A 57,671-nucleotide genomic window follows, 5' to 3' on the forward strand; every position below is an offset into this window, starting at 1 on the left:
GGGCGGGAATGGCGAAGCCCAGGTCGTGGTCGAGCACGCGCTCGCTTCCCGGGGCCGCCAGGCCGCTGCGGACCAGGCCGAGCCATTCTCCGTGGAGGTTGGCCACGACGGCGCCGCTGTCGCCGGGGTGGAGGGCTGCGTCGATCTGGATCAGGCCGCCGAGGGGCCTGGGGCCGATGTCGACGCGACGGTCGAGCCCCGCCACCTGGCCCCGGATCACCGAATGCCCGAGGCCGAACGGGTTGCCGATCACCAGGACTTGGCTGCCGAGTCGGGGGTTCTGTTTGGCCGGCCGGATGGGCCGGGCGTGGATCGGCTTGATCCGGAGCAGCGTCAGGCCCGTCTCGGGGTCGACGGCCAGCCACTCGGCCCGATGCCGCTTGCCCGACGCGTCTCGCGCCACGATCGGCGCCTGCGGGGGGGGCGGGTCGATCCGGATCGAGAGCACGTGCCCTTCGTCGTTGAGGATCAAGCCGGTGGCCACCCGCCTGATGCCCGTGGGGGCGTCCGCCACCGAGTATTCCAGGGCGACCGCCGATCCCCTGACCTTCGCGATCGTGTCGGCGATCTTGCGCTCGAAGGCCCCGACGATCGCGTCATCGTCCGTCTCGACGGTGGCCTGGGCCGAGGCGGGCGCGTGGGCCGGATAGCCGCACGAGGGCTGCGCGACCAGGAGGCCCGCCAGCGCCAGGCCCTTGAGCAGGGCCGGTAAGGCGCGAGCCGAGACCGAGGCCCAGCCCGGGCGCGAGTGCCGGGTCGAGGTGTCGCCAGAGATGATCGGATGATGACACGTCACGGGTGAGGTCGCGGTAAGAGTCAATGGAACTGGCGAGGGGCCCGAGGGCCGATCGTCGTGGATGCCGACGCCGAAGACGCCCTCCGGCCCCTCGCCCCCTCGCCCTTGTGCGGAGCGAGGAGACGAGACATTGGATATGAACATCTCGGAGAATCCGGGAGCGAAACGAATCGACGGGCGGACGCTCTAGGCAGGCTGGGGCCCGCCCTTCTTGGCGCGAAAGGCCGCGGTTTGTTAAGGCTCTTGGACTCAAAAGGGGCAGGCGGGCGCACGGCAGATCGTTCGGACGTGCCCGATGCAGGGGCAAGGGGCGATCACCGCATTAATACGTCGGCTGCTTCTTCTCGCGAGCGACCGGCGCAGGCTCCGTCCCCATCGGCGTCCCGTGGTCGAGGTCGTAACCCATGCGGGTTGCGGTGACCGTCTCGGGGAGGGCCGACGCGTCTTCCTGGGGCTTGGCGGCCTCGGCGGCCGGCTGTTCGGGCTGGCTCGTCGCGGGCGAAGCCTGGGCGACGACCGGGGCCTCGGCGACGATCGGCCGGGTCTTGAGCGGCAGTCGGGCCGTGGCCTCGGCGACCTGGCTCCGGTTATTCCCGATGATGCCGACCGCCGCCACGAGGGCGAGGCTGGCACAGAGGCCGACCGCCGGCCAGATCTCGAACCGGGACCATGACCATGACCAGAACGAAGGGGCAGGCCGGCGAGACTGCCGGATCTGCCGGGCCAGGTCGGGCCAGAGCGAGGGGGCATCCGGCTGGATGGGGCTGAACGCCGCACTCGCGTGCAGGGCCTTGACGGCCTGCTCGATCGAAGTCCGGTGTTGCTGGCAAGCGAGGCAACCGATCAGATGCCGCTCCACCCGACGCCGATCGGCCATCGGAAGTTCGTCATCCACCAGGAGCGGCAAACGCTCGCCCACCCATTTGCATTGAGGATTCGCCATTATGTCGTCTCCCGTCGCGTCAACTCCTGCCGGCGCTCCCAGTGCTCGCGGAACAGGTCGCGGCCTTTTGCGAGTCGCCACCGCACTGTGGCTTCGCGGCGGCCGACGATGGCCGCCACCTCTGCAGACGAAAATCCTTCCAGATCACGCAAGACGAGGATGGTCCGGTAAGGCAGGGGGATCTTATCAAGGATGAACCGGACTTCCTGCGCCAACTCAGCTTGAATGCGTGGATCGGCATCGGGCAAATCGAACGCCCGCATCCCTTCATCATGGGAGCGGTCGATCGACGCGGCTGGCGGGGCATCTCGTCGCCGGAGCCAGTCCAGGCCCAGATTCACCCCGACCCGGAAGAGCCAGGGGCCAAAACGCCGCGACGTGTCGAACCGGTCGAGCCGGCTGTACACCTTGAAGAACGTCTCTTGCGCCAGGTCGCGGGCGAGTTCCTCATCGTGAACCAGCCGCACCAGGACGCGGATCAGCTTCTTTTCATAGCGGGTCACCAGGGCGGCAAACGCTTGATCGTCGCCGCTGCGAACGCACTCGACCAGCCAGGCGTCCCCCCGCTCGTCGGGGCGTACGCCCGCGTCGAGGCTCGTCTCGTCCTGAGGGGAGAGCGTATACCCGGCGAGGGAGCTCGGGACTTCATCCATGGTTTGGGAACCGGATCGGGTTTCCGCCGACTTCCACATCGCGTGACCTCCCACGATGCTTTATAGTACGGAGATCGAGGCGTCGGGCGTTGGAGTTTTTTGCCGAAAGGCCCGTCTTGCCTCAGATTTCGGATCGCCATGTCGGGCGCAATTCCCCAAGTCCAGCCCTGTACGCCCCGCGACCGCGAGGCCGCGCTCGAGATCCTCTACCGCCGGGTGCCGCCCAATTTACGTCCTCGATTGATCGCCAATGCGCTCTTCGAGGCGGAACGGGGTTACATCGACCTCTCCGGACTTTGGGTCGCCTGGAAGCGAGGCCGGATCGTCGGGGCGATGCTCACCCAGGCCCTGGCCGGCCGCGCGGCCGCCGTCTGGGCCCCCGAAGTCGACCCGTCCTGGCAGCGCTCGGCCATCGCCATGGCCCTCGTCCGCACGGCTCTGTCCAGCCTTCAGAGCCAAGGGTTCCTGATCGTCCAGGCCTTGCTCGATGACTCGACGCCCCGCCAGGGGGCCAACGACCTCAGCGGCGGGGGCATCCCCAAGGTCACGGAACTCATTTACCTCGAACGAGATACGCGGTCGAGGCTCTCCCCGCCTCCCGGCACGCCCGAGTTCGATTGGCGAGGGTTTGGGCCCGAGACCGAGCCCGAGTTCCGGGAGATCCTTTCCAAGACATACGTGAACAGCCTCGACATGCCCGAGCTCGAAGGGATCCGATCCCTTGACGACATCATGTCCGGCCATCGCGCCTCGGGTCGCTTCGTCCCCGAGCGCTGGCGAATCGGCCGGCTCCGCGACGATCCCGAGACCGCGGCTGTCCTGCTGCTGTCGCAGATGCCGGATCGCGACGCCTGGGAGGTCGCCTACCTCGGCCTGAGCCTGAAGGCGAGGGGCAGGGGGCTTGGCCGCGTCGTGCTCGCCCATGCGCTCGAGCTGGCCTCGGCCCACGTCCCCAAGCTCGAGCTCGCCGTGGATTCCCGCAACATCCCGGCCACCCGACTTTACGAGGCCGCGTGCTTCGTCCCGTTCGACCGCCGCTCGGTCCACCTGGCGAGGCTGGTTCAGGAACCAGGAAACAGCCTGCCCGTGAAATGAACTCGGGATCGGCCCCACGCTCGCGGCGAGGCCAACCCCGAGTTGGTTCGTTCGCTTCAGGTCGTTACTTGACTCGAGTTTCCAACGTTTCCTCTTCCACCGACTCATGCCGGATGATGTCACCTTCCTTGAGGTAGACAACCGACTCGGCGATGTTGGTGGCGTGGTCGGCGATCCGTTCGAGGTTCCGCGCGGTGTTGATCAGGCGGAGCCAGGTGTTGAGCCTGTCCGGGTCGCGACGGATCTCATCCTTGAGCTGGTTGAGGATGGCCCGGTAGTGCTTGTCGATCCGGCTGTCGCCTGCGATGACGGCCCGGGCGAGCTCGGCGTCCGACTTCGACAGGGCGTCCAGGCTATCGCGGACCTGCGACAGCGACTCCATGGCGAGCGCCTCGAGCTCCTGGGGGATCGGCAGGGCGTCCGGGTCGGAGGCCAGCTTCTTGACCCGCTTGGCGATGTTGCGGGCGAGGTTGCTGATCCGCTCGAGGTCGCCGTTGACCTTGAGCACGCTGGCGACCCGACGGAGGTCGGACGCCACCGGCTGATGGAGGGCCAGCACCTTCAGGCAGTCGCGCTCGATCTGGACTTCGCGACGGTCGACGATGCGCTCCTCGTCGCGGACTTCGGCCGCGAGATCGGTCCGGCCGTCGCAGAGGGCACGGATGCTCTGATTGAGGGCATCTTCCACGACGGCCGCGAGTTTAAGCACCCCACCCCAGAGACGCTCGAGATCTCGGACGAAGTGTCGTCCCAGGGTCACCCGTTCGCAATCCCAGTCCGACCCAAGATTCACTCCGTTATCAAACGGCATCGAGACGCTCCTTTTTTAGGTAAGGTACCAGGTGCCCTGCGTTCACCTCTTCAGTCGGTCTCAGGAATATGCGGGCTCCCGATGGGAGCAGCCTCCATCCATCAACTTCGTATACGAAAGTGTATGTCCTATTCTCGCCTGGCACAAGATCATACGGCTTGATATGCGGTCGATTTGTTGAAGTTTTTTGGGGAGGCGAAATCTTGAGTCGCAGGGAACCACAATCCAGTCTCTGCAAGCAAATGAGACGCCGTTGAGAAAATTGGGGTTCGCCATCACGGGCCATTTCCTGGTGTATGCTTCAAGATGGCCCGGCACGCAGGATTGTGAGATGGATCGTCGGGCGGCTCGATAGATGGATCGCCCCTACCATGGAGTACGTCAAGACTCGCCCGTTGGTTTCCCGCAACCGGGGAATCGGGCGCCCCTGGATGCGAGCGACCTGGCTCCTGCTCATGGTCGCGACCATGACGCCCGTTCAAGCCCCGGGCGATGAGCCCGGAACTTGGGTGGGGGGCGAGGTGATCCTCAGGCCCGAGGCGAAGGTCCCCTGGCTGCCGGCGACGCGGTCGCCCCGCCCGTTCGTCCGCTATCGGGTCGAGAATGCCGAGGGGGACAGGCTCTGGCTCAGGTCCACCTCGGGCGAGGGGTGGGCCCGCGCCGAGGACCTGATCCGCATCGGCGACGCGATCCGGTTCTACACCGAGATCCTCCGCAACGAGCCGAAGGCAGCCTGGGCCTATGCCCAGCGCGGGCTGGTCTGGTCCGACAGGGACGAGCCCGAGATCGCCATCGCCGACTACTCCGAGGCCCTCGCCCTCGACCCCAAGGATGCGGTCACGTTCGACAACCGCGGCCTCGCCCGGCTCGAGACGAAGCAGGACGACAAGGCCCTTGCCGATTTCGATCAGGCGCTCCGCCTCGAGCCCCGCGAACCCCTCTTCCTCGATCACCGAGGGCTGGCCTACCTGGCGAAGAAGGACGACAAGCGGGCGATCTCCGACTTCGACGAGGCGCTCCGGCTCGACCCGAAGCAAGCCTCGACCTACGGCCATCGCGGGACCGCCCTGGCCAGGAGCCGGCAGTACGGCCGGGCGGTCGCCGACTTCGAGGCCGCCCTCCGGCTCGACCCCGGCGACATCTGGTCGGGCAACGCCCTGGCCTGGCTCCTCGCGACATGCCCGGACGCATCCTTGCGCGACGGGGCGAAGGCGGTCGAGCTGGCCCGAGCCGCTTCGAAGACGGCGGGGGAAGTCGATCCCTATCTCCTGGGGACGCTGGCGGCGGCCCAGGCGGAGGCCGGCGACTTCGACGCGGCAGTTGCCTCCCAGCTAAAAGCCCTGGAACTCTTCCCGACCGACGATCGGGACGGCGCCGGGCATCGGGACCGGCTCGACCTCTATCGGGCGAAGCGGCCCTATCACGAAGGAGCGACCCGGCCATGAGCCGTCAAGGGATGACGAGGCCATCGATGCGCCGATCTGCGTGGGGGATTGCCGGGAGCCCGCTGCTGGCCCTGGCCCTGGCGGCTCCCCATCTGGGAGCGTCGCCGCCGATCGGCTCGCCCCTCCTGGAGGTGCTCCTCGATTCCGAGATCCCGATCGCCGTCCCCAACACCGGCGCGGAGCCTCGCGGTCGCGAGGAAGCTCGCCAACTCGCCCGGCACGCCGCCGCGGCCTATGCGAAGAAGGACTACGACCGGGCTATCGCCGCCTACACCGAGGCCATCCGCCTCGATCCGGGCCGGGCCGCCCTGCACAACAACCGCGCGGCCGCTCGCCTGGGCAAGAAGGACGAGGCGGGGGCGCTCGTCGACTACAACGAGGCGATCCGGCTCGACCCCGAGAATGCCTCGGCTTACTATGGGCGAGGCCTTGTCTGGCATTCGAGGAAGGATTACGACCGGGCGATCGCCGACTTCGATGAGGCGCTGCGGCGGCCCCCGAAGTTCTCGGGTGCCTACAACAACCGGGGACTCGCCTGGTTCGACAAGCACGAATACGACAAGGCCATCGCCGACTTCAACGAGGCGCTCCGGCTCGATCCCGATTCCCCCCTGATCTACAACAACCGAGGGAATTGCCGGGAGGCCCAGGGGGACCTCGATCGGGCCCTCCGCGATTATTCCGAGGCCATCCGGCTCGATCCCCAATACGTCAAGGCCCGGGGCAACCGAGCCCGGCTCTTCGCCTCGGAGGGGAAGGCCACGGAGGCACTCGAGGATCTCGGCGAGGTGATCCGCCTCGACCCCAAAGGGAGCCGGGCGTATCGGGCCAGGGCCTGGATCCTGGCGACGAGCCCCGACGCCTCCGTGCGTAATGGCAAGGAGGCCATCTCCGACGCGTCCAAGGCCTTCGAGTTAACCGGCCGAGATGATCCCATCATCCTGGAGACGCTGGCCGCCGCCCATGCGGAGGTGGGGCAGTTTCAGGAGGCCGTCTCGATGCAAGGTAAGGCGCTCGGCCTGCTCTCACCCGCGGACGCCCGGCGGCCCGCCTTCGAATCGAGGCTCGCCCTCTACCGGGAAGGTCATGCCTACCACGAGCCTGAGCCGACCGCCTTGGTGTCGAAGTCTCGGCGGCTGCGGAAGTCATCCTGGCATCGTTGAACCGGAGAGGGGTATCTCCTCCCTCGGGAAATGAAAACACCCTCGGCGAAGGTCGCCGAGGGTGTTCGGTTTTCGGGATCGCGGCGGTCGCCCTGCGATCAATAGTTCTTGCCGTGGAGCGGCGGGCCGACGCCGTGGAGCGGCAGGTAGTAGACGTCGGTCGGCACCCGGTCGCCGGGGCGGTAGTAGCCGAGGTCATACTCGGCCTCCCACGGCGGATCGACGACGAGGTTGTAGGGCAAGAGGGCGACCTGGGCGGCGAACAGGCCCATCGAGAAGAAGGGCTGCGTGAGCTGGTTCCGCTGGGTCGACTTCTTGGGGTCGTCGACGGGGTAAGAGAGGTACCGGCCGATCGGCCCGAAGAACTGCTCGGTGCTGTGCCCGTAGCGCTCGAGCGACGCGTCCTGGAAGTAGAGGGGCAGGTGGCACGTCGCGGCCGCCGACCAGTACTTCCGGTTCGGTGCCCACTGCCGGGCGGGCAGGGGGGTGAACTCATCAGGCACCGGGATCGCCCGGATGGGGCGGGCCTCGGTCGGGCTGGGGGCTCGGGTGATCTCGAGCCGGGTCGCTGGGTTGCTCGTCACGCCCGGGACTCCGACCGCGGCCCCTTCTTCGGGGGTCGTGGCGCCACGGTCACGCAACTGGGCCTCGTCCTGCGTCCGGGCCATCTTCTCCACCTCGCGCTGGAGATCCGGCGTGAGGGAGGACTGGAAGGGGTCGCCGGTCCGGCTGGGGAGGAGCGAGTCGGCCCGACGCTGCGCGGGGCGGAGGTCCGAGACCGTGCCCGAATCCGGCAGGACCGGGACGGAGACGGGCTCCGACTCGTTCGCGGCGGGTTCGGCCGGCATCCCCTCCGCGGGGGCCGCGGCAGGTTCCGCCGAGGCGGTCGGGAGCGTCGGATGCTCGTCGGCCGCGGGGGCCGGGGCCGGCTCGACCAAGGCCGAAGACTCGGTCGCGGGGGCGGCGGCTACCTCGGTTTCGGTCGGGGTCGGGCTCGAGTGCGGAGGCTCGGGCACCTCGGGCAGGGGCGGCAGGGTCTCGACGGCCGGGGCCGCCGGGGCGTTGCCCGGGTGGGGAGCCGCTTCGGGCGCGGGGGCCTCGGCACCGACCGGGGCCGGGGCCGGCAGCTCGGCAGGAGCCGGCATTTCGGCCGGGGGCAGTGCACCCGACGGGTCGGCGATGGGAGCGGGGGCTTCGGCGGGGGTTGCCCCGGCGCCGTCCTCGATCGACGGGGGAACGGCCGGCGGCTCCGGGATTGCGGGGGGCTGCTCGTTCGAGAGCGCCGCGGCCGGGGGCAGCGTGGCCGGGTTGATCGGGGGCAGCGAGCCGTCGGAGGGGGCGGCGGGGCTCGCCTGGGCCGGTTCGAGCAGCGGAGCGGGCTCGGCGGCGGCGACTTCTTCGCTCGTCGCGCTCGCAAGCCGGATCGAGCGGTGGACCTTCGGGGTCACGCTCGGGGCGGCGGGAGCCGCCTTCTTGGGGGTGACGGCGGCGACGGCCGTCCGGCTCGCTTGCAGGCCGCGCTTGGCCTGGTCGATCCCCTGCGCCAGCGACTTGCGCTCGGCGACGGTGAGCTCGGCCTTCTTCACTTCCGCCTGGCGGAAAGCGGCGAGGGCACGGTCATATTCTTTGTACTTCAGGTAGTCCCAGCCGCTGCGGACGAGGTGACGCGCCCCACGCGTCGCCAACATCCGATTGATGGTGGCAGGCGAGGTGGACGTCCCCGGGCCGCTGACCGGCGGGGGCTGCTGGGCCACGAGTGTGGCGGCCGACAAGGCGGTCCCGAGGACCGCCGCCGACAAGGCCGAGGATGAGCGACGCAAGCCACGCCTCCTTGCTGGCTGTAAAGGACCCGACGATACCTGGGCCGACGGGTCCAATCGTTGCGATTCCGTTCGCGAACGAATGAATTCTGAGAGATTTCGGAACATTGGGCATCCACCTAATAGTGACAGCCGGACGCCCAACCTTCCTTCCTGCTTCGTAACGAATCCTAGCGCGATGGGGAAGGGCAAGCTCGAGGTGCGGGACGAAAGGAGGGGCTGAGGGGCCTCGTGGAGACTCCCTCAACCATACACCCTGCCTCGACGTCGGAACGGGCTACTTCCCCAAAGCTCCTCCCGAATTCCCTTCGAAACCGATTCCTTCGACGGACTTCCACCAGTCCGATTAGACCGGGCCTCGGCCCGCGTCTCCGTCATTGGTGAAGCTCGAGTAGTTGGGGGCTTCCTGCGTGATCACGATGTCGTGAGGGTGTCCTTCGAGGACCGAGGCGCCGGTGACCTGGATGAACCGGCTCTTGGTCCTGAGGTCCTCGATCGTCCTGGTCCCGCAGTATCCCATCCCCGCGCGGATGCCTCCGACGAGCTGGAAGACGAACTCGGCGAGCGGTCCCTTGTAGGGGACCCGGCCTTCGACGCCTTCGGGGACGAGCTTCTGCGAAGGACCTCCCTTGCTCCCGTCCGTCGAACGCCCCGGCTCCTGCCGGTAACGTTCGTGCGATCCCTTGGCCATGGCCCCGATCGATCCCATCCCTCGGTACGACTTGAAGCTCCGGCCCCGGTAGATGATTGTGTCGCCGGGGCTCTCGGCCAGTCCGGCGAAGAGCCCGCCGATCATCACGCAGTGGGCGCCCGCGGCGAGTGCCTTGGTGATGTCGCCCGAGTACCGGATGCCGCCGTCGGCGATGATCGGGACCCTCCCTGCCGCGGCCTTGGCCGCCTGGTAGACGGCCGTGATCTGCGGCACGCCGACGCCGGATACCACCCGCGTCGTGCAGATCGAGCCGGGCCCGATGCCCACCTTGATGGCGTCGGCCCCCGCCTCGATCAGGTCCCGAGTCCCTTCCGCCGTCGCCACGTTGCCGGCGATGACCTCGATCGAGTAATCACGCTTGATCCGGCGCACGGTCTCGATCACGTTCTTGCTGTGACCATGCGCCGAGTCCACGATCACGACGTCGACATCGGCCTCGAGCAACGAGCTGATCCGCTCGTAGTCGTTCACCCCGACGGCCGCACCGACGCAGAGCCGGCCGCGGCCGTCTTTGCATGCATGCGGATATCGGTGCAACTTGTCGATGTCCTTGATCGTGATTAATCCCTTCAGGTGGTATTCATCGTCAACAAGGAGAAGTTTCTCCACCTTGTTTCGGGTGAGGATCCGATCGGCGTCCTCCAGGCTCGTGTTGGCGGAGGCGGTGACCAGGTTCTCCTTGGTCATGACCTCCTCGATCCGGAGCTCGTTCGACTCGAGGAAGCGGAGGTCGCGGCGGGTGAGGATCCCGCGGAGCTTGCCCCCCACGGTGATCGGCACGCCGGAGATGTTGTGCCCCTGCATGATCTCGCGCGCCTCGCCGACCGTCGCGGTCGGGGGCAGCGTGATCGGGTCGACGATGATGCCGTTCTCGGACCGCTTGACCTTGTCGACCTCGCGGGTCTGCTCCTCGATCGACATGTTCTTATGAATGACGCCCAGCCCCCCTTCCTGGGCCAGCGCGATGGCGAGCTCGGCCTCCGTGACCGTGTCCATCGGGGCCGACAGGATCGGGATGTTGAGCGTGATCTTGGAGGTAAGCTGAGTCTTCGTCTCGACTTGCCGCGGCAGCAGTTCCGAATAGCCGGGTTCGAGCAGGACGTCGTCGAAAGTGATACCTTGGTAGGCGATGCGATCTTGCATCGGGAAAAGCCTCCGAGCCCGACAATTTGAGGAGAAGTGAACCGTCCGCGCGCCGGGCGGGTTCAGGGTGCCTTTCCTTACCCATTACATCCGGATGACCCTTTCCTGGCAAGGCCAACCGATGCTGACGCCTGTACGGATAACCGTCGACTTGTCCGTTTCGCCCCCGCAATGACGACGAGGGGGCGAGCCTTCGGGGCGAGGAGAACCCGGCCCGATATCGGGCCGGATGTCAACGGTCGGGCTTGGTCGTCGCGGTATGCTCGGGCGTGGCCACGGCCGCGGCCGCGGCCGAGACCGACGGCTTGGGCTTGGGGGCTGGCCTGGCGGCCGGGATCAGGATCCCGCCGAGCGTGAAGAGGGCGGCGGCCAGGAGGATGGCGGCGGGGAGCGTCGCCACCCAGGCCAGGCCGATCTTGCGCACCGTGTCCCCCTGGATGCCCGAGTTGTTCGCCCACATCGTGCCGGCGACCCCCGAGGAGAGGACATGCGTCGTGCTGACCGGCATGTGGGCGATGTCGGCCATGCCGATCGTCACCGCGGCGACCACCTCGGCGGCGGCCCCCTGGGCATACGTCAGGTGCGTCTTGCCGATCTTCTCGGCCACCGTCACGACCACTCGCTTGTATCCGATCGTCGTCCCGACCCCGAGCGCCAACGCCACGCCGAAGATGACCCAGGTGGGGACGTATTCGATCGACTCGGCGAGGCGCTCGTCATGCTTCCGGATCGCCTTGAATGCGGGCATCGGCAGCCCGAGATGCCCGAGCCGGGCGCGGAAGCGATAGATCGACTGGCGGGTCTCCCAGCGGTCCTCGGGCGCGACCTCGGCGAAGCTCGTCTTGCCTTCGAGGTCGTCGATGACCGCATTCAACGGCTCGAGGGCTCCGGCCGTGTTCGGCCCCGGCTTCTCCTTGGTGATGATCTCCCGGATGGCGACGGCGGCCTCGTGTACCTCCTGCGCCTTCCTGGGGTGGCTGAGGTCGAGGGCGTAGTACGCCGGCAGGAACCCGATGAGGACGAGCAGGATGAGGCCCATCCCCTTCTGGCCGTCGTTGGAGCCGTGCGCCACGCTCACGCCGCCGCAGGTCGCCAGCAGCGTCCAGCGCACCCAGCGCGGGGGCTCGTCCCCGTCGGCGGGGGGCTGGTACAGCTTCGGCTCGAGGATGAACCGCTTCATCGTCAACAGCAAGGCCGCGGCGGCCATGAACCCGATCATCGGCGATATCAAAAGCGAGAGCCCGACCTCGACGGCCTTCGCCCAGTTGACCCCGCTGACGTTCCCCCGGGTGATCAGGCTGTTGGCGAGCCCGACCCCCAGGATCGAGCCGATCAGGGTGTGCGAGCTCGAGACCGGCAGCCCGTACCACCAGGTGGCGAGGTTCCAGGTCAGGCCGGCCAGCAAGAGAGAGACGACCATCACGATCGCCCGGATCGACGCGCTATCGACCAATAGCTCGACCGGGAGCAGGTTGACGATCCCGAAGGCCACGGCCGTCCCGCCGAAGAGGACCCCCAGGAAGTTGCAGCAGCCCGAGTAGAGCACGGCCGGGGTCGGCTTGAGCGTCTTCGTGTAGATGACCGTCGTCACGGCGTTCGCCGTGTCGTGGAAGCCATTGACGAACTCGAACCCGAAGGCGATCAGCAGCGCGATCAGGAAGAAGGCGAGGTTCGTTGCGGGGAGTTGGCCCAGCGCCTCCCAGAGGGACGTGCTCACTGCGAGATCTCCTTGCGGGAATCGGGTGGAGCGAGGACGTCGGGTGGAAAGCACGCTGCCGGCGGCATGGTGATGGAGGGCCGGGGCCAAATGCCCCTCGATTTCCCGATCCCGTCGTCCGTCCGGCCTGCCGATCCTCGAGAGGCTGACCCCTTCTCGTCGGCGAGATTGCCGGAACACGGCCCTTGATAACGACTTTCCCGCGATTCGCCCATCCGAGATTGTGACGGAAGTGCGCGGCCAGACCAAGGCCCAAGCCCCGATCGGCTCGCCGGAGATCGCCGAGAGTGAGGATATCAGCTATGTGTGAAGGAGGGATGAAGGGGAGGGGCCGGCCGCCCGGGGGCTACGGGCGACCGGTATCCGCGAGGAGGAGAGAGGCGCGAAGCGATCAGGAGGCGACGGGCGTGAGTTGCACGCTGATCTGCTGGTAATAGAGTGCCGTGAGCCCTTCGTACCCCGAGTCAGTGCCGACGACCAGCCAGAGGTTGCCGTTGGCGTCGGCCTTCGCGCTGAAGGTGTGGGTGTGTTCCTCCGTCAGCGAGCGATAGGGCTGCGGGCCGGAGGCCACGGGATCGTCGCCGTTGGCGATGTTGCCCACCACCGAGAGGTCTTTGCCGCCGACGGACTGGTCCCCCTTGTCCAGGTTCAGGCGCACGTTGCCGTTCCCCTGGGGCACCGCGCGAGGCTCGACCGGCCCGGCCCCGGCCTTGAGCACGACCGCCTCGCCGGGGGCCCCGCCGATCCCGAAGGCACCGCTCGGCGCATTCGAGGCGAACTTGATCGTGAACTTCACCGTGTACGACTGGTTCGCCACGACCCCGTCCGACGCCCCGAGCTTGCGCTTCATGAACATGAAGAGGTCGTCGGAGCGATTATGGCCCTGGAGCAGGTAGCCCGTGCCGGTGCCGACGCCCGAGGGCAGGGGGCGGATCCCCGAATCCAGCTCATAGCTCGAGTTCGGGTTGGCCGGCAGGTCGGCGAAGCCCGACTCCCACCCCTGGCTTCCCTGCGCGAAGTTGTAGGAGGCCGTGATGGACTGCGCGGGGGCTCCTCGGGTGATGGTGATCCTCGACTCGGCCTTCTGCCCGAATCGATCGGTCGCCTCGACCTCGAAGACGTTGGCCCCGGCCGCGAGCGGTACGGTGAAGCGGTAGCGGCCGCTGGCGTCGGCGGTCGCCGTGCGGTCGAAAGTGCCGTCGCCGCCGAAGTCGAGCCGGACCCGGGCTCCCGGCGTCGCCTTGCCGACGACGTCGACCTGCGCCGAGTCGACCCTGCCGTCGCCGTCGGGATCCGCCGCCGGGTCGATCCCGAAGGTCACGTCGAGCGGCCGGATCTGGGTGGAGGCCCCGAGGTTGCGGAGGGCGATCAGGAGGTCGGGGACCCCGACCCGGCCGTCGCCGTTGACGTCCGTGCCGGGGGCGACGCCCGAGGCGTCGGCCGTCTTCCCGATCGCGGCCCGGATCGCGAAGAGGTCCGACCGGTTCACGCGGGAGTCGCCGTTGACGTCGCCCGCGAGGGAGACGCCGACCGAGTAACCCCCCTTGGTGCCGTCCTCGGCCGTCGGGCGGATCGCCAGTGAGCCGGGCCGGACCGCCGCCAGCGTGACGCTATTCTTGCCGTTCCCGACGTCGTTGCGCCTGGCGAGGTACTGCACGCCGCGGGGGCTCGACGACTCGACGTTCGTCGCGCCCGGGTCGAGGTTCCCCCCGCCCGAGGCCTCCGCGTCGAACCGGAGGATGACCCGCCCGCCGAGGGGCCGGCCGAAGTCGCCCTGCGCCACCCAGATCGGGATGGGCTTGCCCGTCGGGGCGTCGATCTGACCATGGAACGAGGCGAACGGGGCAGGCGCCGTCAGCAGGACTCGAGACTCGATCGCGTCGACGCCGGGGCGGACCCGCCGTCGTTGCCGACGCGGGCGGCCGTTGGGGGGGAAACTCATTGTGCCTTCTCCCGAAGTTGTCGTGCCGATGGAAACGGGACACGAGCCGAGGAATCGTCGGAGCTCAAGCCCGGCGTGCACGACGCGCCAGGCCAACGTCACTCCACTTCATCCAATGTAAAAGTCGAAATTTGACGATGATTACCGGCAGGTGTTGTGCTGATTCCGTGAAGCGGAAAGTTTGAAGATGAAGTTAAATGGTCGAGATTGAATGAAAGTCGCCGGCCCCTGGCCAAATCCTAGAACGGTCATCGGCTTGGGACAAGGCAAACCCCTGATGTCTCTCGATTTGGCCGCGATCCGTGGCGATTTGCGATCGTGCTCTTGGCGGGAAAATCTCGCGTCGTCCTCGAGCGAACGACGCGAAGGTCATTACCTCATGAATGACGCCGCTTGCGAGGAAGGTTTGTTGTCATCTTGTATTAAATGCTGGCGCATTCAGGTAAAAATAACAATAACATGGGTGTATTTCGCTCAGTTTGTGGCTTCGGTCGTCGGATCCGCGGGGGCGGGGTCAGCGGAAGAGGATGAAACGGCCATCCTTGCCCAGGGCGCCGGCGACGCCGTTGCCCCGGCTCTCCACGGATCCGGATGATCCGACGGGTACGCCCTTGGCGTCGTAGAGTTGCCAGCCGACCTGGCTATCCTTCGACCAGGCGACGAGCGTGCTCCCGTCCGCCGCGGCGAGGGCGAGAATCCCGGTGCGCATCCCCGACTTCCCGGGCGTCATGATCTCAGCCGGTTTCGAGGAAGCCCCCCGGGCGTCGAGGCGTGCGAAGTAGATCCGCCCCTTCGTCGGCCAGGCGGTGACGAATCCGTCGCGGTCGGGCGTGACCGCGAAATAGGTCATGGGGCAGCCGTCGATCATCCAGGGCGTGGAGCCGACCCGCTTCCTCGTCATCCGGCCCTGCTCCTGGTCCCATAAGACGAGGTGCATGTCGCGCTCGTTGCGGGTCTCCTCGCGATAGAGCAGGGCGAGGCGGCCGTCGGCGCCGTAGGTGCAACTCGTGGTGCAGCAGTCGCAAGGGTTGTACGTTGGATCGATCTCGACGGCGGGCGCAAAGGTCTCGCCGTTGTCATGGGAGACGTTGGCGTAGAGCTTGCCCGAGAGCCAGCAGGCCGTGACGTTGCCCTGATCGTCCGCCGCCAGGGAGTAGCCCTCGCTCGGCTTGCCGTTGATATTCCGCACGGGTGAGAACGCCGAGGCCCCCGGATCAAGGAATGCGTAAAAGTAGCCCCAGCGCTCCACGGGGAGCTTGAGCTTCCAGGCGTTCGTGGCCATCGCCACGTGGATCCGGCCCCCCTGGCCCACGGCCAGATCCCAGCCGGAATACTCCAGGCCGGGCTCCTTCGGCACGCCCGAGACCATTGCGATCGCCGGGCCGAACGTCGCGCCATCGTCGACCGACCTCGCGTACTTCGGGCCCTCCGGCGAATCGTAGAGCAGGTGGATCGTCCCGTCCTTGCCGGCCCTGGCCACGACGGGCTTGCCTCCCTCGGGGGCGGCGACCGTCGTCACCCGCCCGACTCCTTCGTCGGCAACCGAGGCCGACGAGGTCAGGACCAGGATCGCGAGCAAGGAACCGGCCGGCGAGATCGTCATGGGAGGTGTCCTCGATGGTGTCGGGAGCGTGTCTCGCGGGGGGGGCTTCGCACGCGATTCTAACGGCGGAGCGAACCCGTCGTCAGCTTTCGCAAGAAAAACCCGATGCAATGGCGTCGTCGCAACTCGCTCACTCAAGGCATGGCCGGCCGATGACCGCTCGGCTATCCTCGGGGCGAGATCCTTTCGCGAGCATCGACCCGACCCGACCCGAGACGAGAGCGAGGTGACGGATGCTGACCCGGAGAGACCTGCTTCGCCTGGCCCCGGCCCCTTTCCTCTTGCAGGGTGCCCTGGCCGCGCGGGCGGCCGAGGGGGCGGACTTCGAGCGGATCGATACGCATATCCACATCCACCGCGAGGCCCCCGCCCTCTATGCGAGCTTCGCGGAGGCGAAGTGGAGTGGCCTCGACATCTGCGTCTGCCCGACCCAGAAAGATGAGGCCTTCGACCTCGCTTCGAAGATCGCGGCCACGCAGCAGGGGGCGAAAAGCAGCGGGGGTCGGCTGGCATGGGCCTCGACCTTCGATGCCCGCGGGTTCGACGCATCGGACTTCACCGAGAAGACAATTGCCGGCCTGCGCAGGACCTTCGACGACGGCGCGATCGGCGTGAAGATCTGGAAGAACATCGGTATGGCGATCCGAGGGAAGTCGGGCGCGTACCTGCTCCCCGATGACCCCGCCTTGCTGCCGGTTTATGAGTCGATCGAGCGTGCCGGCAAGACCCTGATCGCCCACCTCGCCGAGCCCGACGGCGCCTGGTTGCCGCTCGACGACCACAACCCGGAGCTGCCGTACTACTCGAAGAACCCGCAGTGGCATATGCTCGGCAAGGGGACGCCCTCGAAGGAGGCCATCCTCGGTGCCCGCGACCGTCTGCTAGCTCGCTACCCCAAGCTCCGGGTCGTGGGATGCCACCTCGGCAGCGACGAGGACGACCTGGGCCGGCTGGCCAAACGGCTCGACACCTACCCCAACTTCGCCGTCGACACCGCCGCCCGCATCCGCTACTTCGCCCGCGGCGACCGGGAGAAGGCCCGGGATTTCCTGATCCGCTACCAGGATCGCCTCCTCTATGCGACCGACTTCGGCCTGCGAGACACCTCGCCCGCCGCAGGGGCGAAGTCGCTGCTGGACAGGCACAACCTGGACTGGGCCTTCTTCTCCGGCGATGCCAGGATGGACTACGAAGGCCGACCGACGCGCGGCCTCGCGCTGCCCGAAGCCGTCCTCCGCAAGCTCTTCCTGGAGAATGCCAAACGCTGGATCCCCGGCATCGGCGTCTGACGTGTTGCGGAAATGATTGGTGGTTCAGCGATCCGAGATTGATAGGCAAATCTGGAGGTGGTGTATGGGTGGCGCAGCCGAGTCGGGCTCCGGGAATGATCCGCATGACCTGGGGCGGTTCGTGAACGCGCAGGAGGGGGACTACGAGCAGGCGCTCAAGGAGGTCCGCGACGGCCGGAAAGAATCGCACTGGATGTGGTACATCTTCCCGCAGATCGACGGCCTCGGGTTCAGTTCGATGTCCCGGCGCTACTCGATCAAGTCGCTCGCCGAGGCCCGCGAGTACCTGGAGCACCCGGTCCTCGGGCCTCGCCTGTTGGAATGCATCGAGGCTGCCATGGCCGTGCAGGGCCGGTCAGCTCACCAGATCTTCGGCTCCCCGGATGACATGAAGCTCAAGTCCTGCGCGACCCTCTTCGCCAGCGTGACGCCCGAGGATTCCCCCTTCGCCCAGCTGCTCGACAAGTATTTCCAGGGCGGGCGCTGCGGCAAGACCGCCGAGTTGATCGCGGCCTCGCCAGGTTGAGGGATCGAATGCTCATGCCCTGGGGCGTTATAGGTGCGGGGCTCGCTTGCAGGAAGCCTTGTCGGTCCGATCCTTGACGCATTATCATGTCGTAAGGGGTTCGATCCGGCATGGCAACGCAGGGAGGACGCGAGTGGGCTGGGCGACGGCTTATATCCAGAAGCTTCGAAGCGGCGAGGTCGTCTCGTTTCGCCCTCGCGGCAACTCCATGGTGGGGAAGGTCGAGTCGGGGCAGCTCTGCACGGTCGAGCCGACCGAGGCGGAGTCGCTCGAGGTGGGGGATATCGTCCTCTGCAAGGTGAATGGGCGCGAATATCTCCACCTGATCAAGGCGATCCAGGGACGTCGGTTCCAGATCGGCAATAACCGGGGCAGGATCAACGGCTGGGTCTCGGCCGAGGCGATCTTCGGTCGCTGCGTTCGCGTCGAGAATTGAAGACTCTTCGACGTCGCCGACGCGAGGTGAGGCGAGCCAGATTCATGGCTTCGAATCGGGCGAATTGGGATTAGGGCGGAAGTTCGGCGGTGGGACTGCCGATGGAGTCCCAAAATGGACCAGCACGGAGGCGGAACCGATGCCCTTGAGCACCGACATCAAACTTCCCAAGGACTTCAAGCCGATCTTCCCCGATCGCTGCGTGGCCTGCGGCCAGGACGCCCCCGGCTCGGTCGTCCGGGTGAGCACGTATTCCATCGGCTGGTGGTCGTGGCTCCTCTGGCTCCCCGGGCGTCGCTTCACCGCCGACGTCCCCGCGTGTCAGGCCTGCCGCCGTAAGATCCTCAAACAGCGCTGGCAGAGGTTGGCTTTGACCTGGGCCTTCGCCGCCCTGGGCGTCGCGGTCGCGGTCTATGCGCTCGGCACGTTCCGGAAGCCCTTATATCGCACGTTGGCGATGGGGATCGGCCTGGCGTGCATGGCGCCGTACTTCTTCTGGGAGACCTTCTTCCCACCCCCGATCGCCCTGACCGCCTACTCGGACTCGGTCGATTACGAATTCCTCGATGAGGCCTACGCGGACGACTTCCTGGAGTTGAACCAGCAAGCCCTGGCAGGCGGTTAAGTTCGCAGACGGTTCGTCCCAGTCACCGTTTTCATTTCGAGAAACGAGGATGGGGCGGGAGCCTGTCCAATGTCGTAGACGCGTCGTCCTGATCCTCCGGAGAAGGCTGCCATGACGGGCATGAGGACCTGGCAAACGATCGCCAAAAACTCAGTCCTCCTCTTTTTTGGCTGGGAAGTCGCCACCACACTGGTGGGCCTTGTTGTGCTGATTCTCGTTGCGACCCTGGATGGCACGCCGTCGACCCAAAGCCTGATCTCCGTCGTCGGCACCTTGGTCCTCTACGGCGTCGTGATCTGGGCCGTCAGGGACGCTCGGAGGAGGAGCCGCCTCAATCCTCCTGGGAGCGAGCAGACCCCTCCCTGAGCCGCTCGCCGGGATTTGCGTTCCCGCTCAGTGATCTTCGACGGCGGCCTCGATTTCGGGGACTATATTCGCCGCCTCGATGCGGGCGGCGGCATTGGCCGCCGCGCCTCGGAGATCCTTGTCCGGGCTGTTGGCGGCGAGGGCCTTCAGGTCGGGGATCGCGGCCTTCGCCCTGGAGCCCATCGACCCGATCACCCAGGCGATGCGCCGCTGGACTTCCGGTTTTCCTCGGCCCAGCGCGTTTCGCAGCGCATCGAGCGAGGGGGCCGCGGACGCGCCGTACTTCCCGAGCACGATGCTCGCCTGCTGCTCGCTGAAATTGTTCTGCGATGTCTCGAGCAAGCTCACGAGGGGCGCGAGCAGCGATTGGGCCTCGGCCGAGTCGCGGTCGATCGACGCGACGGCCATCGCGGCGTTGAGCCCGCTCGGTTCCTTGGATGCCAACTCCGACCGTGCGAACTCCGCCAGCTTCGGCAAGGCCGGCTTCGCGATCGGACCGGCCTTGGCCAGGGCATTCGGGATCGTCATCGCGAGGATTGGGCTCTCGAGCGAGAGGGCCTGGACCAGGGGGGCGATCTGGTCGGCCGGCGGGGCCGGGAGGCTCCCCAGGGACCAGCCGATGCTCGACGTCTCCTCGAGGGTTGGCGCCTCGCGCAAGCGTTTCAAAAGGCGAGGATAGATCGCGTCGGTGTCGGGCCAGCCCGACACGAGGGCCCTGACGCTCGACGCGCGCACGTTGAAGTCGGGGTCGGAGGTCATCAGGTCGAGCGCGACCTCGGGGCCTTTCCCCTGCGATGGCCCGAATCCGGAGAAGGCCCAGACCGCGACGGCGCGGACCCGGGCGTCCGGATCCTTGACGAGGCGGAGCAGGGGGTCGATGGTCGTCTTGAGCGGGAGCGACGCCAGCGTCAATCGCGAGGGGTTAGGCGGGCCGGTCGGTTTGAGCAGCACCTCGCGGAGTTGCACCAGTCCCTGCACGGCCTTGAGGCGGACCTCGGCTCCAGGGTCGGAGGACGCGCGGAGCAGGAGGGCCAGGCCCCGCTCGTACTCGGGCAACGAGCCGATGTCGACCCGCGCGACGCAGCCTTGCAAGGTCGAGCCTATCGAGTGGGCCGCCGCGGCCCTGACACCTTCGTCCCGGTCGCCCAGGGCGCGTTCCAGGGCCGAGAGCACGCGGGGCAGGTCGCCGGGCTCGACCTTCGAGAGGTTCTCGAGGGCTGCCTTGCGTGTCGAGGCGTCCCCGGAGCTTGACTCGTACTGGCGGATCAGGATCCCCGTGTACGAGCGGTCGGTCGTCTGGTTGAGTTCATAGAACTGCCAGGCCGAGATCAGCAAGGCGGAGGCCGCCACGAGGATCATCACCTTCCCGAGCGTGAGCTTGACCCGAGGCTTGCCCATCTCTCCACTCCTTTGAGCCGGCCGCGAGCCGGGGATGATCTCTCGAGGTACAGGTGCTTGCGGTAAGGCGATTGTAATGCGTCTGACTGTTGTCCGCGAGTCCTTTCGAGGATGAACCGCGCATTCGGGTCTCGTGTCAGGATCCTGTCGCCATTTCTCCCGGTTTGATGGATCAACATCGCCTGAACCTCGAGGCACGATTCGGAGAAGTCCCATGGATTCGCGTCCCAGAGCCGTCGCCAGTTTCGACGACCAGGGTGTCTCGTCGCGCAAGCCCAATGGCCTTGTTGAGTCGGTCCGTTGGGATGAACTTCGGCTGGTCGAGGTCCGCACGACGGATGAAGGTCCGTTCGTGGCGGACGTTTATCTGGTCCTGCATGCTGGGAAAGGGGGTTGCGTGGTCTCGCAGGAGGATGAGGGGTTCGGCCCGCTCTTCGAGCGGCTCCAGCAACTCCCCGGTTTCGACAATGAGGCCTTCATCTCCGCCATGAGTTGCACGGATAACGCTATCTTCGAGTGTTGGCGGCGCACTGAAGCTGCCTCGACCCCCGGGCCCGGGTGAGCCCTCCTTGCGTCGTGACGCGACAAGACGAGGGGCCTCGGGCCGTTGAATCGCCCGCCCGTGGATGGAATGCCCCCCGTTGATAAACCCCCGCTCGCGAACCGCATGCGTCCTCGTCTCGATCCTCCTCGCGGCTCCCGTCGCGGCCGCGGAGCCGAAGCCCGTCCCGTTCACCCTGGCGCGGGCCGAGGGGTACGTCGGCTGCTGGTACTCGGTCGGCAGCACGAAGGATGAGTATCGGTTCAAGTACAGCGGCGGCATGGCGTCATATCCGCAGCAGCACGCGCCGATGGCCATCTACGACGCGGCCTCGCGGAAGACGTTCTTCGTCTACGGCGGCACGACCCCCGATCGCAAGTCGATCCTGCACATGGTCTCGTACTACGACCATGAGACCGGCACCGTGCCGCGCCCGGCGATCCTGCTCGACAAGAAGACGACCGATGCGCACGACAATCCCACGCTCCAGATCGACGCCGAGGGGCGTCTCTGGATCTTCTCGAACGCCCACGGCACGGGCAGGCCGTCGTTCATCCATCGGGGCGTCGCCCCGCGTTCCATCGACGCCTTCGAGAAGGTCGTGGAGACGAACTTCTCCTACGGCGACCCCTGGTTCATCCCCGGGCGAGGGTTCCTCTTCCTGCACACCAAATACACGGCGGGCCGGGCGTTGCGGTTCGCGGTGAGCCGTGACGGCGTCGAGTGGTCGGCTCCCTCGCCGATCGCCCACATCGTCATGGGGGATTATCAGGTGAGCTGGGCCAGGGGCGAGACCGTCTCCATGGCCTTCGACTACCATCCGAAGCCCCTCGGGCTCGATGCCAGGACGAACCTGTACTTCCTCCAGACCAAGGATTTCGGCTCGACCTGGACGAAGGCCGACGGCACGAGCGTCGAGCTACCCCTCTCGAAGCCCGACAACCCCGCGCTCGTGCGCGACTACCAGGCCGAGAAGAAGCTCGTCTACCTCAAGGATCTGAACTACGACGCCCAGGGGCGTCCCATCATCCTCTTCCTCACCAGCAAGGGGCATCTCCCCGGCGCGGCGAATGGACCCCACGAGTGGCAGACCGCTCGCTGGGATGGCCGCGAATGGGTCATCCGACCCTTCGCCACGTCCGACCACAACTACGATCACGGCTCGCTCTACGTCGAGGACGACGGCCTCTGGCGCGTCATCGCCCCGACCGAGCCGGGAGCCCAGCCGTTCGGGACCGGCGGGGACATGGTCATGTGGACGAGCCCCGATCAGGGCGCGACCTGGACCAAGGCCAAGCAACTCACGAACGACCCGAGACGCAACCACTCCTACGCCCGCCGCCCAGTCGCCGCCCATCCCGACCTCTACGCGATCTGGGCCGACGGCGACGCCCGGGCCAAATCCGACTCGAGCCTCTACGTCTGCGACCGCCTGGGCAATGTCCGCCGGCTCCCGGCGGCCATGACCGCCGACGTGCAAAAGCCGGAGCCCGTACCTTCGCCGAAATAGGCCGGTATCAACGAGCCCGAGAGCTCGTCGCGAGCGATTGCAGGGTCTGCTCCAGGGCCGAGGGATCGGCCCCGTTGCAGGCGTCGGCGACGATGCGCCTGGCGTCCTCGGGGACCTCGATGGCCCGGCCGGGGGGTAGCGAGGCCATCGCGAAGGAGTAGGCGACCGGCACGGGGCCGAGCCACTGGGTCACCTTCACGTCCAGGGGGGCCTCGAAGCTCAACCCTTGGGGGAGCTCGATCACCTTGGAGACCGCAGCGCGGGCTCCTGCCGGGACCGCCCAGGTGAGGGTGGTCAGGGCACCGGTCTGGGGGTCGATCATCAGGGCATAAAGCAGGTCGATCGCGACGTGCTTCTTGCCGACGGCCAGGGTCGACGGGGCGCGATAGAGGGCGAAGGTCGAGGTCCGGGCGGCGAGCTTCCCCTTGTTCAGCTCGGCCTCCGCCTCCTTCAGGACCACGCGATCCACGAAGCCGAGGGTCTCCAGCGCGTCGTCGGGGCCTTCCTCGGTGACGACGACCTCGTCATTGCCGACCGGCACGGCGTTGCCCAGGCCGACGCGGGTCAGCTCGTAGGTGGAACCCTTCTGAACGACCTTGACCGCGATCACCGTGCGGAAGAGGGCGGCCGTGGCCGCGGCCGACTTGGGGAGGCTCTCCAACTCGCCTGAGGCCAGGCGGGGGATCGAGCGGATCACCCGGTACGACCATCCGGCAGGAGCCTGTGTCTTCACGGTGGCCCCGGGGGCGAGATGAACGAGCTTAGGCCCGTCCGCCCCGGCGGCCTTGGCCTTGGACGAGGCTCGAACCGTCTCCTGGCCCGAAACCTCAGCCTGCGCCAGGATCATCGTCAGGCCGAGGATCATGAGCCCGGCGACGTGCGCTCGTTTCGGACGTTCCTTGGCCAACATGCCCCTCGCCCTCCCTTGCGAGCCGATTCCGAAGCCAGCAGATGCGCCTTATCCTACCCAATCTCGCCATTCTCGGAAATCTCACCTCAGCCCATTTCGAGACACCTCGATCCCGAGGGGCTCCGCTCGGATCGGGATCAGGGTGTTTCGCTCGTCATGAGCGTCGGGGGCGCGTCGAAGGGCTTGAGCCGGAGGCTGGGCAGGGTGTTGTCGTGGACGAGTGCCCCTTGCTTGCCGACGAAGAAGTCGGCGTCGTCGGCGACGTCGAGGTTGAAGACGGGCTGCACACTCCCCGGTACGATGGAGTCGACCTGGGCGAGTCCTTCGAGCGTGCGGAGCGTGTCCCCTTGCTTGAGGTCGCGGGCCATCACCCAGCCTTGCCCGGCCTTCCAGAAGCGGTGGAAGTGGCTGCTGACGATGGTCTCGCCCCCGACCTCCACGGCAAACGTGGCGCTGGGCGGGTTCCGGTGCACGAGGAGGATGGGCTTGTAGCGGAGCTCGCCCGTCTTGATGTCCTGGGTGAGCACCCGGTCGCCGATCTCGAGGCTTTCGATGGCCTTGATGCCGGTGAGTGTGCGCACGGGCGTCCCCGCGCCGAAGCAACTCATCCGCGTGAAGCCCGTGGCTTCCGTGTAGGTCGACACGGCGATGGGGATCGGTTGGGGCTGGTACGCCAGCGGCACCTCCTCGTAGAAGGTTGGCGCTGGCTCGGTGATGGGCGTCTTGTAGGCGTAGCCGAGTTGGTTCGTCCACCAGGCATCCCACGTTTTCCGATCGCCGCCGAGACTCTGTCCCGTCGCCTGATCCAGCACCGAGCCCACCTCCGTGTTCCGGGTGCTGACCTCCCTGTTATAGGCGTCGATACTGGCGACGTCATTCTGCAACTGTTGCTGGGCCGCCTGCGCCGTCTTCTGCGCCTCCAGCATCATGCGGCCGACGGGTATCTGGGTGTCGACCGTCGTGCTTACCCCGATGGTGAACCCGAACTGGGACGGGTTACTATTCTCGGCCTTCGCCGTCCTTTCGATGGCCTGAGCGAGTTGCTCTCTGGTCTGTGGATTGAAATAGGGGATCCCAGGCCCGTTGACGCTCATCTGCCCCGGCTGCACGCCGTAGATGGAGGGCGAGCCGAGTGGGGCGATCTGCATCTGGTTGCGGGCATCGAGGGATTCGCCGAACGCCTTCACGTCCCCCCGCTCAAGCCCGATCACCCCTTCGGTGAAGCGCGTCATCCTATCGGCGATCCTCCGGTCGGCCTGAATCGCCGGTAAGAGCTGATCCGCCGAGATCCGGCTTGTGTTCGTGTAGGCCGTGCTCAACTGGTGGAGCACCGGTAGGCCGTAATCGTCATAGCTGAGGTAGCTGCCGGGGAAGAATGGGATGAACGGGAGGGGCGGGGGCGCGTAGAGGCGCTGGACGTTGAACCGCTCCCCCTTGACGAACACCGCCCCCGGCGAGCCCGGCCCCGCAACCGGCTGGACCTCGTACTTGACCGGCTCGCGGAGCAGGGCGATGAGGACGTTGGCGAACTCGCGAGGGTCGCGACGCCGGAGGACCTCGGTCGCCCGTCGGCGCACCTCGCCCGAACCGCCGAACGCGGCCAGGAAGGCGAGGGACTTCGAGGAGCCTGGGGCGTCGATCTGGCTGAAGAGTCGGACCGCGACGAGCTGCTCGCCCGGATTGCCCCGCGCGAAGCTCGCCCAGACGGCCGGGACGGCGCCGGGGTCCGTGACCTCGGCGAGCGCCTCCTCGGCCTCGGCACGCCTGGCCTGGTTCTTCAACTGGTCCCGCCACCTGGCGATCTGCGGCCTCCAGCGCCGGTCGGCCTCCTTCTGGCGCTCGGCCTCGGCCTGGGCTTCGGCGAGGGCCTTCTCGTTGACCCATCGGCCTCCCTTCTTCTTGAACCCGAGCCGCCTCCAGGCCCCTTCACGGGACGGGTCGAGCCGGAGGACGGTCGAGAAGTGGGCCATGGCCTCGGGCTCGAGGTGGCGCCGATCGCACCAGAGCCCGAGCTTCCAGTGGGCTTCGGCCGTGTTCTTCATCCCGGCTCGCTTCGCGTTGTACTCGGCCAGGCTGGCCGCCATCACCTCGTCGCCATTGACGGCGCCGCTGATGGCCTCGGGACGCTGCCATTTGCCCCGGTAGGTTGCCAGGCCCAGCAGGCCGCGGGCCTTCGCGTGGTTCGGGGTCGTCAGGACGGCCAGGGCCAGGTGCCTGACCTGCTCGGCCTTGAGCCCGTGGGCCTCGCACCAGAGGGCCAGGCGCACCTGGGCGTCGGCGTCGCGGCCGATGCCCTGCTTGAGCTTCTCGTACGTCTTGAGGGTCTCGGCCGACGGCGGCTGGTCTCGAGGCTGAGGAGGAGCCTGATCGGGGGCCGCTGCAACCAGGGCAAGCGCGACGAACAAAGCACCGAACATGGGCGTTTCTCCCGTCGAAGGTCCGTCGTCGACGAACGCGGCCGCGTCCCGTCGTGGATCCGACCACGGACCCGCCGCGTTCGAGGCTCGAAGGACGCCCCGTCGTTTTGGGGACGTCGCCGAGTAGGATGAGCCTCAATACCACGTAAATTTTGGTCCGAAGTGTGCAAATGGCAATATGGTTCGGGGATTTCGTGAGCCTGGCTCACGCGGCGAGCCTCGGCGTCGGAATGTCAACCCGAGGTGGGCACTGGTCTGGGACTCCTGACGCTCTACAATTGAGGACTGATCGACCTGGCGCCGGCCTCGCGGTTCGACGACCGAATCGCGGCAGGTGGCCATTCCCCTTGGCGGGGAGCCGAGTTCACGAGCCCACGCCGGCGGCAGGATCCCCCAAAGGTTCGTCCCCCCTTCGAGGAGCCTTGCGACACCCATGCCCCGACCCTCATGGATCTTCCCCTGCCTGTTCCTCGCCTGCCTCGGGGCGGGAGGCCTCCGGCACGCCGTCGCGAGCCAGGATTTTGTGTTCAATTATGAAAATGTGATGGGGACGTCCCTCGAGCTGCGCGTCCGGGCCGACGACGAGAAGGCCGCGCACTGGGCCGAGGAGAAGATCCTGGGGGAGATCGACCGCCTGGGCCGGATCTTCAGCGGCTACGACCGCGAGAGCGAGTTTTCCCGCTGGCAGGCGACGGCGCCGGGCACGCCGACGAAGGTCTCGGCCGAGCTTTATGAGATGCTCGAGGCGAGCGACCGCTGGCGGACGGCGAGCGCGGGGGCCTTCGATCCTCGCGTGCAAGTCCTGACGACACTCTGGACCCGCTGCGCCCGGGAAGGGCGGATGCCCTCGCCCGGGGAAGAGGCCGAGGCCCTGGCCCAACTCGAGGCCCCGGCCTGGCGGCTCGACCCCGCGGTCAGGACGGCCGAGCGGCTCACCGCCTGCCCGCTGAGCCTCAACGCCATTGCCAAGGGGTTCATCGTCGGGAAGGCCTCCGAGGCCGCCCTCAAGGCCGAGCGGGGCATCCGCGGGCTTGTGCTCAACGTCGGCGGCGACCTGCGTGCCCGCGGCGACGTCACCCGGCTCGTCGGCATCGTCGCGCCGACGGCCGACTCCGAGGCCAGCGACCCCTTCACCTACGTCGAGGTCCGCGACCGCTCCGTGGCCACCAGCGGCAACTCCCATCGCGGGTTCCGCATCCAGGGGGCCTGGTATTCTCACATCTTCGATCCCCGCACCGCCCGGCCCGTCGCCGGGGTCGCGAGCGCCACGGTGCTCGCCAAAGATGCGGCCGATGCCGATGCGTTGGCCACGGCACTGAACGTCCTCACCCCCGCCGAAGGGGTCCGCCTGGTCGAGTCATGCCCCGACGCCGAGTGCCTCGTCATCGCCGCCGACGGTGCCGTCACGCGGAGCCGAGGCTGGGGCCGTTTCGAGAAGTCGAGGTCGGCCGTCCTGGCCCTGGCCGACGAGAAGGCGGTTCCGGAGAAGAAGGATGAACCGGCGGCCAAGCCCGCCGCTGCCCCCTGGGGTCGCGAGAATGAGCTCGTCGTGAACTTCGAGATCAACCGGCCCGAGAAGGCGGAGCGGGGCTATCGCCGGCCTTATGTGGCTATTTGGGTCGAGGACAAGGATGGATTCCCCGTCCGCAACCTGGTCCTCTGGGTCTCGCACGGCGGCCCGGGGCCGTTCCAGTGGCTCCCCGACCTCAGGCGCTGGCACAAGTCCGACCAGCCCCGCAAGGCGATCCAGAAGACCGACATGGTCGACGCCATCTCCCGGCCCACGCGGCCCCCGGGCAAGTACACCGTCATCTGGGACGGCAAGGACGACCTGGGCAAGCCCGTCCCAGCCGGGGAATACACCCTCTACATCGACTCCGCCCGCGAGCACGGGACGTATCAGAATATCCGCACGCCGGTGAAGGTCGGCGGTGCGCCGTTCGCCGAGGAACTCAAGGGAAATGCCGAGATCAAGTCCGCCGCCGTCGAGTACCGCAAGAAATCCCGAGGGAAGTGACCCGACGATGACGACGACGGATGTATCTCCCCCCGCCGGGCGCCGCCCGACGCCCCGGCGGAAGCTCTCGATCCGGGTCGCCGCCTGGATGAGGTGGCTGCATATTTATCTCTCGATGTTCGGCCTCGCCGTGATCCTCTTCTTCGGCGTCACGGGGATCACCCTGAATCACCCGGACTGGTTCCTCGACGGCGCCGAGCGCCGGGTCGAGGTGGAGGGCAAGGTCAAGCCCGAGTGGCTGCATCGAAGCCCTGCGCCCGGAGCCGGCACGCCGGCGGACGGGCAGCGGGACGGCTCGGAACAGGTCGACAAGCTTGAGGTCGTCGAGCACCTCCGCAGGACGCACGGCATCCGGGGCGCCCTGGTCGAGTTCCGGGTCGACGAGAGCGAGTGCATGGTGACCTTCAAGGGCCCCGGATACGCCGCCGACGCCTTCATCCAGCGCGATTCGGGGCAGTACAACCTCACCGAGTCGTACCACGGCCTCCTCGCGCTCATCAATGACCTGCACAAGGGGCGCGACACCGGGCCCGTCTGGTCGGTCCTCATCGACGTCTCGGCCTTGCTGATGGCCGTTGTCTCGCTGACCGGCCTGGTGCTTTTGTTCTATTTAAAGCTGCGTCGAGGCCCCGGCCTGGTGGTGGCCCTGGTGGGGACGTTGGCGGCGTTCGCGGTCTACTGGCTGGGGGTCCCCTGAACGTTTGTCCGAGTGCCCAACCCGTTTTGGGCTTTTGGATAGACGGGTAGGTGGGCTATGATCTGGACCCAGACCAGGGTAACGAATGGATTCTCCGATCCAAGGAAGGAACGCGTGACCTCGGCCACCACGACCCCCACCAATGCGCGAGTCCTGCCCCCCGTGCTCGGCCGCCTGGCCAGTGGCACATTCTGGTTGGCGCTCCGCACGCCCCTCCAGGCAGTCTTCACCTTCTGGACGGTCCGCCTGACCCTCGAGTCCCTCGGCGCGGCCAAGATGGGAGCCTACTCGCTCGCCTGGAGCTTCGGCTTCCTCCAGTTCCTGCTCGAGTTCGGCATCGGCTCGGCGCTCCAGCGTCAGGTCTCCGACCGCTACACGCGCGGGGATCGCCTCGGCGTGAATCGCGCCATCGCCTGCGGCATGAACTTCTACGCGGTCGTGGCCTTGATCCAGGTCGCCGCCCTGATGACCCTGGCCTACGTCGTGATGCCGAGGTCGGAGTACAGCGGCGAGTCCTACTCCTTGATCATCAAGGTGCTCTGGCTCCAGGCGCTCACGGCCCCCTGCTACGGGATCTCGATGGTCGTCTCCAGCGTCCTGCAGGCGGCCAGGCGATACGAGTTCATCCCCAGGCTCGAGGTCGGGGTCGTCATCATCCGGTTCCTGTTGCTCTGGGGAGGGGTCCGGCTCGGCGTCGACTTCTTCAACATCCTGGTCGCCCAGACGGCGGCGCAGGTCGGCCTGGTGCTGGTCCCGGCGATCTGGGTGATGTCGCGCGAGCTCGGCTACGCCCCGCATTTCTCGGGAGCCCGCTGGGCCGACTTCAAGCCCTTGCTGCACATCAGCTTCTACATGTTCCTGATGCAACTCAGCGTGGTGCTGGCGGACCGGATCGACGCCTCGATCCTGGGCTTCGCGCTCCCGGCCGAGGCCGGCGAGATGGCCAATACGATCTACGCGATCATCAGCAAGCCCTTCGTGCAGATCCGGATGACCGGTTGGATGCTGGCGTCGATGGTCATGCCGGCCGTGGCAAGTCTCGCGGCGGCGAGCGATGAGGAAGGCCTCGACCGGATGAAGTACGACGCCCCGAGGCTCCACCTCGGGCTCCTGCTGCCGGTCGGGATCCTCGCCTGGATCTACGCCGCCCCGTTCCTCTCGCTCTGGGTCGGGGATCGGCTGGTGAACGCGGCGGGGCTGGCCCCGCAGATGCGGCTCTTCCTGCTCGCGACGATCCCGCTGATCATCGGCATCCAGGTGCAGATGGCGATCGGCATGAACAAGGTCTCGGTGATCGCCATCTCCACGCTCTGCGGCGCCCTGATCAACCTGCCGATCAGCTATGCCCTGACCATCCAGCTCGGCGACGTCCGCGGCGTGATCTGGGGGACGGTCCTCACCACGATCGTCTCCAACCTGCTCGTGCCGGGTGCCTACATCTGGCGCGTCCTGAAGATCAACCCGGCTACTTATTGCTCGAGGACGCTCTCGGCTCCCCTGGCCGGGGCCGCGGCGCTCCTGGCCGTCTCCTTGCTCTGCCGATACCTGGTCCCGATCGAGCTGGGAACCTCCGCCTTCCAGCGGGCGGTTCCCCTCGTCGCCCACCTGAGCATGGGCTGCGTCGCGTATCTCCTGGGATACTTCTGCGTTGCGGCCGGGCGATCCGACCTCGACACGATGATCCGCCTCGTGCGATCCAGGATCGGCGGCTGAGGGCCCAGGGCCGCTCTTTGATCGCGAGAGAATGGGAAGGCGTCGGGGATGAAGGTTCCCGACGCCTTCCGCGAGCACCCTCGTCGTCTTACACTGGCGTGAGGGATGATCTCGGGCGTTCGCCCGAACTTCGAGTCGAGGTTTCTCCGTGTCCGCGAGCAACGACATTCCGCCTGATCGACGCTTGCGCCGATTCCGGGTCGATGGCTTCGCTCAGGCCCGTTCGACCGTCGGGCCGTTCGAGCTCCCGTTCTTCTCCGGGCGACACTTCGTGGTCGGCGCGGGGGTCGTCTTCCTGCTGATCTGCGGCGTGCTCTCGCTGGCCTTTCGCGACTGGCGCTCCCACTATGATCGTCGCGCCCGGTTCGGGATTCAGGTCGTGGCCCCGGCCATCGACCCGCTGGGCAAGGTCGTCGCGCAAGGCGTCGCCCCGGCCGCCTGGCAGCGGGCCGTGGACGACACCCACGCGATGCTCGCCACCTTGACGAGCTCGAACCTCGTCGACCTCGCCGGTCTGCAGGCCCTGCATGACGAGATCGACGCGAGGGTCGCCCGCTCTCGCCCCGAGACGGCCCTCGCCGAGCTCTCGTCCCTCTGGGATGACCTCAGCGACCGCGCCGAGCCCGTCATCGCCGTCCGCCACCCCCGCCCGAAGATCCTCCTGCCCCGCACCGTGAAGGACCCGCGAAGCCTGCGCAAGACCGAGGACTCTCATCTGAACAAGTGAATGAGATAGGCTGTGCCCGATGGATCCTAGGGCCGCTCTGGGAAGATCCGGTGAATTCGGCTCGGGCCTTCCCATCCTTGAGCAAATCGGCCGCTTGATTCCCAGGCGGACGCCGTAGGAATTCCCTCCCATTCGCCCTGCTGTCGGCCGAATTGTGGTGAAGATAGCCCCCGAACCCCATCCCCGAGGCGTTCTCCCGAGCGTCATGATCCGAAATGCGCTCCACAATGCGTTCGGTTTTCTTTGTTTGTCATTGTTAACTTATCGTTCATTTTGCCCCTCATGCGGTGATGATATCGCCTGGACGATGTTGCATTTTCGATTCGTCTGTCGAACATATTCGTGATCTAATTCTCGTCAGCTTGCAGGATCTGGGCAGGAAGTTATTCCTTTCAGGCCGCGGAAGATGCGGGGTTTGGTTGAGTAGTAACGGATTTTGAGAAATGAGATTCTCGATATCACACGCTGATTATTAAGATGCGCAGAATAAGTGCAAAATGCCGATGGGGCTACGTTGACATTTAAGTGGTATCAGGCGATTTTATTTAAAGCCCTAAATCGGGGGGAATTGGCGAATTGTGCCTGTTTGGCACGTTCGTTGATTGTGGGCTGATTCCGCAATGTGTGCGGCCAATGTGAAGTCGCGGGCCGGTGAGGCGCGGACGGCGTCGAAGGTACGCCTGCCGTGAAGGTCCGTCGAAGTCCGGGGCTTCGCCCCGAGGCCGACGCATGGCGAGTCAACTGGGACTGACAACGCGAGGGAGGAGATTCAGAGCATGGCATTGAGATATGCGAGCGCCAAGATTGCGGCGGTGACCCTGGCGGTGCTGGGTACGGCCCCGTCCGCATGGGCTTCGTACGGCGGTGGTGCCTTCCACAAGTGTGCCCCGGCTCCTTGCACGCCGGCGGTGGCTCCGGTCGCCGGCTGCGTCCCGGTGGCCGTGGCGTGCGCCCCTCAGTATCAGACGGTCTATCAGACCTGCTATCGGACCGTTTATGACACGGTCTATGAGAACCAGCCGACCACCGTCTATCAGACCCGCTTCCGCACCGAGTATCGCACCGAGAACTACACGGTGACGCGGGCCGTCCCCGAGACGACCTTCCAGGAACGCCGCTACACGGTGACGCGGGCCGTCCCGCAGACGACCTATCAGCAGCGCACCTACACGGTGACGAAGGCGATCCCCGAGACGACCTACCAGCAGCGCACCTACACGGTGACGAAGGCGATCCCCGAGACGACCTACCAGCAGCGCACCTACACGGTGACGAAGGCGGTCCCGCAGACCACCTATCAGCAGCGCAAGTACACCGTCGTGCGGGCCGTCCCGCAGACGACCTACCAGCAGCGCAAGTACACGGTGACGAAGGCGGTCCCCCAGACCACTTACCAGCAGCGCACCCGGTCGGTCATGACCCCGGTCGCGAAGACGGTCTACGTCAACCAGTGCTATTACGAGAATGAGCCGGTCACCACCACCCGCCAGGTCACCGAGCAGGTGCCCGTGGCGAGCGGCCAGGCGACCCCGAGCGGCCAGGCGACCCCGAGCGCCCAGTCGGCCCCCCAGTACCAGACCGTGACCCGCGACGTCACCGAGACGCACTATGTCCGCGTGACCAAGACCCGGCAGGTCCCGGTCCAGACCACCGAGTACGTCTGCGAGCAGAAGGTGGAAACCTTCCCGGTCCAGACCGTCCAGTATGTCCCGGAGGAGAAGGTCGAGACGATCCCGGTCCAGACCGTCAACTACGTTCCCGAAGAGAAGGTCGAGACGATCCCGGTCCAGACCGTCAACTACGTGAACGAGCAGAAGGTAGAGAGCGTGCCCGTCCAGACCGTCCGCTATGTGAATGAGCAGAAGGTCGAGAGCGTGCCCGTCCAGACCGTCCGCTACGTGAACGAGCAGAAGGTCGAGACCATCCCGGTCCAGACCGTCAACTACGTGAACGAAGAGAAGGTCGAGCGGATCCCGGTCCAGACCGTCCGCTACGTCAGCGAGCCGGCCACGCGTCAGGTCCCCGTCACCGTGCCCGAACAGGTCCCGGTGACCGTGAACCACACCGTCTGCCGCACCGTGGCCCGCCAGGTCGCGTATCAGGTCCCCGTCCAGGTCCCCGTCGCCCCGATTGTGCAGGCCGCCCCGGCCCCGGTGCCGGCTCCGGCCCCCGCGCCGAGCCCCCAGGGCTCCCCGCAGCAGTAATGTCGTGAGTAGTCCGGAGACGACAGGGATCCCGGGATCATCCGGTCGAACGGAATGATCCCACGGGCCTCATCCTCCCCTCATTTCTCGACCGAGACGCGTCACCTCCCTCAAAGGCGACGCGTCTCGTTTTTTTATGGCCCGAACTTATCCAGGCCCGCGGTAAGCCTCGCCGACGGCAGGTCACCCACGGCCATCGCGGACGGCAAGTGCGTGAGGAATGTCATGGTAATTTTAATTTATGTTCACATGGTGATTATTATGAGATGCGGGAATCTTCAGGGTCGCCCTCGTCGGCGGAGGGTGCAGTTCGACGCCTCATGAGGAGGGCACTGGCCGGATGGAGCAGGGCGGGGGAGTCGGCGAAAAAGTGCGAGGCCCTAAAGCGAGCCAAGGCGGTCGACCCAGGGTCGACCGCCTCGACGGGCGGAGTTTTTCTATCGTGGTGACTTCCACGCAGGCTGGGCACTCCCGCCTAATCCCTCGCCTGCGTTCACCAACTCGCATCCATGGAGACTGCATCCAGGAGGAACATTATCACATGAAATCAAAATTTTCTAGATTTTGTAGAGATTTTCTCAAGTGCTAAAACCTCGATAACCAGGTCAGGTGTTTCGAAGGGAAAGGTCTCGCAGGCAAGTATGCGTTCTGGTCAATCGCGAGCGAATCTGCTGGATCTTCTGCATGTCGGCATATCTTGTGATACTGGGTTGTGTTGCTTATTTTGTGTAAGCGGACTGGTCGCCCTTTGGCCTCAAGGTGGTCTGTCTTGCCTCGATGGAAATCTCGGTCTCGCCGGATCTGTTCCCTTATTCTTCTTGAATTGCTTTGCTTGTCGCGAACGTTGCTGTCGCAGACGTGACTTTAGTAAGGAAATGTCTCTGTCTTAAAATATTGCGAAATTCCACGAACCTAGGGTCATACGCAGGATGGAGCGTCTTGCAAACCATCCGCGGGATGGACGCGTCCCGGCAAGTTGCCCCGGCGGCCTTTCCGGAGGCGAACCTGACCGAACGGAATTGAGGACTCGAGCTGGCAGCGTACGTCGCTACTTATTGACTTAATCAAGAAACGGAGCCCTGGGAATAGCGGTCGGCCGCCGAATTTCTCGGTTTGGGCGGACACGCCCAGGGTCTTGCGGGTAGCCATCGCTTCAAATAGGTCGCACGCCTCATCGCGTGCCTTCGATCTCTCGGCCGTTCCGCAGGGTTCTAGTGAATCGATTCTCGGCTTACTCCGCAAGGGGTGTTGGCGGATGTTCCTGGAAACGTGGGCGGAGGGCATCGGCCAGAGAGCGGAATTCCTCGACGTTCATCGACTCCGCGCGGATCATGCCGGTCAGGCCTAACCCTTCCAGGAGGGCGTCGACCTCGGGCTTCGTCCACTCCTTGCGCCACATGCTGTGCAGGACCTGGCGGAGGTTCTTGCGGCGATGGAGGAAGACCTGCCGGACGATCTCCTTGTACCAGGCGAGGTCGGAGATCTCCGCCCGCTTCGCCGGGTCCGGCCGGATCGCGACCACGGCGGAGTCGACCTTGGGCCTCGGCCAGAAGACGGTCGGCGGGAGGGTGCGGACCAGGGTGCAATCGCCCAGGGATTGGATCATCACCGAGAGGGCGCTATAGGCCTCGGTCCCCGGCTCGGCACGCATCCGCTCGGCCAACTCGAGCTGGATCGTGGCGACCATGAGCGTGGGCTTGAGCTCGGGGTGGATGAGCAGGTTGCTGATGATCGGGGTGGCGACGTTGTAGGGGAGGTTGGCCACGAGCTTGAATTGCTTGTCGGGCGAGATGGCCAGGCCCGCACGCACGGTGTCGAGCAGCTCGGGGGCCAGCGTGTGCTTGTTGGCCAGGGCGTCGCAATTCAGGACCCGGACGTTGGGTCGGCCTTCCACGGCCTCGCTGGTGAACCTGGCCATGACCGGGTCGATGTCGACGGCGACCACCGCCGCGCCCCGGTCGGCCATCAGGGTCGTGAGGGCCCCGGCGCCCGGGCCGACCTCGAGCACCACGTCATTCGGGCCGACTTCCGCCGTGTTGGCGATCAGCTCGTGCAGATTCAGGTCGATGAGGAAGTTCTGGCCGTAGCGATGCTTGGGGGCCACCCCTCGCCGTTCGAAGAGGTTGCGGAGGTACGTCTGTGTCTGTCGGCTCGTGGCCATGGAGCAACCTTTGAAGTCGGTCGAGTCGCGACGTGCGGTCGGGAGTCGGGGGTCTTGGAGCCAGTAGGAATCGGGCTATGCCGTCTTGTGCGCCATGAGCTTGGCGACGTGCCGGGCGATCATGTCGGTCTCGATGTTGACGCGGTCGCCGGGGGCGAGCGTCCCGAGCGTGGTGATGGCCAGGGTGTGCGGGATGAGCATGATCGAGAATCCGTCGGCCGAGACGTCCACCAGCGTCAGGCTCACGCCGTCGACCGCGATCGATCCCTTGGGGACGAGGAAGGCGGTCCACTCGGGGGCGATCCCGAAGCGGAAGAACTCCCACTCGCCGTCGCGTCGGCGCTCGAGGAGGGCCGCCGTGGTATCGACATGCCCCTGGACGAAGTGCCCGCCCAGGCGGTCGCCGACCTTGAGCGAGCGTTCGAGGTTGACCGGGGATCCGGCCTCTTTCGTGCCGAGGTTCGTGCGGACGAGGGTCTCGGGCCCGGCCTGCATGTCGAACCAGTCTCCCTCGGAGGCGACCACGGTCAGGCAGCAGCCGTTGACGGCCACGCTCTCGCCGAGGGCCAGGGGCTCGGCCAGGCCCGGCCAGACGAGCCTCAGCCTGCGTCCCGAGTTCTCCTCGACGACCCGATCGACCCGCCCCAGGACTTCCACCAGGCCCGTAAACATGAATCAGGACACTTCCGAAACGGGGTAGGGCGGGCTATTGCCCGCCGTGGTCGTTCGCTTTGGATTGAGGGGACCGCCGCCGAGGTCCTCGGCGTCCGTCCGGATCGGCCCGTCCCCACTTCTCGCATCGGATATGGTAGCACACCCCCCGCCGCGTTAGAATCGGGGATCCCTGGGTTCGGGAGGGACCGGCCCCCCTGCGCCACCGAAAAACTGCGGGAAACGACGAACTCCAACCCCAACGGAGGCAAGACCGCCATGACCCCGTCCCTGAACCGACGCGATTTCATCGCCCAGGCGACCGTGGCGACCACCGCCCTGGCCGCATCCTCGAGCGCCCTGGCCGCTCGCGCCAACCTGCCCAAGTCGCCGACCGACAAGGTGATGCTGGGCAAGACCGGCATCGAGGTCTCGCTCATCGGCATGGGAACCGGCAGCATCGGCAACGGCCAGGCGAGCAACCAGACCCGGCTCGGGATCAAGGGCTTCACCCGCGTCGTCCGCCACGCGCTCGACAAGGGGGTCTGCCTCTTCGACGTCGCCGATCAGTACGGCTCGCACGTCTACCTCCGCGAGGCCCTCAAGGGGGTCCCCCGCGAGAAGTACGTGATCCAGACCAAGACCCACGCGGCCAACTACGCCGACGCCAAGAGCCACATCGAGCGATACTGCCTCGAGCTGGGCGTCGAGTACATCGACATCCTCCTGCTGCATTGCATGACCAAGTCGGGCTGGCCGGCCGACAACCGCGGGTCGATGGAATACCTGCGCGAGGCCAAGGAGAAGAAGATCATCCGCGCCCACGGCACGAGCTGCCACGGCATGGACCCGCTCCGGACCGCCGCCAAGGACCCGTTCGTCGAGGTCGACCTCGCCCGGATCAACCCCGAGGGGCTGATCATGGACGACAAGAAGCCCGACGAGGTCGCCTCGCAGCTCGAGGAGATGCACGCCGCGGGCAAGGGCGTCATCGGCATGAAGATCCTTGGCGAAGGCCGGATCACCACCCCCGAGCGCAAGGACGCGTCGCTGCGTTACGTCCTCGGCCTCGGCACGGTGAACGCCTTCATCATCGGCTTCGAGTCCACCGAGCAGGTCGACGACATCATCACCCGCACGGCCTCGGCCATCGAATCCCTGGGCGCCAAGCGAAGCTGAGCCGATCCTGGCGGATCTTCGAAACCAAAGCGACGAGGCCGGTCGGGTCCTACCTGCCTGGCCTCGTCCCGTTTCCGCCCATCAGCGATTCCGGAACCCTCTCGGGCCGAATCGAGGGCCTCGGGGGCGCGACGGAATGAGGGGAGGCCTGATCCGCCGGAAAGGGGATGACGGCGGCATATAAATATGCGGCCCGGGCCGTTGGAATGGGGACGCCGCCCTGGAGATCGGAGCTTGCTCCGGCTCGGCGGAGACGTGTGCCTCCTGACGCAGCCAGGCGATCGCGCGAGGGATCCCCTCCGCGATCATCGAGTCGTAATGGTTTCCCGTCTCCACGATGTCGAGCACGACCGTCTTCCCGAGCTGTTCCAGGCGCCTCATACAGTCTTCGCTCTGGGAGACCGGGACGTTCGAGTCGTCGCGGGCGTGGAAGAGGTAGACCGGGCACTGGAGCTTCGCCTCGCCGTATTTGGGCGAATACTTGATCGCGAGGTCGCCGAACCCGACCTGCTTGAACTCCTGGACCGCCTCAGGGCCGAACCGAGCCTCCAAATCGACCGGCGCGGCGAACGCGATACAACCTTTGAGCCTGGGCTCGTTCTCGGCGAAGAGCAAGGACATGGTCCCTGCCGAGCTATGCCCCGCCGTGTAGATCCGCTCGGGATCAATCTGGGGGACCTTGCTCAACGCGAACTCGATCGCCACGTGGGCGTTGACGAGCCCGGCCCTCGCCGCCAGGAACTTGTTCATGCAGGCGCCGAGTTCGGCTTCATTGATGTTTTCGCGATCCCGGAGCATGCCGTCGAGTTCGTACGCGACCACGGCAAAACCGGCCCGGACGTAGGGCAGGTGCTCGGGCCGGTCGCCGTCTCCGAGTTCCATCCCCGTGAGCAGATTGCTGCCCGCGCCCGTGATCATCACGCAGGGGAGCGACCTCGGCGCATGCTCGCCCGAGGGGAGGTAGGCCCAGATCTTCCCCGAATGCCCCGGCTGGGTGCCGCCGGGCAGGTGGACCTCGTGGAGCTGGATGCCGGGCTCGATCTCGATTCCCGATCCGAGTTCCGGCAGCACCGGCATGGCGATCGGCGCGTTGGGGTCGACGGTGGATCCTGCAGCCAGTGGAGCCGGGGTGCCCGGCTGCGCGGCGAGACCATTGGCCGGCTCCGCCTTGCGGAGATCCCTCCGATAGCCTCCATAGACCCTGAGGAAGAAGAGTACGATCAGGACGCCGCCGACCACGTTCTTGACCCAGGTCTTGCCCGACCCGGACCCGGATTCGGAGCCCCCGATCTCGCGTTCCGGCCTCGGTTTGAATCCGGCACGCCTGGGATCGCCCATGCCCGGCCCCGGCGGCAATGGCCCGGTCTCGGGCTTCGAGGGGCGGGGTGGCTGGGCGATTTCCTGGAGATCATAGGGATCGTCCGGCTCGTCGAGCGTCGTGCCTCGCGCGGGGATCGTTAAGCGCTGGCCGCACTGCTTGCATTTCGCCGCCTTGCCGGCCAGCTCATCCGCGACGTGGAATGGCTTCCCGCACCGCGTACATCGGAACGAAATGCTCATGGTCGTTCGCCCTGCTGGCCTGTCCGTGCGGGATATTCTATTTATTGGCCGTGATGGGAGATGAGGACGATTGTGTTCGCGACGTCGACGGGTGTCAAACCCGGTCGCGGCCAAAATCGTTCGAGTCGAGCAACCTCTGGCCCGGACGTTGCGTATACAGGCATAAAGCGGGTGGATCCGCACGAAGAATCGGCGATCTGCAGCGAATTCCCTGGAAAGCCGCATCGAGGGCAACGAAAACATCCGTGGAAACGGAGAGGCTGATATGACGACCCGACTGGCCCGTTGGTTCCACAAATCTCGACAGGACGAAAGCAAGGACCAGGGGAAGCAGGTCCGTCCCGAAGACTACGTCGGCGCGGACGAGCAGGCGAACGAGCGTATGGTCCGCGAGGGGTTCGTGCTCAAGGCCAAGCGCCACCTCAACAAGATCCCTCTGGCGCAGGAGACCGTGGCGATGTACTTCGCCCTGCTCGACCCCAAAACCCCCCTCTGGGTCAAGGGGACTGTCGCGGCGGCCCTGGCCTATTTCATCCTGCCGTTCGACGCCATCCCCGACATCCTCCCCATCGTCGGCATGAGCGACGATGCGGGAGTCCTGGCCGGGGCCCTGACCGCCGTCTCCGCGCACATCACGTCGGAGCACCGCGAACGCGCCCGGGCCTGGATGCAAGCCGAGCTCGGCCCGAAGGCCGCCCACGCCTGAACCTGCTTAACTCGTTCAACTTCGAGCCGGCATTGAGCCTTTTGGCCGATACCGGCTCGTGTGTCATGGCTGACGAGGTTCTCAAAACAACGACGCCGTCCTCCACATGATCCAAGACACCCCACCAAAGTGAGTGAGGGATGATCGATCGTGGGCGAGGACGGCGTATTCGTCGCTTCAGTTGAATACTGATGCGGCGAGGGCCTGGCTCAGGCCTCGACACCGATGGACGCGAGCGCGGGCTTGACCTGCTCCTTGGCTTCCTCAAAGGATTCCTTGGCGACGCCTGCGATTTCCTCCATCGACATTCCGGTGGCCTCTGAGCCGAGCCGGAGCGCCAGGTAGTCTTCGGCCACGCCAAGGACCAGGTCGGGGATGCCAAGTCCCCGGCTGAGTGCGATCCGGGCCATGGGGGCCACGCTGGCGAACCCGGCCGCGATCACGGCTCCCATCGGAGCTGCGAGCGGGTCCTCGACACCGTCTTCTTTCAAGCTCTCGTGCGCGACCCAGGCCCCGGCCAGCGTCCTCGGGATCAGCAGGGCGGGATTGTACCGGCTGGGCAGGAACCCCGCCTTATCCAAAACAAGCTCCCCCATCGCCGCCAGGGCCACACCCCGGGCCCCCTGACGCTTGCGCGACGTCATCAGGAACGCCGGCCCGAGCGAGAGCTTCAACCCCGTGATCGCCGCCAGTGCCATCGCCCTCTGGAAGGGCGTCATCGTGCTGGGCATGGTGGAAGTCCTCCGTTGTGTATCCAGTCGCCATGAATCTGAAGGCGTTTCCGCCTTGTAACTTCCTTCATACCCAAGGCAAAGCTCATGCCAAGGGTTTACGTTGAGGGGAAATGGAGGGGCAGCCGATGACTTTTGCGGGACCATGTGGTTTTCATCACCAAGAATATGGATCGGCTTATGCTTTGTTTCCATTTGTAAACAAGTTGGGATGGAATTAGGTTTCGCGAATACGAAGGGCTGTTGCTGCAGCTCGGTAAAATTGTTAAGTTTTCTGGAGTCGGTAGGGGCGACGAATTTTGCCTAGCCTCACCTGAATGTACGAATGGCGCGAGTCCTGCCGCGCCGCCCATCTCCCTGGAATTGATGAGATCTGATTCCAGACACCCCACTCGTTGGTGTCGTTCTTCCGTATTGAGTGATGATCCTGGACCGCCGGTCCTTTCAGGAACGGATTTGCCTCGCCGAAAGGGATTCAAGGCTCTCATTTATGAGCTCATCTCCTGCCATTCTCGCTCGCGCCGTCCGTGGTATATTCAGGCGTGGTAAGAACTTGCGGAACAGGGTCGAGTGGAGTGTCGTTCGTGCGTTGCGGAAAGAGGCACCATGGTCGAAGAACCGCTGGGGGCATAAGTATCAGGCGGTCAGCCTGACCGAATACCACTACCTCCGCGACGGGAATCCCGAGACGCACGAGAGTGCCCTGCTCGAGCACGTCCTCCGCCCAGGGATGACGGTCGTGGATGTCGGCGCGAACCACGGCCTCTTCAGCTTCGAGGCGGCGCATCTGACGGGACCTACCGGCCGCATTCATGCCTTCGAGCCGACGCCCAGCACCCGGGCCTTGCTGCAGAGCAACTTCGACGCGAACGGCGTCACCACCGTGAAGGTCTTCTCGGTCGCGGTCAGCGACGCCCCCGGCATGGCCAAGCTCCGCGTCCATCGCGAGCTGAGCGGCCTGAATACGCTGGCGACGAAGGACATCACCTGGAACCAGGGGACGCTGCACGCCGACGAGATCGTCGAGGTGCCCGTCACGACCCTCGACGACCACGCGGCCCGCGAAGGATTGAGCCATATCGACTTCCTGAAGATCGACGTCGAGGGGTTCGAACTCTCCGTGATCCGGGGCGCCCGGAAGCTGCTCAAATCGAAGAGCATCGACATGGTGATGGTCGAGATCGGCGACGTCACCTGCGAGAATGCTGGGGTCTCACCGATGGACCTCCTGAACGAGTTCCATTCGCTGGGATACCACCTCTACGGCATCTCCGAGACGGGCGAGATCAACCACCAAGTCGAGTCATTCCCCTCGACGACCTTCAGCGCCAATTTCCTCGCGCTCCCGGCGACCGAAGGGGCTCGTTGAGCCGCACACCCCTGCCAGACACGCCGGCCCCGAACGCTCCGGGGCCGGCGTGAGCCTACCGACTCTCGCAAGCCAATTACCATCATGTCAGCATGTTTGCCGCTGATGCCTTGCCTCAGGCGATGGTGCAAACCTGGTCGAAGCTGAGCCTCGGGTTGCGGGGGCGGAGCTGGGCGGGGTCGCCGTAGCCGAGGTTGACCAGGAAGTTGGATTTGAAGCGGCCGTCGGGGAAGAAGGCGGCGTCGACCTTGGCGTTGTCGAAGCCGGACATCGGGCCGGCGTCGAGGCCGACGGCCCTCGCGGCGATGATCAGGTAGGCACCCTGCAGCGAGCCGTTCCGCATCAGGTGGGCCCTGGTGAACTCTTCCCTGCCGGGGGCGGTGAAGAGGGCGGCGAAGCCCGGGTTCTGCGGGAAGAGGTACGGGATGTGCTCATGGAAGCGCGTGTCGTAGGCGACAATCGCGCAGACGGGGGCCGACATCGTCTTGTCGACGTTCGCGGGCATCAGGGCCGGCTTGAGCCGCTCCTTCGCCTCGGCCGACTTCACGAAGACGACCCGCATCGGCGTCGTGTTCGCGGACGTCGCGCCGAACTTGGCGATCTCATAGAGCCGATGCAAGACGTCGTCCTCCACCGGGCGGGGGAGCCAGGCGACGTGGGTGCGCGCCTCGCGGAAGATGACGTCCAGGGCCTGGTCATTCAACGGTTCGGCCATCGCTTGGATTCCTCGGGCATTGATGATCGTCGATGGGCGACAGCATAACCCATCGACGTCGCACGCGCCATCGCAAAAGCCGATCCCGATCGAGAACCCCGCCGGTCGCAGTCGATCCGGCTCAGATCAACGGACGTATCAACCCCTTTCGCGTCCATGGCGCGTAAAGAAGGGGGTCCCCGACGAAAAGCTCGTCGGGGGCCCCCCTCGATGGATGGCCTGGTCGATGTGCCCGGGTCAGGCCCGGGCCGGGTCGATATGGATCAGCGGTCGCTCATGGCACCGAGGAACTCAGGCGTGGCGGTCTCGAGCTTGCCTTCGAACCGGGCGGGCTGGCCGTCGGCCGTCTTGCCCGTGATGCGGATTTCGACCTGATCCTCGGAGAGCCGGGTCACGGTGTAATTCAGCGGGTTGGGCTGGTCCTCCAGCATGATCTGCTGGCAGTTCCGCCCCTCGGTGAAGCGGCCGACCACGCGACGAGTCAGGCCCGACTTGTCGCGGGTGGGACGAGCTTCGATGACGTCGCTGTTCGTGGCGAAGACCCACACGAAGGAGTCGCTCGCGGCGACCTGCTTGCTCGAGTTCCGCTTGAAAGCCTTGAGCGTCGAGCGGGTCCCCGCCAGGGAGATGGGGAGTTCGCCCGTGAACGGCCTGGCGATCGAGGCGTGGGTGAGGACCGGCTCCGGCGCGGGCTTGCTGGACTCGACGGGGCGTTCTTCCGAGGCGCTGGCGTGCGACGCGTCGGTCGGGGCGACCTTTTCCTCGCTGACCACGTCGCGGCTCGGCTTCTTGATCGTGCGTCGGCGCGTCTCATTCAGGTTCGCGTTCGAGTTCGAGGCCAGCATGCGGTTCGCCGGGGGCTTGGGCGCGTCGACGACGGGCTTGGGCACCTGGACGACCGGCCTGCGAATGACCTCGGCGACCTTGGGCGGCTCGGCCGGTTCGGGCCTGGGAGCGGGCTCCTTGACCTCGGGCTTCCTGGCTTCGACGACGGTCTCGGGGGCCGGGGCCGCGGGCTTCGGCATGGAGGGGGCGTCGACGACCGGCTTCGCGGCCTCGCTGCTGCCAGGCTTCGATGCCTCAGCCACGACGGGCTTCGGGGCCTCGTCGCTGCCCGGCTTCTCGGCGTCGGCGACGGGCTTGGGGGCGTCGAGGTCGGGCTTCGGGGTCTCGGCGTCGGGCTTCATGGAGGGGCGCCGAGAGTCGTCGTCGATGGCGCGGGTCGTGGGAGCGTTCGGCTTGGTGGTCGAGACCCGGTTGATCGGGGTCGGTGGGGCGACCGGGCGATTGGCCGGGGCCACCGTCGGGGTCTCGGCCGGGACGGGCGCGGCGGCCATCAGGGCGACCGGGCTGTTCGACTTCAGCTTGTACATCGTGACGATGTGCCAGCCGTGCTTGGTCGGCTCTTCGCCCTGGGGGACGCGACGCTCGAGCTTGAGCCCGGAGGCGTAGATCTGGTGGCCCGAGGTCTCGCGGGTGCCGTTCTGGTCGGTCTCGAGCACGAGCCGGATCGATTCGAACGGCTCGTCGTTGACGTGCTCCTCGACCGACGGCGTGCCGAACCGGATCATGTCGCCGGCGAGGTCGCGGCCGTGGAGGTAGAACTCGCCCGAGGCCCCGACCTCGATGTTGGCGGAGCCGCCGTTGGGCTCGATCTTCGTCCACCCCTGGGTCACCTGATAGGTGGCGATCCGCTCGCCCGACGGGCCGTTCGAATCCTTCTTCTCGGCGAGGTAGCGCACGGCAATGAACGCGGGCTTGGAGCCCTGGTTGATGATGGTGGCCGTCTCGGCGAGGACCGGAGCGGTCCAGGCGCCGAGCGAGGCCGCCACGGCCCAGGCAACACACGAGGCACGACGTAGAGACATTGACGCTAACCTCCTGAGTCAAAGGTATGCACACGACAAAGACTCAGCACGAGCTTCATGCCCAATCCGACGAAGGTTCCGTGGCTCGATCGAACCGGGTTGACCACAACCCCTCCCGGTCCCGGGCGTCAAAGCCGCCACAAAATCCTGCGCGTTCCCTTTGCCAAGCTCGGCTTCCTAGCCGATCGTCGTTGAGAATCCGTATCTCGAGGGAATATGTCCCTGCATGTCTCGACCATTTGAAGGAGCCAGCTTAAACAGATTGACCAAACCGCCCTCCCGACCCTCCGTCCGCAGTCCTGTTGGGAGAATTTGGGGCTCTGGGAAAAGAATATGCCTCGGGTCGAGTCGTCTTATTGGGGAAGCGGGAAGGCTCCTCCCAACGGACGACGCAACACGAGGCATGCATGATGACTTCTGGCTGAGAGGGGGCCGGGCTCCGAAGATCCCGGCCTTGTCCTCAGGTTGTCCGCAAGGCGCGGAGGCGCGATCAGTGGCCACCCTTGACCGGGAGCTTGGAACCGAGGGTGTCCTTGTTCGCGGTGAACCCGCCGCCGTCGACGTCCACGAAGATCGGGTTCGAGACGGCGACCGGCAGGTCCTTCTCGTGGTCGGGGCCCATGACCGGGCCGAGCTTCGAGCCTTCGCCGATCGTCGCCACGATGACGTGCGTGTCGCGCTCGAGGGTGATCGGGATCTCCTGCTCGAACTTCACGACGCCGTCCTTGAATTTATCGGCCGCCTGCTTCTTGGTGAAGTTGAGCGAGTCCACCGGCCGGCCGTTGAGGAAGACCTGGACGCGGTCGACGTCGAACCAGTTCGGGCACTGGACGCGGACCTGGAGGGTTGCCTTGCCCCCCGGGATCGCGACGTCGTCGCCGGGGATCGACTCGGTCGAGGCCGAGCCATTGCCCGACTCGCCCCCCTTGAGCTTCACCTCGAGGAAGGGGCCGTTGGACATCACCACATTCCCGCGCTCGGCCGCATGCACCATGTCCAGCGTCTCGATCTTCGACGGGTCGTCGGTCGGGCACTTGAGGTAGCTGCGGAGGAAGCCCGAGCCGTGGAAGTTGTAGTGCGCATCCGTGTTGACGACGCCCGGGATGCGCTTCCCCTGGTTGAGGAGTTGCATCCAGTTGAAGATCGGGTTGTTCTCCTTGCGCCCTTCGTACTCGACGACCCCCTGGTCGAAGATCAGGTGGGGCGGGTGGACTTCGATGACGTCTATGTGGCCAACCATGCCCGAGTAGCCGCCGTCGGGGTTGCCGTCGCCGTTGCGGTCGAAGAACATCCAGCCCATGTCGGGGTGGTTGACCTGCACGAGCTTCTCGGAGCGGCCGTCCCAGAGGGCGAGGCGCTCGATCTGGAATTCCGGATCGTCGGCCGAGGGGGGCGCGCCGTTGTCCTGGGTGTTGGGCTTCATGACGAGCGGGAAGGCGTTCTGGTGGTTGAGCGGCAACGGCTGGCCGGTCATCTCCATGCCCGAGCAGGTCGCGATCAGGGGCTCGACCCCGAGCCGCTGCAGGTGGGGCGTGTAGGTCGAGATCCGGTTGTGCTCGGTGCAGGGGGCGAACTCGATCTGCTCGCAGAGCAGGTTCAGGACGCGGCCGAGCTGGCTCGCCGTGTTGTCGCCCGAGGGGCTCGAGTGGCTGTGGAAGTCGGCGCTGACCCAGCCCGGCGACTGCACCGTGCGGACGAGCTTGCCCTCGAGCGTCGTCTCCTGGCCCCGCTTGACGTCGAGCCGGGTGAACACCGCATCATACTCGGTGCCATAGCTGATGATCACGTCATAGCGGCCAGGCTCGAGCTCGCGGCGGAACTTGCCGTCGTGGCTGTAGTAGACGTTCCGGATGGCGTGCTCGCCGCTATCCGGCCCGAAGTCGGGGCTGGGCGTGCCGTCCCGGCCGATGAACTGGACCTTGCAAGGAATCGGGCCCCCCTTGGCGTCGACGATCTTCGCGACGACCTTGCCCGGCTCGGGCAGCTCGACCGAGAGTGCCTCGGGGGCGTCCGGCTTGATCTCGAGCGACTTGGAGCCGTGCGGGGCCGACGTGACCTTTAGGATGCCGGCGGCCTTCGGCGGGGCAATCTCGATCGTCCCCTTCTCGTCGGTCCGACCCCAGGCCGTCTTCTTGCCGTCGGTTTCGAGGGCGACGTCGGCCGCGACGACCGGCTGGCCTGCGGTGTCCTTGACGGTCAGGCGGATGGGGCGGGGGGCCTTGTCGGTCCCCTGCTCGACGAAGCGCTGGACGTCGAAGAGGTTGGCGCCGGGGGCGAGCTTGCGGGCCAGGCGATACGTCTCGCCGGGGGCGAGGGTGATCCGCAGCTTGCCCTCGTGGTTGCGATACTTCAGGAGGAGCTGACGGCCCCCCGAGCCGATGATCTGGTGCTTCTCGGCGAGCCAGCCGTAGGCCTGGCCGAAGGCCTTGTCGTAGGCCCAGTAGAGGTCGGCGTAGGCCTCGGGGGCCTTCTCGAACGAGTTATCGGCGCGGAGGGAGTCGATCAGGTCCGTGCTGACCGTCTCGTTGCTGTGGTTGGAGAAGTCGGTCGTGACGAGGACGTAGGGCAGGCCATCCTCGAGGGTGTACGAGACGGCGACGTCGGGCGTCTTCTCGCGGGGCTGGGCGACGAACTTCATCGTGATCTTGCGGGCCTTGACGAACGTCCGCTCCAGCTCCGAGATCTCGTAGATCGACGGGGCCTGGACGTCGATGCCGCCGAACTTCAGCTCGCGGGCCTGGGCGCCCGGGTAGTAGGCCGAGAGCTGGTCGCTCTGGCGGTCGCGGCGGGTCAGGTCGATGATGCAACCGCCGACCTCGCGGACCGTCATGTTCGCGTTCCGTTTGCGACGCGGGTGGGCGATCACGGCGATGATCTGGTCATTCGCCAGGGTGAAGTCGCCGTAGATCGCGTCGGCCTCCTTGCCCTGCGGGGCGAAGCGCTCCCAGGTCTCCGGCGAGAGGGAGACGAGGTCGGCGGCATGCGCCGTCCCCGCCATCAAGCATAAAGAGGCGCATAAGGCTAGATTCTTGAACGAGATTCGGTTCATGGTCACGTCGCTCCGGCTCCCGGTGTCCTCACTCGCTCGAAAGGGTCTGGCGCCCATCCGGGAGTGCGTTTCGGTCGCGCTCGATGGCGCAGGAATGGTGGAGCATGCCCATGCACAGAGGTCGCGGTCCAGAGAAATTCCTGTTAAGCTTGGAATGGTAAAGGGTTAAGAGACGGTTTCCTGGGGATATTTCGCGGCCCCGGACGTCGCGATCTTCGTTCGGATCGGAAGTTGGAGATGATAAAGGAAGTGATGCGCAACGTGTCGCTCTGGATTTCATGAGTGCATGGGTCGTCGGCCTCGTCTTGTTCTCGGCCGTCCTGCATGCCGCCTGGAACGGGCTCTTGAAGGGGGGAGGGGATCGGCTCCGATTGGCGACGATCATGGTGCTGACCTCGGGCATCGCCTCCATACCGCTGATCCTGGCCTTGCCTTGGCCGCGGTCGTCGAGCTGGTTCTACATCCTCGCCTCGGCCTGCGTGCATGTCGCGTACAACGTCCTGCTGGTGGCCTCGTACAGGGATAGCGACCTCGGCGTGGCTTACCCGATCGCGCGAGGTTCCTCGCCGATGCTCGTGACATTGGGGGCGTCGCTGGTGGCCGGCGAGCGGCTCGATGCCTCGGCGCTCGCGGGTGTGGGTCTCATCTCGCTCGGGATCCTCGCCTTGGCCCGCGAGAGCCGGGCGCATCTTTCGGCCCGTGCCCTCATACCCGCGCTTCTAACAGGGGTCGCGATCGCGGCTTACACGGTGGTCGACGGCCTCGGCGCCAGGCTCTCGGGCGATTCCAGGTCGTATGCCGCCTGGCTCTTCCTGGTCTATGGCGTGCTGATGTTCGCCTTCATGTTGATGCATCGGGATGGGCTCCCGAGCCTTCGTGTCGACGCCGAGGCACTCCGCGCGGGGCTCGGTGGCCTCATTTCGATGGTGGCCTATGCGGTCGTGATCTGGGCGGCGAGCATCAGCCCGATGGGGGAGGTCTCGGCCCTGCGCGAGACCAGCGTCGTCTTCGCCGCCGTCATCGGCTGGCTCTTCCTTGGGGAGCGCCTCGGGAGCCGACGCCTGGCCGCCTGCATCGTCGTGGCGCTGGGGGCCGCCGTCCTCGGCTATCAGCGCCACTGATCCGCGCGATCCGTTGCACCGGCCTTTTAGCAGGATCGAAACGGGGATGCGGGCGATTGCGGGCACGCCTCTTGACGTGTACGCTCTCTGACGAGACCCTCCCTCGTGCCGTGGCATCGAACCGATGCGAAATGACCAGGCCCGAACCCCATTGGATTGCCATGCGGATGACACCCGTACCGATCGCCTTGCGCCTCGCGCCGGTCCTGCTCGCCGCCTTCGTCGTCCTGAACCTGGCGGCTGCGCATGCGGCCGAGCCTCGCGTCGCGGAGGCCCTCCAGCCGTTCGTCGATCGCCACGCCCTGGCGGGCGCCGTCGCGCTGGTGGCGGCCCCGGATAAGGTTTTGAGCGTCGAGGTCGTCGGCTTTTCCGACGTCGCCAAGAAGACGCCGATGAAGGCCGACGCCCTCTTCTGGATCGCGTCGATGTCGAAGCCGATGACCTCCACCGGCCTGATGATGCTGGTGGACGAAGGGAAGGTCCACCTTGACGACCCGGTCGCGAAGTACCTGCCCGAGTTCCACGGGCAGATGCTCGTGGCCGAGAAGACTGAGGATCGACTCGTCCTCAAGAAGCCGGGCCACCCGATCACCGTGCGCGAGATCCTCTCGCACACGAGCGGCCTGGTCGCACGCTCGCCGCTGGAACGCGAACTCGACTCGATCCCGCTCCGCGACGCGTCGATCAGCTACGGCCTCTCCCCGCTCCACTTCGAACCGGGCAGCAAGTACGAATACTGCAACCCCGGCATCAACACCGCCGGCCGGATCATCGAGGTCGTCGGCGGCAAGCCTTATGAGGAGTTCATGCAGGAGCGCCTGTTCGGGCCGCTCGCGATGAAGGACACGACCTTCTGGCCGAACGAGGAGCAATTGAGCCGGCTGGCGAAGTCGTACAAGCCGAACGCCGAGCACAACGGCCTCGACGAGGTCCCGATCACGCAGCTGAGCTACCCGCTCACCAACCGCAAGCGGCATCCGTACCCGGCGGGGGGCCTCTTCTCGACCGCCGCAGACGTCGCCACGTTCTGCCGGATGATCGCCAACGGCGGCACCCTCGACGGCCATCGCTACGTGTCGGAGTCGGCCGTCCGGCAGATGACCTCGACGCAGACGGGCAGCCTGATCAACCACGGCCATGGGGAAGGGGGCTACGGCCTCGGGTGGTCGACCAGCCGCAAATCCAAGGGGGACTCCGGCCCGGTGATCGTCGGCACCTGCGGCCACGGCGGTGCCTATGCCACGAGCATGAGCATCGAGCCCGACAGCCACATCGTCACCGTGTTGATGCTCCAGCACGCCGGCTTCCCGCCCGGCGTCGACGGCGGCAAGATCCACGAGGCCTTCGTCAAGGCGGCGAAGGAAGATCTGAAGAAATGATCGAATCTTGACTGAAAAACATGAGTTGATGTTCGGGGCCCGCGAATTTTCGCGGGCCTCGTCGTTCAAGCCCTGGTGACAGGGCCCGACAAGGCCCCTTCGAAGGGGCCGGGATCAGACGACGGGCTCACGCTCTCGGAGGGAATACGAGGAGATGAGGCCGACGGCGGCCAGGAGCAGGAAGACGATCAGCCTCGTGCCCGGCGTCACGTGGTAATAGCGGAACATCGGGACGGCGATCAGCCTGAAGACGAAGTAGACCGCGAAAAAGTGCATCAGGTTTTTCATCGGAGGACTCCTTGTTCGGTAGGGTGTTGGCGTCTGGGGATCGGCTTCGAGTCGTCACGTCCCCTCCGCGAGATCTATCCGGAACGAACGCCCGACCGGACGTCGCGTCGGAAAAATTGGCCCGACCGATCGTCCAACGCCTGCGGGCGTGACGACATCCCGGGTCGGTGTGGACCTCGCCGTTCGAAACGAAGATGCCGGCCCTCGCATGCGACGTCTCGCAGCGGAGGCCGGCATCTTCGCGCCTTATCTGGATTCGTCGACCGATTCGCGGTCAGCTTGCCCGGTTGTCATTGAGCCGGGTCGCGAGGACGCCGGTCACGGCCCCGGCCGCCGCGGCGCCGGCACCCCCCGACATCCCGAGGAACTTGGCCAGCGTGATGAACACGATGGCCGATACCAGCGAGAGCGGCAGCACTCGCAGGAACATCCTCCGGAACTGTCTCCCCGTCATCTTGTCCGACATGGTCTCAACCCCCCCGAGTAAGACTCCCCGGGTCCGACGTCCGGCTTGTTCTCCAGGGTTATCCGGCTCGACGCGAGGACCGGACAGGACGACCAAAAAAATCGGCGTAGGTCCGTCGAGCCTTCGCGTCGTCGGGGTGAGGGGCGTCAGAGCAGGCCGGCGATGGGGTCCCCTTGATACACCTGATGGGGGCGGTCGACGTCGTCCTGCCAGGCGGCCACGGCGGGGATGCCCAGGGACCGGTAGATGGTCGCGGCCATGCCCTCCGGGGTCTGCGGCTCGGTCGTCGGGTGGCCGCCGATGCGGTCCGTCGAGCCGATCACGCGACCCCCTTGCACGCCGCCGCCGGCGAAGAGGACCGACTGCGCATGGCCCCAATGGTCGCGCCCGGGGAGCTTGTACGCCGAGGGGAGGAGCGAGATCCGGGGCGTGCGGCCGAACTCCCCCGCCATGACGACGAGCGTCGAGTCGAGCATGCCGCTCTCGTGCAGGTCGTCGAGGAGCGCGGAGACGGCCCGGTCCATCGGCGGCAGGAGGGAGTTCTTGAGGTGCGGGAAGGCGTTGCCGTGCGTGTCCCAGGTCTCGTTGTTGCCGAGGTTCACCTGCACGAGCCGGACCCCGGCCTCCACCAGGCGCCTGGCCATCAGCAGCGACCAGCCGAAGGCATTGCGGCCGTAGCGTTCGGTCACCTTGGCGTCGGCCCCGTTCACGTCAAAAGCCTGCCGGGCCCGGCCGTCGGTGAGAAGCGAGACCGCCGCCTGGCGATAGCCGTCGAGCCGCCCGGCCTCGGCCGAACGCTCGAGGTCGGCCCGCTGGCGGTCGAGGTGCCGGAGCAGGGCCAGGCGATCGACCAGCCGGCTCTTGCCGAACCCTTCGGGCAGGGTCAGGTCGGGGACGCTGAAGGCCTTCGTCTTCGCGGGCCGGACCCGATCCTGATGGTCGAACTCGTAGGCGGGGTAGGCCCCATAGGCCCCCGGGTCGAACGGGGAGGCCTCGATGAACCAGGGGTCCCGGTGCGAGCCCATCAGGCCCGCGAACTGGCCGGGGATGATCCGCCCCGTGTTATGCACGAGCTGCTCGGGCAGCACCACGGCCGGGGGCAGATTGTTGCCCGAGGTCGCCACCGCGCCCGCCACGGCGGCGATGGACGGCCAGTCGTTCGGCCTCGGCTGGTTCGGGTCGAACCCCGGAGGCAGGTCCGACCGGCCGGTCAGCATGATGTGATGGCCCGCCGAGTGGTCGTTCGAGGGGTGGGTGAGCGACCGGACCACGGACCAGAGCTGGCTGCGCTGGGCGAGCATGGGTAAATGCTCGCAGATGGAGAGCCCCGGCGTGGCGGTGGCGATCGGCTTGAACTCACCCCGAATTTCCTCGGGGGCGTCGGGCTTGGGGTCGAAGCTCTCGTGCTGGGCGAGCCCGCCGGAGAGGAAGATGTAGATCACCGATTGCGCCCGCCCTTGGCCCGGCAAGGGGGCCTCGGCGGCGTTGGCCGCGCGCAGGGCGTTGAGGTGGCAGGTCCCCAGCCCCAGCAGGCTCACGCCCCCGGCCTGGAGTGCGAATCGTCGCGTGAAGCTCGGGTGGCGAGGCATCGCGTGCGAAGGCTTCAAGGAGGAAGGTCGCATGGCGAGACTCCGGTGGGGGAGCGGTCGGCGGGACAAGCACCATCCTCAACGATGCCGGGCGGCAGGCGTCCCGTCGTCGCAGCATCGCGCAAGGCAGGTATCGATCCCGCGCATCATAGTCGGGATCGTTCAACAATTCCATCGTCCGCCGCCCGGCCCCCGATTCGTCTCGCTCAGGGTTCGCAATGCGCGTGCGGTGCGTCGCGAGGGGCGAGGGACTCGGAGATGTCCTCATCATCCTCGTCGGCCCAGGGGGAGAAGGGGTCAGCCAGGCTCTCCCAGTGGCCCTCGCCGAGACTCAGCTCCTCGTCCGTCAGCAGGCAGGCGTCGAGCGCCGAGACGAGCGCCTGGCGATCCATGCCGATGCCGATGAAGACGAGTTCCTGGTTCCGATCGCCGTAGCGAGGATCCCAGTCCCTTAGGATGTCGCGGATCTCGGCGGGGTCCTCGGGCCATTCCGATTTGGGGGTGGCCGCCAGCCAGTAGCCGACGGGCTCGATCCGGCTCGCGCCCCCGGCCTGGGAATACATGGCGAGGAACTCGGGGCGCGTCGCCAGCCAGAAGAATCCCTTGGCCCGCAGCACGCCTTGCCAATCCTGGCGGAGGAATTCGAAGAGGCGTTCGGGGTGGAAGGGGCGGCGGTCGCGATAGACGAAGCTCGAGATCCCGTATTCCTCCGACTCCGGTGTATGCTCGCCGCGAAGCTCGCGCAGCCAGCCCGGCGCCTCGGCCGTCTTCGCCATGTCGAACCGCCCCGTGTTCAGGACGAGGTCGAGCGGGACTCGCCCGAACTCCGCGTGGACCAGCTTGGCCGAGGGATTCAACTGTCGCAGGAGCCCTTCGAGCCTCGCCAGATCATCGGCGTCGACCCGGTCGACCTTGTTGATGACCAGGACGTCGCAGAACTCGACCTGATCGGTCAGGAGGTCGACCACCGTTCGGTCGTCCTCCTCTCCCAGCGCGAGGCCTCGATTGCGGAGTGCCTCCGAGGCGACGTATTCGCGGAGGAAGCTCTCGGCATCGACCACGGTGACCATCGTGTCGAGCCTGGCGACGTCGCCGAGCGACTTTCCGTCGTCCCCCTCGAACGTGAACGTCTCGGCCACCGGCAAGGGTTCCGAGATCCCCGTCGACTCGATCAGCAGGTAGTCGAACCGGCCTTCATGGGCGAGCCGGCCTACTTCGACGAGCAGGTCCTCGCGGAGAGTGCAGCAGATGCAGCCGTTGGTCATCTCCACGAGCTTCTCGTCGACCCGGTTGAGGGCGCTCCCCTCGCGGACGAGCCGGGCGTCGATGTTGACCTCGCTCATGTCGTTGACGATCACCGCGACCTTGCGCCCCTCGCGATTGTGCAGGATGTGGTTCAGCAGCGTCGTCTTCCCCGCGCCGAGGAATCCGGACAGGACCGTCACCGGCAGCCGATCGGACATGGACCATCCCCCTCCCGCTTGCAGGTGTGACCTGCAAGTGGTGCTGTGTTTCTGTGTGGATCAATCGATGGAAATGCGTGTTGTGGAATAGAGCTGTCAGGCGTGGCGATGGCCCTGGAAGCGGTGCTCGACCTCGCCCCAGTTCACCACGTTCCACCAGGCCGAGACGTAGTCGGGACGTCGGTCCTGGTACTTGAGGTAGTAGGCATGCTCCCAGACGTCGAGGCCCAGCAGGGGGATCCCGGAGCCATCCATCAGCGGGTTGTCCTGGTTCGGGGTCGAGGTGACGGCGAGCTTCCCGCCCTTTTCTTTGATGAGCCAGGCCCACCCCGAGCCGAATCGGGTCGCGGCCGCCTTGGAGAAGCCCTCCTTGAGGGCAGAAAACCCGCCGAAATCCTTATCGATCGCCGTCGCCAGGCTCCCCTTCGGCGAACTGCCTCCGCCCGGCTTCATCACCGACCAGAAAAGCGAGTGGTTGTAGTGGCCGCCGACGTTGTTCCGCACGGTCGCCCGGATCGACTCGGGCAAGCTCGCGAGGTTTTTGAGGAGTTCCTCGATCGGGACGTGGCGATGCCCCTTGAGCGACTCCAGGGCCTTGTTCAGATTCGTGACGTAAGCCTGGTGGTGCTTGCCGTGATGGATCTCCATCGTCCTGGCGTCGATGTGCGGTTCGAGGACATCGAATGCGTAGGGCAGCGGAGGGAGCGTATAGGAGGCTTCCGCGTGGTGCTCGTGCTGGGCGCTCATCACGTAGGAGGTGCCAAGCAGGGCCATGGCACCGTGGGCCAGCAGGGTGCGTCGCGATCGGTTGACGGTCATTCGCGGTCGTTTCCCGGGGTTTGTCGCGTGGGGTTGCTTGAAGAGAGGGGGAGCCGATTTACGCCCGGCTCATTTGCGTTTGATCTTGTGCAGGGTGTGCTTGCGGAGCTTCGGGCAGTACTTCTTGAGCCCGTCGCGTACCCCTTCGGAGATGCCGCCTCGCGTGTTGACGGAGATCCGGTAGTTCAACTCGCCGGTCTCGGTGCATTGCAGCCAGACGTATTCCCGAGCTCCTGATTTCGCCATGTCCCGACTCCTTCCCGTTCGCTCCTCGACGAGGTAGGCCGATCCGCCGGGGCGCACAAACGCCCGAGGCGGGACGCGGCCCGACCTTCGGCGAGGAAACCTGCTTGTGCGAGGCGTAGGGCCTCGTTACCCGACCTCAAAGATGGAGTGCCGTTGGGTCGGGGCGAGTTCCGGGGTCGATCAGGCGATGATCTGCCGGATGGGTGTGCCGAGGCTCAGGGCGTAGGGCCGGCCGAGGGAGTCCTGGATGGTGGTCTCGGGCGGGAGGCCGAGGATCTGATAGATGGTGGCGGCGATATCCTGGGGCGTGACGGGATCGCGGGAGGGGTAGGCGGCGAATGAGTCGCTGGCGCCGAAGATGGAGCCGGCCGGTACGCCGGCGCCCGCGAAGAGGGCGGTGTAGCAGTGGGGCCAGTGATCGCGACCCCCCTTGTCCGCCCCGGCGCCCGAGGTGATCTGCCCGACCTTCGGGGTCCGGCCGAACTCGCCGATGGCCACGATCAGGGTCTCGTCGAGCAGGCCGCGGTCGTGCATGTCGGCGAGAAGCGCGGAGAAGGCGCGGTCGAACATCGGCAGGATCGACCGCTTCAGGAGGGGGAAGTGCTGCCGGTGCGTGTCCCAGCTCTGGTCGTATCGGGCCCCGGTGCAAACGGTGACGAGCCGCACGCCCGCCTCGATCAGCCGGCGGGTCAGCAGCAGGCATTGCCCCAGGTGCGGCAAGCCGCCGAACTGCCGGGCCTCGAGCTTGCGGTCATTATCCGGGTCGAGCCCGTACCGCTCGCGGACCGCCTGCGGCTCCTCCGAGAGGTCGAACGCCCGCTTCGCCTCGGGGCTGGTGACGAGCGAATACGCCTTGCGATAGTGCGCATCGAGCCGGTCGACGGCCTCGGTCGGCTCCAGCCCTCGCCCGACCGCATCGAGCAGCGCCCGCCTGCGGTCGAGCCGCTCCGCAGACAGGCCGACCGGCAGTTCGAGCCCGGGGACCTTGTACCCCGGCAGGCTCGGGTCCCCCGTCAAGAACGGGTCGGCCGCCGCCCCGAGGAACCCGGCCGCCTGGCCCGGCAGGAACGCGCCGTTGTTGCTCATCCAGTCGGGCGTCTGGATGAAGTCGGGCAGGGCATTCCCCGAGGGCCGCAGCTTCGCCAGCACGGCGCCGAAGGGGGGGAAGTCGTCGGGCGACGGTGACGTGATCAATCGGCCCGAGGCGATCGGCTCGCGGCCGGTGAGCGTGAAGTAGGCCCCCGCGTTGTGGTCGCCGATGGTGTGATGCACCGAGCGGACCAGGCAGAAGTGATGCGCCTGCTTCGCGAGCATCGGCAGGTGCTCGCAGAAGTGCAGGCCCGGCATGGTCGTCTCGATCGGCTTGAACTCGCCGCGGACCCCCTCGGGGGCGTCGGGCTTCATATCCCAGAGGTCCTGGTGTGCCGGGCCCCCTTCGAGGAAGAAGAGGATCACCGACTTGACCCTGGTCTTCTGCCCGGCGACCGTCTCGGCCTTGAGCAGGGTCGGCAGCCCGAGCCCGAGCATCCCCAACCCTCCCAGCCGCAGGATCTCCCGACGCGAGGGCCCATCGCCTTGGCCGGGACTCCGCGAACCCGCCGTGACTCGGAACATCGCCGGGGACCTTTGGTCTTGGTTTGGGATGGTGCGCCCAGTTCGACGACGATCGTAACCCCAAACCCCCTCCCGCTCAAGGCGTTATCTTATGCCGGGACGCTTTCGCGAGTGTCGGGCAGGGGAGACGGACGGAACGAACCGACGAATCATTTTTTCGGAAAACGGGAACGCGCGGCTGTAATTTGTGCATGGTAGGGATGTGTCAGGCCTGAAGCACGAGCGAGAATGGTCTATGCAAGCGAGAGGACAGGGGGCGATTCGAGGGAATCTCCACGCGCTCCTCGAGGGCGGATCGCTGGGCGGGCTGACGGATCGACAGCTCCTCGAGCGGTTTACGTCGCGAGACGATGGAGGATCGGATGCGGCGTTCCGCACCCTGATGGATCGCCACGGGCGGATGGTGCTGGGCGTCTGCCGGCGTATCCTCGGGGACAGCCATGACGCTGAGGACGCCTTCCAGGCCACGTTCCTGATCCTCGTCCGCAAGGCCGAGTCCGTCCGCGTGTCCGATTCGCTCGGGCGCTGGCTCTACGGCGTGAGCTGTCGCGTGGCGCGCCGTGCCAAGTCGACCGCCGCCCGCCGAGGTTCGGGAGAATCGATCGCGACGCTCCCGGCCCCGCACGACCCGTCATCGGAGCTCGAAGAGATCCGCGCCCTGGTGGACGAGGAACTGTTGCGCCTGCCGGCTCGGTTCCGAACGCCGATCGTCCTGTGCGACCTCGACGGCTTCACCCACGAGCAGGCCGCGCGGCAGTTGGGATGCCCCGTTGGGACGATCAAGAGCCGGCTCGCCCGAGGTCGGGGCCAGCTTCGCGATCGGCTCGTGCGCCGGGGGTGGTCCCCCGCCGCGAGCTTCACTGCGCTGACCCTCGCGACCTCGGAGGTGGAGGCGGCCGTCCCGCATCTCTTGGTGGAGACCACAATACGCGAGGCCGTTTGCTACCTCTGCGGAACAACCGCGATGGCCGTGACGTCGGCCGTATCCCTTGCCGAAGGAGTCCTGAAGGCTATGTTTATGTCCAAACTTCTCTGCGGCGTTGGCGCGATCGCGCTGGCGGGCGCCCTAGTCGGATCAGCCGTCTATGGCTCGGGTTCGGGAGCCGGGGATGTACAAGAGGGCTCGAAGGCTCGCAACGATGCGGTTCTTGAATCGAAGAGTGAGCAAGCCTCGGAATCGTCCAAGCCCAATGCCATTATAGAGCATCTCAAGGCCGAGCTTGCGAAGAAAAAAGCCGAGCTCGATCGCGGGAAGGCCGAAAAAGAGTTGGTCCTTTCAGTCCTTGCCACCAGCGTACGCCTCAACCAGAGGATTCAAGGCACGGTCTCTGCGGACGAGTTCAAGAAGGCCGAGGCCGAAGTCAAGGTGGCGGAGGCGAAGCTCAATACGACTCTCGCCGAGATTCACTTGCTTGAGGTTATGGTGAAACAAGCAAGCGGTGGCTCGGTCACCGTCCCAACTTCGCCCGAAGTCGTCG

General features: G+C 66.3%; 47 protein-coding genes (2 of these 47 only partly in view). 21 read left to right on the top strand and 26 right to left on the bottom strand.

What is annotated here, in order from left to right; all coding sequences use genetic code 11:
- The 3 genes from ACOYYX_RS01255 to ACOYYX_RS01265 form a co-directional block, all read right to left on the bottom strand.
- Positions 1-796, bottom strand: partial view of a S1C family serine protease gene (locus ACOYYX_RS01255; protein WP_422928120.1) — the 5' portion only. 479 nt of this gene lie to the left of the window's left edge; only the first 796 of its 1,275 coding nucleotides appear in the window; its start codon is at positions 794-796; the stop codon falls past the left edge of the window.
- 322 nt (positions 797-1,118) lie between these two features.
- Entirely contained in the window at positions 1,119-1,739 is a 621-nt protein-coding gene (locus ACOYYX_RS01260; RefSeq protein WP_422928121.1) for a zf-HC2 domain-containing protein, read from the bottom strand.
- Complete coding sequence (locus tag ACOYYX_RS01265) at positions 1,739-2,392, bottom strand: RNA polymerase sigma factor (protein WP_422928122.1); 654 nt, start codon at positions 2,390-2,392, stop codon at positions 1,739-1,741. The genes ACOYYX_RS01260 and ACOYYX_RS01265 overlap by 1 nt, the downstream gene beginning before the upstream one ends.
- A gap of 138 nt (positions 2,393-2,530) precedes the next feature.
- Here ACOYYX_RS01265 and ACOYYX_RS01270 point away from each other — a divergent pair, with 138 nt between their 5' ends.
- Entirely contained in the window at positions 2,531-3,487 is a 957-nt protein-coding gene (locus ACOYYX_RS01270) for a GNAT family N-acetyltransferase (protein ID WP_422928123.1), read from the top strand.
- A gap of 64 nt (positions 3,488-3,551) precedes the next feature.
- Here the strand turns inward: ACOYYX_RS01270 and phoU are convergent, their stop codons facing one another.
- Positions 3,552-4,298, bottom strand: a complete 747-nt coding sequence (gene phoU, locus ACOYYX_RS01275) for a phosphate signaling complex protein PhoU (RefSeq protein ID WP_422928124.1) — start codon at positions 4,296-4,298, stop codon at positions 3,552-3,554.
- Positions 4,299-4,669: 371 nt separating this feature from the next.
- Between phoU and ACOYYX_RS01280 the strand changes: the two genes are divergently transcribed.
- Together ACOYYX_RS01280 and ACOYYX_RS01285 are read left to right on the top strand one after the other, a co-directional pair.
- A complete protein-coding gene (locus ACOYYX_RS01280) occupies positions 4,670-5,743 on the top strand; it encodes a tetratricopeptide repeat protein (protein ID WP_422928125.1) in 1,074 nt (357 codons plus the stop codon).
- 26 nt (positions 5,744-5,769) lie between these two features.
- On the top strand, positions 5,770-6,906 hold the full coding sequence (locus tag ACOYYX_RS01285) for a tetratricopeptide repeat protein (RefSeq protein WP_422928126.1): 1,137 nt from the start codon (positions 5,770-5,772) through the stop codon (positions 6,904-6,906).
- A 98-nt stretch (positions 6,907-7,004) separates the two neighbouring features.
- On the opposite strand, the gene ACOYYX_RS01290 is transcribed toward ACOYYX_RS01285, so the two are convergent.
- The 5 genes from ACOYYX_RS01290 to ACOYYX_RS01310 form a co-directional block, all read right to left on the bottom strand.
- Positions 7,005-8,726 (bottom strand): hypothetical protein, encoded by a 1,722-nt coding sequence (locus tag ACOYYX_RS01290; protein WP_422928127.1) that lies wholly within the window; start codon positions 8,724-8,726, stop codon positions 7,005-7,007.
- Between the two features lie 346 nt (positions 8,727-9,072).
- Complete coding sequence (gene guaB, locus ACOYYX_RS01295; protein WP_422928128.1) at positions 9,073-10,581, bottom strand: IMP dehydrogenase; 1,509 nt, start codon at positions 10,579-10,581, stop codon at positions 9,073-9,075.
- A gap of 232 nt (positions 10,582-10,813) precedes the next feature.
- On the bottom strand, positions 10,814-12,298 hold the full coding sequence (locus tag ACOYYX_RS01300; RefSeq protein ID WP_422928129.1) for an inorganic phosphate transporter: 1,485 nt from the start codon (positions 12,296-12,298) through the stop codon (positions 10,814-10,816).
- Positions 12,299-12,689: 391 nt separating this feature from the next.
- Entirely contained in the window at positions 12,690-14,240 is a 1,551-nt protein-coding gene (locus tag ACOYYX_RS01305) for a dockerin type I domain-containing protein (RefSeq protein ID WP_422928130.1), read from the bottom strand.
- Between the two features lie 514 nt (positions 14,241-14,754).
- On the bottom strand, positions 14,755-15,843 hold the full coding sequence (locus tag ACOYYX_RS01310; protein WP_422928131.1) for a hypothetical protein: 1,089 nt from the start codon (positions 15,841-15,843) through the stop codon (positions 14,755-14,757).
- 233 nt (positions 15,844-16,076) lie between these two features.
- On the opposite strand from ACOYYX_RS01310, the gene ACOYYX_RS01315 reads away from it, so the two are divergent.
- From ACOYYX_RS01315 to ACOYYX_RS01335, 5 genes are all read left to right on the top strand, one after another.
- On the top strand, positions 16,077-17,132 hold the full coding sequence (locus tag ACOYYX_RS01315; protein ID WP_422928132.1) for an amidohydrolase family protein: 1,056 nt from the start codon (positions 16,077-16,079) through the stop codon (positions 17,130-17,132).
- 64 nt (positions 17,133-17,196) lie between these two features.
- The gene (locus ACOYYX_RS01320) at positions 17,197-17,658 is read left to right on the top strand and encodes a DUF1810 domain-containing protein (RefSeq protein ID WP_422928133.1); all 462 of its coding nucleotides are present in this window, start codon (positions 17,197-17,199) and stop codon (positions 17,656-17,658) included.
- Between the two features lie 133 nt (positions 17,659-17,791).
- Positions 17,792-18,094, top strand: coding sequence for a hypothetical protein (locus ACOYYX_RS01325; RefSeq protein WP_422928134.1), 303 nt, complete (start codon positions 17,792-17,794; stop codon positions 18,092-18,094).
- 139 nt (positions 18,095-18,233) lie between these two features.
- Complete coding sequence (locus ACOYYX_RS01330) at positions 18,234-18,719, top strand: hypothetical protein (RefSeq protein ID WP_422928135.1); 486 nt, start codon at positions 18,234-18,236, stop codon at positions 18,717-18,719.
- Between the two features lie 111 nt (positions 18,720-18,830).
- Positions 18,831-19,085, top strand: a complete 255-nt coding sequence (locus tag ACOYYX_RS01335) for a hypothetical protein (RefSeq protein WP_422928136.1) — start codon at positions 18,831-18,833, stop codon at positions 19,083-19,085.
- 27 nt (positions 19,086-19,112) lie between these two features.
- On the opposite strand, the gene ACOYYX_RS01340 is transcribed toward ACOYYX_RS01335, so the two are convergent.
- Positions 19,113-20,483 carry a HEAT repeat domain-containing protein gene (locus tag ACOYYX_RS01340; RefSeq protein ID WP_422928137.1) on the bottom strand — a complete coding sequence of 457 codons (1,371 nt, stop codon included), beginning with the start codon at positions 20,481-20,483 and terminating at the stop codon, positions 19,113-19,115.
- A 214-nt stretch (positions 20,484-20,697) separates the two neighbouring features.
- Between ACOYYX_RS01340 and ACOYYX_RS01345 the strand changes: the two genes are divergently transcribed.
- Both ACOYYX_RS01345 and ACOYYX_RS01350 read left to right on the top strand, forming a co-directional pair.
- Positions 20,698-21,045 (top strand): hypothetical protein, encoded by a 348-nt coding sequence (locus tag ACOYYX_RS01345; protein ID WP_422928138.1) that lies wholly within the window; start codon positions 20,698-20,700, stop codon positions 21,043-21,045.
- Between the two features lie 79 nt (positions 21,046-21,124).
- Complete coding sequence (locus ACOYYX_RS01350; protein ID WP_422928139.1) at positions 21,125-22,534, top strand: BNR-4 repeat-containing protein; 1,410 nt, start codon at positions 21,125-21,127, stop codon at positions 22,532-22,534.
- Between the two features lie 7 nt (positions 22,535-22,541).
- Here ACOYYX_RS01350 and ACOYYX_RS01355 read toward each other — a convergent pair whose 3' ends face one another.
- Both ACOYYX_RS01355 and ACOYYX_RS01360 read right to left on the bottom strand, forming a co-directional pair.
- Positions 22,542-23,444, bottom strand: coding sequence for a hypothetical protein (locus ACOYYX_RS01355; RefSeq protein ID WP_422928140.1), 903 nt, complete (start codon positions 23,442-23,444; stop codon positions 22,542-22,544).
- Positions 23,445-23,581: 137 nt separating this feature from the next.
- A complete protein-coding gene (locus ACOYYX_RS01360; RefSeq protein ID WP_422928141.1) occupies positions 23,582-25,861 on the bottom strand; it encodes a polymorphic toxin-type HINT domain-containing protein in 2,280 nt (759 codons plus the stop codon).
- A 433-nt stretch (positions 25,862-26,294) separates the two neighbouring features.
- On the opposite strand from ACOYYX_RS01360, the gene ACOYYX_RS01365 reads away from it, so the two are divergent.
- From ACOYYX_RS01365 to ACOYYX_RS01385, 5 genes are all read left to right on the top strand, one after another.
- Complete coding sequence (locus ACOYYX_RS01365; RefSeq protein ID WP_422928142.1) at positions 26,295-27,878, top strand: DUF2271 domain-containing protein; 1,584 nt, start codon at positions 26,295-26,297, stop codon at positions 27,876-27,878.
- Between the two features lie 7 nt (positions 27,879-27,885).
- On the top strand, positions 27,886-28,575 hold the full coding sequence (locus ACOYYX_RS01370) for a PepSY-associated TM helix domain-containing protein (protein WP_422928143.1): 690 nt from the start codon (positions 27,886-27,888) through the stop codon (positions 28,573-28,575).
- A 114-nt stretch (positions 28,576-28,689) separates the two neighbouring features.
- The gene (locus tag ACOYYX_RS01375) at positions 28,690-30,288 is read left to right on the top strand and encodes a lipopolysaccharide biosynthesis protein (protein ID WP_422928144.1); all 1,599 of its coding nucleotides are present in this window, start codon (positions 28,690-28,692) and stop codon (positions 30,286-30,288) included.
- Positions 30,289-30,436: 148 nt separating this feature from the next.
- Positions 30,437-31,015 carry a hypothetical protein gene (locus ACOYYX_RS01380; RefSeq protein ID WP_422928145.1) on the top strand — a complete coding sequence of 193 codons (579 nt, stop codon included), beginning with the start codon at positions 30,437-30,439 and terminating at the stop codon, positions 31,013-31,015.
- Positions 31,016-31,791: 776 nt separating this feature from the next.
- On the top strand, positions 31,792-33,219 hold the full coding sequence (locus ACOYYX_RS01385) for a hypothetical protein (RefSeq protein WP_422928146.1): 1,428 nt from the start codon (positions 31,792-31,794) through the stop codon (positions 33,217-33,219).
- A 1,231-nt stretch (positions 33,220-34,450) separates the two neighbouring features.
- Here ACOYYX_RS01385 and rsmA read toward each other — a convergent pair.
- Positions 34,451-35,380 (bottom strand): 16S rRNA (adenine(1518)-N(6)/adenine(1519)-N(6))-dimethyltransferase RsmA, encoded by a 930-nt coding sequence (gene rsmA / locus ACOYYX_RS01390; protein ID WP_422928147.1) that lies wholly within the window; start codon positions 35,378-35,380, stop codon positions 34,451-34,453.
- Positions 35,381-35,455: 75 nt separating this feature from the next.
- On the bottom strand, positions 35,456-36,052 hold the full coding sequence (locus tag ACOYYX_RS01395) for a riboflavin synthase (protein ID WP_422928148.1): 597 nt from the start codon (positions 36,050-36,052) through the stop codon (positions 35,456-35,458).
- A gap of 258 nt (positions 36,053-36,310) precedes the next feature.
- On the opposite strand from ACOYYX_RS01395, the gene ACOYYX_RS01400 reads away from it, so the two are divergent.
- A complete protein-coding gene (locus ACOYYX_RS01400) occupies positions 36,311-37,210 on the top strand; it encodes an aldo/keto reductase (RefSeq protein WP_422928149.1) in 900 nt (299 codons plus the stop codon).
- 81 nt (positions 37,211-37,291) lie between these two features.
- Here the strand turns inward: ACOYYX_RS01400 and ACOYYX_RS01405 are convergent, their stop codons facing one another.
- Positions 37,292-38,770 carry a prolyl oligopeptidase family serine peptidase gene (locus tag ACOYYX_RS01405; protein WP_422928150.1) on the bottom strand — a complete coding sequence of 493 codons (1,479 nt, stop codon included), beginning with the start codon at positions 38,768-38,770 and terminating at the stop codon, positions 37,292-37,294.
- 265 nt (positions 38,771-39,035) lie between these two features.
- Between ACOYYX_RS01405 and ACOYYX_RS01410 the strand changes: the two genes are divergently transcribed.
- Complete coding sequence (locus ACOYYX_RS01410) at positions 39,036-39,476, top strand: YkvA family protein (RefSeq protein ID WP_422928151.1); 441 nt, start codon at positions 39,036-39,038, stop codon at positions 39,474-39,476.
- A gap of 209 nt (positions 39,477-39,685) precedes the next feature.
- Here ACOYYX_RS01410 and ACOYYX_RS01415 read toward each other — a convergent pair whose 3' ends face one another.
- Positions 39,686-40,207, bottom strand: a complete 522-nt coding sequence (locus ACOYYX_RS01415) for a hypothetical protein (protein ID WP_422928152.1) — start codon at positions 40,205-40,207, stop codon at positions 39,686-39,688.
- Positions 40,208-40,796: 589 nt separating this feature from the next.
- Between ACOYYX_RS01415 and ACOYYX_RS01420 the strand changes: the two genes are divergently transcribed.
- The gene (locus ACOYYX_RS01420) at positions 40,797-41,576 is read left to right on the top strand and encodes an FkbM family methyltransferase (protein WP_422928153.1); all 780 of its coding nucleotides are present in this window, start codon (positions 40,797-40,799) and stop codon (positions 41,574-41,576) included.
- Between the two features lie 115 nt (positions 41,577-41,691).
- Here ACOYYX_RS01420 and ACOYYX_RS01425 read toward each other — a convergent pair whose 3' ends face one another.
- The 3 genes from ACOYYX_RS01425 to ACOYYX_RS01435 form a co-directional block, all read right to left on the bottom strand.
- Positions 41,692-42,291, bottom strand: a complete 600-nt coding sequence (locus tag ACOYYX_RS01425) for a malonic semialdehyde reductase (protein WP_422928154.1) — start codon at positions 42,289-42,291, stop codon at positions 41,692-41,694.
- A 263-nt stretch (positions 42,292-42,554) separates the two neighbouring features.
- A complete protein-coding gene (locus ACOYYX_RS01430) occupies positions 42,555-44,159 on the bottom strand; it encodes a hypothetical protein (RefSeq protein ID WP_422928155.1) in 1,605 nt (534 codons plus the stop codon).
- A gap of 490 nt (positions 44,160-44,649) precedes the next feature.
- The gene (locus ACOYYX_RS01435; RefSeq protein WP_422928156.1) at positions 44,650-47,208 is read right to left on the bottom strand and encodes a CehA/McbA family metallohydrolase; all 2,559 of its coding nucleotides are present in this window, start codon (positions 47,206-47,208) and stop codon (positions 44,650-44,652) included.
- A gap of 278 nt (positions 47,209-47,486) precedes the next feature.
- Between ACOYYX_RS01435 and ACOYYX_RS01440 the strand changes: the two genes are divergently transcribed.
- Together ACOYYX_RS01440 and ACOYYX_RS01445 are read left to right on the top strand one after the other, a co-directional pair.
- Positions 47,487-48,329 carry a DMT family transporter gene (locus ACOYYX_RS01440; RefSeq protein ID WP_422928157.1) on the top strand — a complete coding sequence of 281 codons (843 nt, stop codon included), beginning with the start codon at positions 47,487-47,489 and terminating at the stop codon, positions 48,327-48,329.
- Between the two features lie 167 nt (positions 48,330-48,496).
- Complete coding sequence (locus ACOYYX_RS01445; protein ID WP_422928158.1) at positions 48,497-49,708, top strand: serine hydrolase domain-containing protein; 1,212 nt, start codon at positions 48,497-48,499, stop codon at positions 49,706-49,708.
- Positions 49,709-49,822: 114 nt separating this feature from the next.
- Here the strand turns inward: ACOYYX_RS01445 and ACOYYX_RS01450 are convergent, their stop codons facing one another.
- The 7 genes from ACOYYX_RS01450 to ACOYYX_RS01480 form a co-directional block, all read right to left on the bottom strand.
- Complete coding sequence (locus ACOYYX_RS01450) at positions 49,823-49,996, bottom strand: hypothetical protein (protein WP_422928159.1); 174 nt, start codon at positions 49,994-49,996, stop codon at positions 49,823-49,825.
- 274 nt (positions 49,997-50,270) lie between these two features.
- A complete protein-coding gene (locus tag ACOYYX_RS01455) occupies positions 50,271-50,462 on the bottom strand; it encodes a hypothetical protein (protein WP_422928160.1) in 192 nt (63 codons plus the stop codon).
- A 146-nt stretch (positions 50,463-50,608) separates the two neighbouring features.
- Positions 50,609-52,084: a DUF1501 domain-containing protein gene (locus ACOYYX_RS01460; protein WP_422928161.1), complete on the bottom strand. Its 1,476-nt coding sequence runs from the start codon at positions 52,082-52,084 to the stop codon at positions 50,609-50,611.
- A 173-nt stretch (positions 52,085-52,257) separates the two neighbouring features.
- Positions 52,258-53,514 carry a zinc metallochaperone GTPase ZigA gene (gene zigA / locus ACOYYX_RS01465; RefSeq protein ID WP_422928162.1) on the bottom strand — a complete coding sequence of 419 codons (1,257 nt, stop codon included), beginning with the start codon at positions 53,512-53,514 and terminating at the stop codon, positions 52,258-52,260.
- Positions 53,515-53,610: 96 nt separating this feature from the next.
- Complete coding sequence (locus ACOYYX_RS01470; protein WP_422931576.1) at positions 53,611-54,261, bottom strand: superoxide dismutase; 651 nt, start codon at positions 54,259-54,261, stop codon at positions 53,611-53,613.
- A gap of 141 nt (positions 54,262-54,402) precedes the next feature.
- Positions 54,403-54,579, bottom strand: coding sequence for a 50S ribosomal protein L33 (gene rpmG, locus ACOYYX_RS01475; RefSeq protein ID WP_422928163.1), 177 nt, complete (start codon positions 54,577-54,579; stop codon positions 54,403-54,405).
- 180 nt (positions 54,580-54,759) lie between these two features.
- The gene (locus ACOYYX_RS01480; RefSeq protein ID WP_422928164.1) at positions 54,760-56,193 is read right to left on the bottom strand and encodes a DUF1501 domain-containing protein; all 1,434 of its coding nucleotides are present in this window, start codon (positions 56,191-56,193) and stop codon (positions 54,760-54,762) included.
- Between the two features lie 235 nt (positions 56,194-56,428).
- On the opposite strand from ACOYYX_RS01480, the gene ACOYYX_RS01485 reads away from it, so the two are divergent.
- Positions 56,429-57,671, top strand: partial view of a sigma-70 family RNA polymerase sigma factor gene (locus ACOYYX_RS01485; protein ID WP_422928165.1) — the 5' portion only. 119 nt of this gene lie beyond the right edge of the window; 1,243 of the gene's 1,362 nt are visible here — the first part of the coding sequence; its start codon is at positions 56,429-56,431; its stop codon lies off the right edge, out of view.

It is taken from the genome of Singulisphaera chitinilytica (assembly GCF_049331405.1).
Lineage (GTDB): Bacteria > Planctomycetota > Planctomycetia > Isosphaerales > Isosphaeraceae > PoT.

Coding starts and splice junctions, on each gene's coding strand:
- ACOYYX_RS01460 (WP_422928161.1), bottom strand. CDS start 52,084: ATGCGACCTTCCTCCTTGAAGCCTTCGCACGCGATGCCTCGCCACCCG.
- ACOYYX_RS01310 (WP_422928131.1), bottom strand. CDS start 15,843: ATGACGATCTCGCCGGCCGGTTCCTTGCTCGCGATCCTGGTCCTGACC.
- ACOYYX_RS01265 (WP_422928122.1), bottom strand. CDS start 2,392: ATGGATGAAGTCCCGAGCTCCCTCGCCGGGTATACGCTCTCCCCTCAG.
- ACOYYX_RS01400 (WP_422928149.1), top strand. CDS start 36,311: ATGACCCCGTCCCTGAACCGACGCGATTTCATCGCCCAGGCGACCGTG.
- ACOYYX_RS01410 (WP_422928151.1), top strand. CDS start 39,036: ATGACGACCCGACTGGCCCGTTGGTTCCACAAATCTCGACAGGACGAA.
- ACOYYX_RS01315 (WP_422928132.1), top strand. CDS start 16,077: ATGCTGACCCGGAGAGACCTGCTTCGCCTGGCCCCGGCCCCTTTCCTC.
- zigA (WP_422928162.1), bottom strand. CDS start 53,514: ATGTCCGATCGGCTGCCGGTGACGGTCCTGTCCGGATTCCTCGGCGCG.
- ACOYYX_RS01455 (WP_422928160.1), bottom strand. CDS start 50,462: ATGTCGGACAAGATGACGGGGAGACAGTTCCGGAGGATGTTCCTGCGA.
- ACOYYX_RS01445 (WP_422928158.1), top strand. CDS start 48,497: ATGACACCCGTACCGATCGCCTTGCGCCTCGCGCCGGTCCTGCTCGCC.
- ACOYYX_RS01435 (WP_422928156.1), bottom strand. CDS start 47,208: ATGAACCGAATCTCGTTCAAGAATCTAGCCTTATGCGCCTCTTTATGC.
- ACOYYX_RS01365 (WP_422928142.1), top strand. CDS start 26,295: ATGCCCCGACCCTCATGGATCTTCCCCTGCCTGTTCCTCGCCTGCCTC.
- ACOYYX_RS01370 (WP_422928143.1), top strand. CDS start 27,886: ATGACGACGACGGATGTATCTCCCCCCGCCGGGCGCCGCCCGACGCCC.
- ACOYYX_RS01395 (WP_422928148.1), bottom strand. CDS start 36,052: ATGTTTACGGGCCTGGTGGAAGTCCTGGGGCGGGTCGATCGGGTCGTC.
- ACOYYX_RS01340 (WP_422928137.1), bottom strand. CDS start 20,483: ATGGGCAAGCCTCGGGTCAAGCTCACGCTCGGGAAGGTGATGATCCTC.
- ACOYYX_RS01280 (WP_422928125.1), top strand. CDS start 4,670: ATGGAGTACGTCAAGACTCGCCCGTTGGTTTCCCGCAACCGGGGAATC.
- ACOYYX_RS01450 (WP_422928159.1), bottom strand. CDS start 49,996: ATGAAAAACCTGATGCACTTTTTCGCGGTCTACTTCGTCTTCAGGCTG.
- ACOYYX_RS01330 (WP_422928135.1), top strand. CDS start 18,234: ATGCCCTTGAGCACCGACATCAAACTTCCCAAGGACTTCAAGCCGATC.
- ACOYYX_RS01385 (WP_422928146.1), top strand. CDS start 31,792: ATGGCATTGAGATATGCGAGCGCCAAGATTGCGGCGGTGACCCTGGCG.
- ACOYYX_RS01425 (WP_422928154.1), bottom strand. CDS start 42,291: ATGGCCGAACCGTTGAATGACCAGGCCCTGGACGTCATCTTCCGCGAG.
- guaB (WP_422928128.1), bottom strand. CDS start 10,581: ATGCAAGATCGCATCGCCTACCAAGGTATCACTTTCGACGACGTCCTG.
- ACOYYX_RS01260 (WP_422928121.1), bottom strand. CDS start 1,739: ATGGCGAATCCTCAATGCAAATGGGTGGGCGAGCGTTTGCCGCTCCTG.
- rpmG (WP_422928163.1), bottom strand. CDS start 54,579: ATGGCGAAATCAGGAGCTCGGGAATACGTCTGGCTGCAATGCACCGAG.
- ACOYYX_RS01360 (WP_422928141.1), bottom strand. CDS start 25,861: ATGTTCGGTGCTTTGTTCGTCGCGCTTGCCCTGGTTGCAGCGGCCCCC.
- ACOYYX_RS01405 (WP_422928150.1), bottom strand. CDS start 38,770: ATGAGCATTTCGTTCCGATGTACGCGGTGCGGGAAGCCATTCCACGTC.
- ACOYYX_RS01440 (WP_422928157.1), top strand. CDS start 47,487: ATGAGTGCATGGGTCGTCGGCCTCGTCTTGTTCTCGGCCGTCCTGCAT.
- ACOYYX_RS01470 (WP_422931576.1), bottom strand. CDS start 54,261: ATGAGCGCCCAGCACGAGCACCACGCGGAAGCCTCCTATACGCTCCCT.
- ACOYYX_RS01285 (WP_422928126.1), top strand. CDS start 5,770: ATGCGCCGATCTGCGTGGGGGATTGCCGGGAGCCCGCTGCTGGCCCTG.
- ACOYYX_RS01320 (WP_422928133.1), top strand. CDS start 17,197: ATGGGTGGCGCAGCCGAGTCGGGCTCCGGGAATGATCCGCATGACCTG.
- ACOYYX_RS01415 (WP_422928152.1), bottom strand. CDS start 40,207: ATGCCCAGCACGATGACGCCCTTCCAGAGGGCGATGGCACTGGCGGCG.
- rsmA (WP_422928147.1), bottom strand. CDS start 35,380: ATGGCCACGAGCCGACAGACACAGACGTACCTCCGCAACCTCTTCGAA.
- ACOYYX_RS01345 (WP_422928138.1), top strand. CDS start 20,698: ATGGATTCGCGTCCCAGAGCCGTCGCCAGTTTCGACGACCAGGGTGTC.
- ACOYYX_RS01430 (WP_422928155.1), bottom strand. CDS start 44,159: ATGTCTCTACGTCGTGCCTCGTGTGTTGCCTGGGCCGTGGCGGCCTCG.
- ACOYYX_RS01335 (WP_422928136.1), top strand. CDS start 18,831: ATGACGGGCATGAGGACCTGGCAAACGATCGCCAAAAACTCAGTCCTC.
- ACOYYX_RS01270 (WP_422928123.1), top strand. CDS start 2,531: ATGTCGGGCGCAATTCCCCAAGTCCAGCCCTGTACGCCCCGCGACCGC.
- phoU (WP_422928124.1), bottom strand. CDS start 4,298: ATGCCGTTTGATAACGGAGTGAATCTTGGGTCGGACTGGGATTGCGAA.
- ACOYYX_RS01480 (WP_422928164.1), bottom strand. CDS start 56,193: ATGTTCCGAGTCACGGCGGGTTCGCGGAGTCCCGGCCAAGGCGATGGG.
- ACOYYX_RS01305 (WP_422928130.1), bottom strand. CDS start 14,240: ATGAGTTTCCCCCCCAACGGCCGCCCGCGTCGGCAACGACGGCGGGTC.
- ACOYYX_RS01355 (WP_422928140.1), bottom strand. CDS start 23,444: ATGTTGGCCAAGGAACGTCCGAAACGAGCGCACGTCGCCGGGCTCATG.